The organism is Weissella viridescens, assembly GCF_001437355.1.
Classification (GTDB): domain Bacteria; phylum Bacillota; class Bacilli; order Lactobacillales; family Lactobacillaceae; genus Weissella; species Weissella viridescens.
Map to the genome: position 1 here is coordinate 155,871 of NZ_JQBM01000002.1, position 56,872 is coordinate 212,742.

Sequence of the window (56,872 nt, forward strand, 5' to 3'; positions counted from 1 at the left end):
CACAACGAATTCGTTCGTTGTTTATAATTGAATATTTTGCACCTATAGCGCAATTGGATAGAGTGTCTGACTACGAATCAGAAGGTTACAGGTTCGACTCCTGCTAGGTGCATCACAACGAATTCGTTCGTTGTTTATAATTGAATATTTTGCACCTATAGCGCAATTGGATAGAGTGTCTGACTACGAATCAGAAGGTTACAGGTTCGACTCCTGCTAGGTGCATCACAACGAATTCGTTCGTTGTTTATAATTGAATATTTTGCACCTATAGCGCAATTGGATAGAGTGTCTGACTACGAATCAGAAGGTTGCAGGTTCGACTCCTGCTAGGTGCATATCATTCAAAAAACCATCAAGGTCCTTGATGGTTTTTTATTGTCGTGTTTTTTGAGTTTGACTAATGTTGACATTAAATCGATAGATGCTTATAATTATTGTCAATCTTAGTCAAAGGAGGCATGATGATGGCTGATCGCAGTATGGCTGATTGCATCGAAGATTATTTAAAAGAAATCTTACGTGACGTTGATCAGGTTGAACTAAAACGTTCTGATATTGCAACGCGTTTCAACGTTGTGCCTTCGCAAATTAACTATGTCATCAAGACACGGTTTACCTTGCAAAATGGCTATTTGGTTGAATCAAAACGAGGTGGTGGTGGTTACATCCGCATCTCAAAAGTGACAGTGGGACCAGATGCACATTTTATAGAAGCACTTTTGCAAGATTTACCAAGTCAGGTGACGGTGAAACAGGCTAATGATATTTTGACGTGTCTCACACGGGAGCATGTCTTAACTGAGCACGAGAAGTGTTTAGTGCAGACATTATTGAGTAAGGAGACATTAGAAGTGCTGGCCATGCAAGATGCACAGGCACAGTTACGGGCACGTTTATTGAGTCAACTACTAAATCGGTTACGATTTGAAAGTGAGCGTGAATAATATGGAAAAAGAATTAACAGATAGCGCCAAGACGGTTTTAATTTTAGCGCAAGAACAAGCCAAATACTTTAGACACCAGGCTGTCGGGACAGAACATCTTTTGTTGGCCTTAGCCATGGAACGTCAAGAAGTTGCTGGTAAAGCCCTTGAAAAGGCTGGCGGATATGAAGATGAAATTCGTGAAGAAATTGAATTGAACATTGGTTATGGTAATTTGAATCGTGAAGCTGATGCTGGTTACCTCCCTTATTCTCCGAAGGCAGCAGAAATGTTGCAAATGGCAGCCCAACAAGCTGATGAATATGGACAAGAACGCGTTGGTACGGAAGATATTTTGTTAGCGCTTTTGTCAGATGAAACAATTTTAGCGACCCGAATGTTACATAACCTCGGGGTTAACAATGCCGAATTACGACGTTCATTGATTAGCCAACTTGGCTTAACGCCTAAGGAACGCAAACATGGTCGCCAGAACCGTGGTAACCGAAACCAAGCCACCCAAGAAGAGGGAACCCCATTATTGGATTCACTGGCTCGTGACTTAACGGACCAAGCCCGTGAAAAGAAAATGGATCCTGTGATTGGACGTGATGAAGAGATTAAGCGTACGATTCAGATCTTGTCACGTCGAACAAAGAATAACCCAGTCTTGATTGGGGAACCTGGTGTAGGTAAGACAGCCATTGCTGAAGGCTTAGCCCAAAAGATGGTGGCTCATGAAGTGCCAGATGATTTAGCAAACAAGCGTTTGATGATGCTTGATATGGGTTCACTGGTAGCCGGAACAAAATTCCGTGGGGAATTTGAAGAACGTGTAAAAAAGATTATTGATGAAGTTCGTGAAGATGGACATGTTGTATTGTTCATTGATGAATTGCATACCTTGATGGGTGCTGGTGGCGCCGATGGTGCCATTGAAGCATCTGATATTTTGAAACCAGCTTTGGCCCGCGGTGAATTGCAAACTATTGGTGCAACCACTTTAGATGAGTATCAAAAGTATGTTGAAGCTGATGCAGCTTTGGAACGTCGCTTTGCCAAGGTTCAAGTTGAAGAACCTTCTGTTCCTGAATCAATTGAAATTTTAAAGGGTCTCCGTCCACGTTACGAAGAATACCATCAAGTTGCAATTACAGACAAGGCAATCGAAAATGCTGCAAGTTTATCAGACCGTTATGTCAGTGATCGATTCTTGCCAGATAAGGCAATTGACCTAATGGATGAAGCGGCTGCTAAGGTCCGCATTGAAGAATCTGGACACAAAACGCCTTTGGCGATGCTTCAAGATGAATTGAAAGAAATTCAAAAGACTAAGACGCAAGCGATTGAAGACCTTGATTTTGAAACTGCGGCAAAGTTGCGTCAAGACGAATTGGATCAACGTGCTGTGATTGAAGATTATCAAGCTAAGCATGCAGCTCCGGAAGGCGCTAAACCTCAGTATGATTTGAAGGTCACAGAGCATGATGTTAATGAAGTACTTGCAGAACAAACAGGGATTCCTTTAACGCAAATGGAAGAATCTGAGCAACAACGGTTGCTTAATTTGGAAAAGGTATTACATGAACATGTGGTTGGTCAAGACGAAGCAATTTCTGCTGTATCACGTGCCATTCGACGTGCCCGCTCTGGATTGAAGGATCCAAACCGTCCAATTGGAACCTTTATGTTCCTAGGACCAACTGGAACTGGTAAAACAGAGCTTGCTAAGACATTAGCTGAGGCGATGTTCGGTTCGAAGGAGAATATGATTCGTGTCGACATGTCTGAGTATCGTGAAGCTTATTCATCAAGTCGCTTAGTCGGATCTGCTCCTGGTTATGTTGGTTACGATGAGGGAGGACAATTGACCGAACAAGTTCGTCGTCACCCATACTCTGTCGTCTTGTTGGATGAGGCAGAAAAAGCACATCCAGACATCTATAACTTGATGTTACAAGTCTTCGATGAAGGGTTCTTAACAGATGCCAAGGGACGTAAGGTCGACTTTAGAAATACCATCATTATCATGACATCAAACCTTGGGGCAACCAGAATTCGTGATGAAAAGAAGGTTGGATTCGGTGCGACGTCGGCTAGTGATGATTATGAAGCGATGAAGCAAATGGTTAATGAATCAGTGAAGGAATCATTCCGACCTGAATTTATTAATCGAATTGATGAAGTTGTGGTCTTCCACAGTTTGACGAAGCCTCAAATCCATCAAGTGGTTAAGCTAATGGCTGATGAATTGTTGAATCGTGTTAAGGAGCAAGGTGTCGATGCTAAGATGACACCTGCTGCCATCGATGTTGTAGCCGAAGCTGGTTACGATGAAGAGTATGGTGCACGACCAATCCGCCGGGCATTACAAACACAGGTTGAGGACAAACTTTCTGAAGAGTTACTTTCTGGTAAAGTAACAACTGATGATCAGGTTGTGATTGGCGCAAAGCAAGGGGCCATTACAATTACAGTCAAAGCAAAAAATAAGGCAAAAACACCAGTTGAAGCCTAATCTGATAAAAAGCAAATGAAGATGCACTGCCCTTGTCTTTGTTTGCTTTTTGTTGTACAATATCAATTAGTTTTAATTGTGTATAAAAAATGTAGCTCGGTTGGAAATATTGTCCCAACCAAGTTAACGAATAGAAAGACGGAAGCATTTTTAAAAAATTGGGGATGCTTCTTGTCTTTTTTGCGCTTAAAATGCGATTTTTCGGGGTCGTTTCGGTGCATTGTAACACAATTGTAAGAAACGATCGCACACAATTAGCCAAATCAAAGTGAGGTGGAGAACTTGGTAGGAACGCTTGTAAAATACGGTAAGCACCGTGTTCGTCGTAGTTATGCGCGAATTAAGGATGTCCTTGATTTGCCAAACTTGATTGAAATTCAAACGGATTCATATAACTGGTTCTTGGATGAAGGATTGCGCGAAATGTTTACGGATATTTTGCCAATTGAAGATTTCCAAGGAAAGTTGTCATTGGAATTTGTGGACTATAAGCTCATGGAGCCTAAGTACACAGTTGAAGAAGCACGTAACCACGATGCAAATTATTCAGCACCATTGCACGTAACGCTACGTTTAACGAATAAAGAGACTGGTGAAATCAAATCCCAAGACGTTTTCTTTGGTGATTTCCCATTAATGACACCTCAAGGAACCTTCATTATTAATGGTGCCGAACGTGTTATTGTTTCTCAATTAGTACGTTCTTCTGGTGTTTATTATAATGAAGAAGCTGATAAGAATGGTCGTCCAATCTTTGGAACTACTTATATTCCAAGCCGTGGAGCATGGCTTGAATATGAAACAGATGCCAAGGGACTTGACTATGTTCGTATCGACCGTACCCGTAAGTTGCCTATGACTGAATTGGTCCGTGCCCTTGGGTTCGGTTCTGACTCAGAAATCTTACAACTTTTGGGGGATCAATATGATTCAATTAATTTGACCCTTGATAAGGATGTTCACAAGGACATCAATGATTCACGTGTTGAAGAAGCTTTGAAGGACGTTTATGAACGTTTGCGTCCCGGTGAGCCTAAGACTGCTGATTCATCTCGTTCATTGCTAACAGCCCGTTTCTTTGACCCACGTCGTTACGACTTGGCTCCAGTGGGACGTTACAAGATGAACAAAAAGCTTTCATTGAAGTCACGTTTAATCGGTTTGACACTTGGTGAAACATTAGCTGATCCAGATACTGGTGAAATTTTGTTTGAAAAGGGTACTGTAATCGATAAGAAGGTTATGGGCGTTTTGGCACCATACCTTGATCGTGATGACTTCAAGATGGAAGAACACATTCCATCAGACGATGCTGTTGTGACAAAGCCAATGCTTGTACAACGTATCATGGTTCAAGACCCTAATGATCCTGAAAATGTGCTACCAATGATTGGTAACGGTCATTTTGACGAATCAGTTCGTGATCTACAACCTGCTGATATCATCGCTGGAATGAACTACTTCTTGAACCTACAAATGGGTATCGGTCAAACTGACGATATCGATCACTTGGGTAACCGTCGTGTTCGCCGTGTTGGAGAATTGCTCCAAAACACATTCCGTATCGGTTTGAGCCGTATGGAACGTGTTGTTCGCGAACGTATGTCAATTCAAGATCCTGATACAGTGACACCACAACAATTGATTAATATTCGTCCAGTTGTTGCTGCAACCAAGGAATTCTTTGGTTCATCACAATTGTCACAATTCATGGATCAAACAAACCCATTGGGTGAATTGACTAACAAGCGTCGTTTGTCAGCCCTTGGACCTGGTGGTTTGACACGTGACCGTGCCGGATATGAAGTTCGAGACGTTCACTATACACACTATGGTCGTATGGATCCAATTGAAACGCCTGAAGGACCTAACATCGGGTTGATCAATTCATTGGCCACTTATGCCCGTGTTAACCGTTATGGATTCATTGAAACACCATACCGTCGTGTTTCATGGGATAACCATAAGGTGACTGATAAGATTGATTACTTGATGGCCGACGAAGAAGATAACTTTGTCGTCGCACAAGGAAACTCTGTCTTAAACGATGACGGTTCATTTGCAACGGATACTGTTTTGGCGCGTCATGCGGATGAAAACATGGAAGTTTCAATTGAAGACGTTGACTACATGGACGTTTCACCTAAGCAAATGGTTGCCGTTGCCACGGCTGCAATTCCTTTCTTGGAAAACGATGACTCAAATCGTGCCTTGATGGGAGCCAACATGCAACGTCAAGCGGTTCCTTTGATCAACCCACATGCACCATTAATTGGTACGGGTATTGAATATAAGGCTGCCCATGACGCCGGTGTTGCTGTTGTTGCTGCTTACTCAGGAACTGTTGAATATGTTGATGGACGCGAAATCCGCATTCGTCGTGAAGATGGTTCTCTAGATAAGTACAAGTTGATGAAGTTCCGTCGTTCTAACGCCGGAAAGAACTATAACCAACGCCCAATCGTTAAGGTTGGCGACAAGGTTGATGCTGATGAAGTTATCGCTGATGGTCCATCAATGGAACAAGGTGAATTGGCATTGGGACAAAACCCATTAGTTGCCTTTATGACTTGGCAAGGATATAACTTCGAAGATGCCATCATCATCAACGAACGTTTGATTCGTGATGATGTTTATACGTCAATCCACATCGAAGAATATGAATCAGAGGCGCGTGATACAAAGCTTGGCCCTGAAGAATTTACTCGTGAAATTCCAAATACTGGTGAAGAACAACTTCGTGACTTGGATGAACGTGGAATTATCCGTATTGGAGCTGAAGTCGAAGATGGTGACATCTTGGTCGGTAAGGTTACGCCTAAGGGTGTGACTGAACTTTCAGCCGAAGAACGCTTACTCCACGCCATCTTTGGTGAAAAGGCTCGTGAAGTACGTGATACATCATTGCGTGTTCCTCACGGTGGTGGCGGAGTCGTGCAAGACGTTCGTATCTTCACACGTGAAAACGGTGATGAATTGTCACCTGGTGTTAACATGATGGTTCGTGTCTACATTGCCCAACGTCGTAAGATTCAAGTTGGTGACAAGATGGCCGGACGTCACGGTAACAAGGGAACGGTTTCAATGGTTGTTCCTTCAGAAGATATGCCATACCTACCAGATGGAACTCAAGTTGACATTATGTTGTCACCAATGGGTGTGCCATCTCGTATGAATATCGGACAAGTGCTTGAATTGCACTTGGGAATGGCTGCTCGCGAACTTGGTATCCACGTTGCCTCACCTGTCTTTGACGGGGCCCGCGACACAGATATCTGGGATGCGGTTGAAGAAGCTGGTTTGCCAGGCGATGGTAAGACAATCTTGTATGATGGTCGTACCGGAGAAGCCTTTGACAAGCGTATTGCGGTCGGAGTTATGCACTATATGAAGTTGGCCCACATGGTCGACGATAAGATTCACGCCCGTTCAATCGGACCTTACTCACTTGTTACGCAACAACCACTTGGTGGTAAGGCGCAATTCGGGGGACAGCGTTTCGGTGAAATGGAAGTTTGGGCCCTTGAAGCTTATGGTGCTGCGCACACACTTCAAGAAATCTTGACTTATAAGTCGGATGACGTTGTTGGACGTGTTAAGACTTATGAAGCCATCGTTAAGGGTGAACAAATTCCAAAGCCAGGTGTGCCTGAATCATTCCGAGTTTTGGTTAAGGAATTGCAAGCGCTTGGTCTTGATATGAAGGTCCTTGATGCAAATGAATCTGAGATTGATTTGCGTGATTTGGATGAAGAAGAAGGTGACGATTCAGTTGTTGACTTGAAGAAGAAACGAGTTGAAACTGATGGAGCAGAAGATGCTGCCGAAACTTCTCCTGATGCGCAAGGTGTTACAAACACTAACGATCAAGAAGATTAATGTCTAATCGACTAAATTAATGTCTTCTGGTTTAGCATGAGCTAAGCCTGTAGGCATGAGCGTTGCCATTATGTCAGCATTCATGCTTGCAGGTTTAGTCTGCTAAACTGGATTGTCTATGAACCTATGAAAGGGGTCAAACCATTGATCGATGTCAATAAGTTTGAAAGCATGCAAATTGGGTTGGCTAGTCCCAACAAAATTCGCAGCTGGTCTTATGGTGAAGTAAAAAAGCCCGAGACAATCAATTATCGTACGTTAAAGCCTGAAAAAGATGGGCTTTTCGATGAACGTATTTTTGGACCTACCAAAGATTACGAATGTGCCTGTGGTAAGTACAAGCGAATCCGTTATAAGGGTGTCGTTTGTGATCGTTGTGGTGTCGAAGTCACAACCTCAAAGGTTCGTCGTGAACGCATGGGTCACATTGAATTAGCCGCTCCTGTATCACACATCTGGTACTTCAAGGGAATTCCATCACGTATGGGATTGGTTTTGGATATGTCACCACGTTCATTGGAAGAAATCATTTACTTTGCATCATACGTTGTCACTGAACCTGGTGATACACCATTGACGGAAAAGCAAATCATTTCAGAACGTGAATATCGTGAATTAAAGCAAGAGTACGGTAACGGCTTTGAAGCTGGTATGGGTGCTGAAGCGATTAAGACGTTGTTGTCACACGTTGACGTAGATGCCGAAGTTAAGCAACTTAAGGCTGACCTACGTGAAGTGACTGGTCAAAAGCGTGTTCGTGCGGTTCGCCGTTTGGACATTCTTGAAGCCTTTGCAACTTCTGGTAACAAGCCAGAATGGATGGTTATGGATGTTATTCCAATTATCCCACCTGACTTGCGTCCAATGGTTCAACTAGAAGGTGGCCGTTTTGCCACTTCTGACTTGAACGACTTGTACCGTCGTGTTATCAACCGAAACAATCGTTTGAAGCGTTTGTTGGAATTGAACGCGCCTGGTATTATCGTGCAAAACGAAAAGCGTATGCTTCAAGAAGCGGTTGATGCCTTGGTCGATAACGGTCGTCGTGGACGTCCTGTTACTGGTCCTGGTAACCGTCCATTGAAGTCTTTGTCACACATGCTTAAGGGTAAGCAAGGACGTTTCCGTCAAAACTTGCTTGGTAAGCGTGTTGACTATTCTGGACGTTCTGTTATCGACGTTGGTCCTTTCTTGAAGATGAACCAAATGGGACTTCCTGTGCCAATGGCTATCGAATTGTTCCGCCCATTCATCATGCATGAATTGGTAGAACGTAACTTAGCTGGTAACATCCGTGCCGCTAAGCGTAAGATTGACCGTCGTGATGACGACGTTATGGATGTTGTCGAAGATGTTATCAAGGAGCATCCAGTTCTATTGAACCGTGCCCCAACATTGCACCGTCTTGGTATCCAAGCCTTTGAACCAGTTTTGGTTTCAGGTAAGGCGATGCGTTTGCACCCATTGGTCTGTGAAGCTTATAACGCCGACTTTGATGGGGACCAAATGGCCATTCACGTACCTTTGTCAGATGAAGCTCAAGCTGAAGCACGTTTGCTAATGCTTGCCGCTGGACACATTTTGGCACCTAAGGACGGAAAGCCTATCGTTACACCATCACAAGACATGGTTATCGGTAACTATTACCTAACGACTGAAGAAGCTGGTCGTGAAGGTGAAGGTATGGTCTTTAGTAGTGTTGATGAAGCACGTACCGCTTACCAAAACGGTTATGTACACCTACATTCTCGTGTTGGTATCCAAACGTCTTCATTCCCTGCTGAAAAGCCATTCACTGACGAACAACGTCAAAAGATTATGGTGACTTCAGTTGGTAAGTTATTCTTTAACGAGATTCTACCTTCTGACTTCCCATACTTAAATGAATCAAATCCTGCTAACTTTGAAAAGATCGACGAACGCTTCCTCTTGGATGCGGGAGCCGACATCAATGATTACTTTGCTAACACAAAGATTTTGGCACCATTCAACAAGGGATACTTGTCAGATATCATTGCACAAATCTACAAGATTTATAAGGTTACTGAAACTTCATTGCTTTTGGACCGTATGAAGGATTTGGGTTATGACATTTCAACTAAGTCAGGTTTGACGGTTGGTATGGCTGACGTTACCGAATTGAAGGAAAAGCCAGCCATTGTTGAAGCTGCTCACAAGCAAGTTGCAACAGTGACAAAGCAATTCCGTCGTGGTTTGATTACTGATGACGAACGTTATGAACGTGTTATTGCAATTTGGAATAAGGCTAAGGATGATATTACTGAGCAACTAATCGCTCACTTCGAACCTGATAACAACATCTTCATGATGTCTGATTCAGGAGCCCGTGGTAATATCTCTAACTTCTCTCAACTTGCTGGAATGCGTGGATTGATGGCTGCTCCTAATGGACGTATCATGGAATTGCCTATCATTTCAAACTTCCGTGAGGGTCTATCTGTGTTGGAGATGTTCTTCTCTACCCACGGAGCTCGTAAGGGTATGACCGACACGGCCTTGAAGACGGCCGATTCTGGTTATATGACACGTCGTTTGGTTGACGTTGCGCAAGACGTTATTATCCGTGAAGACGATTGTGGAAGCGATCGTGGATTGGATGTTTCTGCCATCATGAACGGTAATGAAGTTGTTGAACCACTTTATGACCGTATCTTGGGTCGTTTCGCACAAAAGTCTGTTATTGATCCAGAAACTGGTGAAACAATCGTTGCGCACAACGAAATGATTGATGAAGCTAAGGCACAACAAATTCTTAATGCTGGTATCACAACTGTTAATATCCGTTCAGCCTTTACTTGTAATACTGAACACGGTGTCTGTGTTAAGGACTACGGTCGTAACATGGCTACCGGTGATATTGTCGAAGTTGGTGAAGCAGCTGGAACTGTTGCCGCTCAATCAATCGGAGAACCTGGTACACAATTGACGATGCGTACGTTCCACACCGGTGGTGTTGCCGGAAACGATATCACGCAAGGACTTCCTCGTGTGCAAGAAATCTTTGAAGCACGTAACCCTAAGGGTCGTGCCGTGATTTCTGAAGTGACTGGAGAAATCAAGTCAATCGAAGAAAATCCTGCTGATCGTACTAAGGAAGTTACCGTTGAAGGTGATACTGATACGCGTACTTACACATTGCCAATGGCAGCCCGCATGCGTGTTGCCGAAGGTGATCACATTCACCGTGGTCAAACATTGAACGAAGGATCTGCTGATCCTAAGGAAATGATTGAAGTGCGTGATACACTTGCTACAGAAAACTACCTTGTGGACGAAGTTCAAAAGGTTTACCGTATGCAAGGTGTTGAAATCGGCGATAAGCACGTCGAAGTAATGGCTCGTCAAATGCTCCGTAAGGTGCGTGTCATGGATCCAGGTGATACTGAACTATTGCCAGGAACATTGATGGACATTGCTGAATTCCGTGAAGCTAACACAAAGCCTTTGTTTGAAGGCAAGTTGCCAGCTACTGGTCGTCCAGTATTGCTTGGTATTACTAAGGCTTCATTGGAAACAAACTCATTCTTGTCTGCCGCTTCATTCCAAGAAACAACTCGTGTCTTGACGGATGCTGCGATCCGCGGTAAGAATGATCCATTGATTGGATTGAAGGAGAACGTTATTATTGGTAAGTTGATTCCAGCTGGTACTGGTATGAAGGAATACCAAGCTGTTCAACCTGAAGTAGTAGCAGAACCTGTTGTATCTAATGACGATGGTTCAAATATTCCATCAACCTCAGACATTGCAAATGCAATGGGTGAGACTACGGAATAATGTTAAAAACTCACTGACAATTTGTCAGTGAGTTTTTTCATTTACGGTTTAATTTTCTAAATAAGTGTGTCATAATGGTACTTACAAATTGTTAATGAAAATCAATGCTGGGAGGCACAATATGCAAGATTTTACTTATGTAAATAAAACAGAAATCCATTTTGGCCATGATCGTATTCAATCAGAATTACGACCAGTTTTGGAACGCTTTGGTAAGCGTGTCCTTTTGACGTATGGTGGTGGTTCAATTAAGAAAAACGGCCTTTATGATCAAGTGAAAGACTTACTTGGTGGTTTTGATATCTTCGAATTAAGCGGCATTGCGCCAAATCCAAAGATTGATTCTGTTCGTGAGGGACAAAAAATTGCCAAAGCTGAAAATGTTGACGTTATTTTGGCTGTTGGTGGTGGTTCTGTCATCGATGCCAGCAAGGTAATTGGCTCAGCGAAGTTCTACGAAGGCGATCCTTGGGACCTTGTTATCAATCCTAGTCTCCGTAAAGAAATTGACCAAGTCCCTGTTGTCGATATTTTAACTTTGGCAGCAACTGGAACTGAAATGAACTACGGTTCAGTTATTTCAAACCCAGAAACAAACCAAAAGTTGGGTACCTATGGTCCTAAGTCACCAGCGGTATCATTTGAAGATCCTGAGTTAACTTACTCAGTCTCTAAGTGGCAAACTGCAGCTGGTGCGATCGACATTATGTCACACTTGTTTGAGCAATACTTTGATAATGCTGCAAACAAGGACGTGCAAGACGGCCTTAAAGAAGGTATCATGCGTGCTGACATTAAGTGGGCCGATACAGCTTTGCAAGAACCTGAAAACTACGACGCTCGCGCTAACTTGATGTGGGCCTCAACCATGGCTTTGAACGGTATTGTGGGTCTTGGTAATGAAAACGGTTGGACAGTGCACCCAATTGAACACGAAGTCTCAGCTTACTACGATATTACCCATGGGGTTGGTCTTGGTATTTTGACTCCACGTTGGATGCAATATGTTTTGAGCGCTGAAACAGCACCAAAGTTTGCACAATACGGACGAAACGTTTGGCACCTAACTGGTGACGATGACATGACTGTGGCTAAAGCAGCTATCCAAAAGACATACGATTGGATTAAGAGTCTTGATGTCCCAATGACATTACCAGAAGTTGGTATCGATTCAGATGAACACTTCCAAGCAATGGCTGAGTCAGCCGTTAAGGTTGGACAACTTGATAAGCATGCTTACGTAAGTTTGCAACCAAGCGATGTTGTTAAGATTTTTGAAGCATCAATGACAACTGAAGGCTTTGAAGCCTAAATCAAATAAAAGCATCCAGTTTACTGGGTGCTTTTTTGCGTGCATCTTAAAATGCGGTATACTTAACAGTATTAAATCGAATGTTAGGGACTAAAGTAAATGAAAAAAATTGATCAAGGGACTGCTTTTGTGCGGGAACATGCCCACCTGTTTCAGTGCCCAACTTGTCGCGAACCGTATGAACGTGTCGAGGCACATACATTAATTTGTCCGAATGGGCATACTATTGATGTGAATAAGAAAGGGAGCCTAAATTTTCTTAACCATGCCGTTGATACTGAATACGATGATGCCATGCTTGAAGCACGCCGACGTGTACTCTCTGCAGGGTTATTTGACGGCATTATTAAGGCTGTTGCAGACCAACTCCCCACTGACCCACAAACGCTCTTAGATGTGGGGACAGGGGAAGGTACACCGCTCGCCAAATTATTAGATTTACGCCACAATCAAGATGTGGGAATCGGCTTTGATATTTCAAAAGCTGGCGTTAATCTCGGAACGCAACTAGATTCACCGGCTTTTTTTATGGTGGCTGACTTAGCACACTTGCCCTTTAACGAAAATAGCTTGGACGCTATCGTTGAATTCTTTTCACCAAGTGCTTATGACGAATTTAACCGTGTGTTAAAACCAGGTGGACGGCTAGTTAAAGTGATACCTAATGCAGGCTATTTACATGAATTACGTGAAATGCTCTATCCAGTTGATTCAAGTAATCATACGTATAGTAATGAAAAGGTACTAACACGCTTTATGGAACGTTATCCGCAAGCTAGCCAACAGACCGTTACGTATACTTGGGATATCCCAGCCGATAAATATGTTGATCTGTTACACATGACACCATTACATTGGGGTGCCCGCCCTGAAGCCCAAGCCCTAGCAGAAAGCACACCTCTGCAGCGTGTGACAGTTGATGTGACGGTGTTAATGGTACCTCAAGTCGATTAAATTCTGTGCCTTTTTCCACAGAAAACTGTGGAAAAATAACGGAGAGTTCGGTAAAATGGTCATAGTTATGATTATTAAATTTAAGTAAAGGGAAATCGAGGGCACATCATGTTTCCAGATCGTTTGCGTGAATTACGAAAAGGCCGTGGTATCACATTGGAAAATTTAGCTGATGCCATGAATGAACAGCTAGATCCAGGTCAAAAACCAAATACGGCAGCGCAAATCGGTAACTGGGAACGCGGTGATCGATCACCTTCGTATTTGGAAGTCTGCAAATTGGCAGACTTTTTTGAGGTATCGTTGGACTTTTTAGTTGGACGAACGATGGCCGAAAAAACAGACCTATCCTTACTCTTTCTATCAGGTAAGGAAATTGATTTTAATGGGAAACCGTTAACTGATCAACAACGGTTTGATATTTTCCAATATGTAAATGCCTACTTAAACCCAGCCGTAGATATGAGTGATGGAGATGTCATGATCAACCATCAAGAAAACCTTTTTTAGGAGCCAAAATGATGTCAGAACAACAGTTATCATTTGGTCCGGGACGTCAGTTAGAGTACATCGATTATCTCGATGCTCTAGCTGATTTTTTATTACAATTCCAAAATGTCCCGACCGTCAAACAAAAAATATCCCTAGCTCAGCAGAGTGTCCGTGCGATTAATCAAGGTTTTTATCCACCGACACTAAATGCGATGGAAATTACTTCGGACGATATTCTTGCGGTTCAGGCCGAGATTCTAGCACGTTATCCGGATGATCCTGAACACGGGAATCAAGTATGGGCAGACCAGCGCGAGGCGCTAGAACAAGTCGATTATTGTTTACAGAATATTCGTGATGAATTTATCGAAGACTTCAATATGTATGCGTATTTAACACCTCAATTTTTAACCGCTTTGAGTCAGTATCTAAATGGACGACCAACCTTAGAAATCATGGCAGGACAGGGGTACTTAAGCGCGGGCTTGCAAGCTCTACAACCTAATCAGAAACTATATGTCACAGATAATCAAGATTGGTTAAATCAACCAATAACAGCAGTTCAGCCAGTCATTGACGTTGAATCATTGAGTGCCCTTGAGGCCATTGAACGTTATGGTACTGAAGTTGAAGTAGTTCTGATGAGTTGGGCACCTGACACGAGTGAAATCGACTGGCAGGTACTTCAATTATTACGTCAGAAATATCCGAGTCTCGAGTTTTTGGTAATTGGGGAAAGAGATGGGGCAACTGATTCGCGCACTTTTTGGCAGAATGCCAAACTAAAGGATTTAACCGCAATCAATGCGACCCGACCACAATTTGACTTGATTGATGAGAAAATTTATCGCGTGCAATAATTAGTTAACACCAGAAACAAAGATAAGCGTTTGAAATCATTGAAAATGATTTTAAACGCTTTTTTTTTATACATAAGGTCAACAAAATCATGAAGTTGACATATGTGGTCGTCTTGTCGAAATCTTAGCCATGAAAAAGCAAAATGACCGTTATGGTTTCCGAACACGGAATCAGATAATTTATTTAAGTCAAATTGTACAAAAAACAAGTGCACTTTCGTCTATATTATGTCACCAAAAGGTGGTAATCAAAACAAGGAGGGGAATGATTGTATACGTGAATTGACACAATATAGGGGGGACGAATATGCAATTGATGCGACAAATGACACTTACAACAGCAGCAACCGTTTTGTTAGCAGCCACGGTACCAAGTCTGGTGCCACCGACTGACATTGGTGCAGCAGCGCTTACTCAAACCAACCTGACACAATCTACAGGACAACCTGATTTATCGATTGGTGGTAAATTAGATGTGCAGCTGATGACGGCAACCGAACTTACAAAATTTGAGGCTGGCTTGAAAAGTCGAATCCAACAACTCAATCTACCGAGCCCAAGCGATGAAGCAGCGGCGTTGAAGATTATGCGTGGTTTATTTGATTCGAAGCAGGCTTACTATGGGGATGTTGAGCAGGCAACAACTTTGTTAATTCAAGCCATTAATGCAAATCATCAAGGTGTAGTATCAGGTGAACAGGTGCCTGCTGCGCGCCATGGGCGTGTGTCGACTCGTGTGTTGGGTATTGCCTTAGATGTGGTCATTGCTGCCAGTGTTGGTGGTGGCGTTGGTGCAGCAGCAGCTTTAGTTCGACGTAAGGGGAAGGCAGCGGCAAAACGGTTCGTTCAACAACGCGTGAGTCGCAAACTCAAAGCGATGGGACTTGGTCGAGCGGCCGGATATGCTAACTTAGCAACTGATTTTGCCTTAGCTTATAGCTCACCAGGTTCTGTCTTAGCACGAGTCATTGACTCACGTGATCGACAACGGAACAATGGATGGATTGAATTATGGTAATTTCACGTTATTTAAATTGGATATATTTTCTACTGGGGTTAAGCATGGTATTTAGCCTGATGCTATGGCAAGGGACGACACATTTTTATCGTTTCGAATGTGCTTGTTTGACGGGAGCTTGCTTGTTTGCATCAAAAGACCTAGCGCCTCGCTGGTGGCATATCGCGGCCGCTAGTGTTGGTATGACGAATGTTGTGTACGCGCTGCAACTAGCGCATCCCCTTGGACAAGTAGAATTACAATATTTAATTACTGGTTTATGCTTTTTTTCTGTGGGACTAACATCACTCAAATTAGTCAAGTAATTAAGTAAAAAGCCGACCTTGTTATTTCTAACAAGGCCGGCTTTTATAGCTTATTTTATTATTTAACAAATTGGTCAGAAAGGCTGATGAATTCATCAATATCTTGTTTAATCAAATCAGCTCCGGCTTGCCAGAAGTCTGGTTCGGTCAAATCCACACCGAGGTGCTTCTTTGCCAACTCTTCAGTAGACATGTTAGCAGTGTCACGTAACAAGCTAATGTATGATGCTTCAAAGTCCTTTTGGCTTTGTGCCCAGGCGTAAATGCCTGAACTAAAGAGGTAACCAAAGGTATAAGGGAAGTTATAGAAAGGAATGTCATCAATGTAAAAGTGTAATTTTGATGACCAGAAATGGGGATGACGCTTATCCAAAATATCATCGAAAGCCTCTGCTTGGGCTACATCCATGATTTCATTTAAGCGCTCAGCAGGGACATAACCGTTTTCGCGTTCTTGATAGAATTTGTTTTCAAACAAGAAACGGGCACGAATGTTCATAAACATTGCTACTGGATTAGTCATCTTGGCATCAAGCAAAACAACCTTTTCAGCATCAGATTGAGCTTGTTGCACATTGGCATCAGCAATTAACATTTCAGCAAAAGTTGAAGCTGTTTCAGCAACATTCATCGCGTAATCATCTCGCCAAACGGGTAGGTCAGTTAATAGACTTGAATGGAATGCGTGCCCCAATTCGTGAGCAATCGTTGCCGCATCGTTAACCGAACCAGTAAAGGTTAAGAAAATCCGTGATTCATGAATGTCAGGGAGCGTATCCATCCAGCCACCAGGTTGCTTACCAGGACGATCTTCGGCTTCAATCCAGTGGTTATCAAAGGCTGATTGCGCAAAGTCGGCCATTTTCTGTGAGTATTTTCCAAAGTTCTGCACAATGAAATTGGCTGCATCGTCATAACTCAAAGAATGTGGTTGGTAGTCTCCAACGTGTGTTAATGGCGCAACTTGATCTTGCCACCCAATGCTATCCAAGCCAAGTAGTTCTGCCTTGCGGGCAAAGTAGGCTTTAAACATGTCCTTATTGGCATCGACGACTTGCCACATCGCATCAAGCGTTTCTTGCGACATCCGGTTTAATTCAAGTGGTTGTTCGAGATAATTATCATAATGGTGGGCTTTTTGTTCGGTTAGACGCGCACCGGCTAAATGATTCAACGTATCGGCAGTAATTGTTTGCGCATCGCCCCACATCTTCTCGTAACCATCCATCAATCCTGCACGAGCTTGATTATCGGGATAACCATCCAACATGTTAAGTGCTTGTCCGGCGGAAATCGTTTTTGTCGCACCATGTTCATCGGTGAATGGCATGCTTAACGTTGAGGCAACCACGTCATAGTGGCTTGACCATGCTTTAATCCCGTCCAAACGGAGTTGATCAAGCAAAGCTTCGGTCGATGCATCGCCCAAGCGTTGGGCACTATGGCGCATTTCATTCAATGTAAAAGCAACATCAGTCAAAGCAGGGTCGGCTAAAATCTTGGCAAATGTTGCATCATCAAACTCAGCCAATAAAGCCTTATAGGCATTTAGGGGTTGGTTGTAAGCTGCTGCTAATGCTTGAACTTTGTTATCGTATGGACGGTAAGTTGGATTCGTATAATCAGCTGAGATTAAACCATTAATATAGGTGTTAACGGTTTTAAGACCACTTTCAAGTGTTTGGACTAATGACGTTAGGTTAATTAATTCCTTGAAATCATTGTCTTGTGTTGGTTGATAAGATGCAACGGCATGCGTTAGATCCTCGATTTGAGATTGAATTGTTGCCAGTTTAGTTTGGAAAGCTTCTCCGGTAACGCCACCAGGGTAAATACCTTCAAGATTCCAATTTTCAGAATATGCCATGAAACACCTCTCATTTTTTTCTAATATTGTATCATAGTTATCAAGTAAAACGCGACCTAAATCAAAATAAGTGAATTAGTTAACGCCCTATACATTTTATTTTGACGTTGAATTGGTTATAATGGATTGTTATTGCAATTATAAATCTTTTTCATAGATTGGAGGATGATAAACTCATTTAGATTGAGTTTATTGAGAATGAATGGGGAAAACAGTTAAAATGCTAGGCATGGCGGTGTTAGGTGTTGTCGTCTTATTGATGGTTGCCGCAGCCGGTTTCTTTTATGTGGCGGAGGTGCGGGCCGATAAAAGTTTTGTGACTGAAAAACAAACACCAAAGTCAGATCCGTTGTCAAAGCAAAAGCAACAGTGGGCTAAAGTGCCAAATAAAAAAGATGTTTCAATGAAAACGGATGACGGTTTGAAATTAAAAGGGCAGTATATTCCTGCTACACGTAAAACCAACAAAACGGCCATTGTGATTCATGGTTTCTCGGTTGATCATCGTGAAGTGATTCCATATGCTAATCTCATGCATAATCAAGGCTACAATGTCCTCCTTACTGATAACCGGTCAGCCGGAGCGTCACAAGGAAGTTTCATTGGTTACGGGTATCTGGAAGCAAAGGATTATATGAAGTGGATTAAACGACTTGTCGCAGATAATCCTAAGAGTGAGATTGTCGTCTATGGGACTTCATTGGGTGGTGCCACAACGATGATTCTTTCTGGTATGAATCCGCCTAAACAAGTTAAAGCCTTCATTGAGGATTGTGGTTACACAAGTGTTCGAGATGAGCTTGTCTATGAAGCTAACTCGCTCTACAATATTCCAAAATGGTTGGCTCAACCAATCATCAGTATTATGTCTGTGTATTCAAAGATTATTGCAGGATATTCATATGGACAAGCTGATGCCGTGAAGGCTGTGCAACGCAATGATCGTCCAATGCTCTTTATCCATGGAGCGGAGGATGACTTTGTACCATCATACATGTTGGATCAGGTATATCATGCAGCAAATGGGCCAAAGGAAAAATTACTTGTGCCAAATGCTGACCACATGGAAGCTTATCGTAAAGATGTTGTGCAATATGAGCAGACTGTTGACGGTTTCTTAAATCGTTACGTTCATTAAAAATAAACGGATGCTTGCCTCAGGGCAATCATCCTTTTTTTGTGGGGTGGTTAAATGAAGCGTGCTACAATAGAAGAGACAAAAACGAGGTAAATAAAATGACAGATCATTACTATACAGCTGAGCCCACCACGGCTCATGATGAACATACATTCGAATTTAATCTTTTGGCGCATGACTTGCGCTTTACCACCGATGCTGGTGTCTTTTCTAAAAGCACCGTTGATTATGGGACCCGTACGATGTTGGAAACGTTTGACTCAGAAAATATTCCTGAGGGGAAAATCTTGGACTTGGGCGCCGGATACGGACCAGTTGCCATTAGTTTAGCGAAAGCGTTACCTAACCGACAATTTGTGGCGGCGGAAATCAATCATCGTGCCGCTGAATTAATTAAGCGGAATGCGCAAGCCAATCATGTGGCTGATCAAATTGAAGTCGTGCAATCTGATCGCTATGAGAATGTGCCAGATCGTTTTGCAGCAATCCTGGTCAATCCCCCCGTACGAGCTGGAAAAGATATCGTACAAACGATGATTTCACAAGCTAAGGAACATCTATTGCCTGAAGGAACATTGACGGTGGTTTTACAAAAGAAACAGGGTGCGCCTTCAGCAAAGAAATTGATGGAAGAAACATTTGGGAATGCGCAAACGATTGCCAAAGATAAGGGCTATTACATTATGGAGAGTGTAAATGTCGACTGATCTATCACCCGCACAAATTGATTATTTTATGGGTCAAGCCTTATACGAAGCGAAAAAAGCTGGTGCGTTGGGTGAGGTACCAATTGGTGCCGTTGTCGTCATTGATGGTCAAATTGTAAGTCGAGGTTTTAACTTACGAGAGCGTATGCAAGATGCTACCCAACATGCGGAGTTGATGGCGATTAGTGAGGCAAATCGGTTTGAACATTCGTGGCGTTTACCAGAGGCGCAACTATTTGTCACCCTTGAACCGTGTTTAATGTGCGCGGGTTTGATTCAACAAACACGAATTACAGATGTTTATTATGGTGCAGCTGATCCAAAAGGTGGTGCGGTAGACTCACTTTATAATGTTTTAGGGGATGCACGATTGAACCATCAAGTAAATGTTGTCGCGGGCGTGCGTGAGGCTGAATGCAGTGCGCTTTTGAAAGCCTTTTTTAAAGCTGTTCGAAAAAAGCGAAAAGCGGAGAAACGCGCACGAAAAGAAGCGGAAAATAAACTGGTCAAATAATTCTGTGCATGTTATAATTATTTTCGGTGAGGCAAGTATGCACTTCGAACCGTGTCAGGGTCGGAAGGCAGCAGCACTAAGGAGACCGTGTATTGTGCTTCACTTCCTTTAGTAATTAAAGTCGCTAGCTGATAATTTTATCGGCTGGCGTTTTTTTATCGCATTTTCTGGTAAAATAGAATGAATAGATTTTAAATAGGAGGACGTTGAAAATGGCATATCAAGCTTTATATCGGACATGGCGTCCACAAAAGTTTAGCGACATGATTGGTCAAGAAGTTGTGACTCGAACTCTTCGAAACACAATTATCAGTAACCAAATCACTCATGCCTATCTTTTCAGCGGTCCTCGCGGAACTGGTAAGACGTCAGCGGCCAAAATTTTTGCCAAGGCGGTTAACTGTTTACACCCTGTTGATGGGGAGCCGGATGACACGTGTGAGATTTGTTTAGCGATTAACGATGGATCTTTTGCTGATGTTATCGAAATGGATGCGGCCTCGAATAATGGTGTTGATGAAATTCGTCAGATTCGTGAAGATGTGAATTATGCGCCAACCCAGGGTAAATACAAGGTGTACATCATTGATGAGGTCCATATGCTTTCAACTGGGGCCTTTAATGCCTTATTGAAAACTTTGGAAGAGCCCCCAGCTAATGTTATTTTTATTTTAGCTACAACGGAGCCTCAAAAGATTCCAGCAACCATTATTTCAAGAACACAGCGGTTTGACTTTAAACGAATCAACGCTCAGGATGCGATGAATAGGATGGTCTATATCTTAGACCAGGTCGGTGATAAGTATGATGAAGATGCGTTACGCGTGATTGCGAATGCTGCGGACGGTGGTATGCGTGATGCGTTAAGTATTTTGGATCAGGTTTTGTCATTCGGGGATGATACCGTTACGCTAGAAAACGCACTGCTAGTGACAGGGTCTGTTACACAAAGCTTGTTAGGAGAGTATGTTCAGGCTGTGCAAGCCCAAGATACAAAATTAGCACTTGCTAAAGTCGAAGAAATTCTAGATGCAGGAAAAGATGTAAATCGCTTTGTAGAAGATTTGATTAGTTACGCGCGCGACTTACTATTGTATACGGAAGCGCCTGATTTAATCACTTTAGTGCCAGATGATAATTTTAAGCAGTTAGCGCAAAATACACCGGCCCAAACATGGTATCGTATGATTGATATCTTAAGTGATACACAACAACAATTACGCTATACAAATCGCCCAAGTGTGTATTTGGAAGTGCTAACGGTTAAGTTGAGTGCTGATGTTGCAGCTAGTGCGGTAAGTCCAGCACCACAGACGGTATCGGCTCCTGCGACAACGGAACAATCGGTTACAACGTCAAATGTAACCCCACAGTCACAAGCGGCCGCAGCTACTCATTCGGCTCCGATTTCAGAGGCGTCGGTAAGTATGGCGGCTACATCTCAAACAGTCGCTACTAAGGCGTCGAATTCAGAAAAAAAGCCGGTTGAAACGAAAATCACGGTTTTGGATGATCAAGCCGCTGTGTTTAATGTTTTGCGTGAGGCAACGCGTGGTGATTTAAGTCGGGTCCAGACGATTTGGTCTGATTTAGTTAACAGTTTGCCAGTACCGCAACAAGCGATGTTGAACGTAGCACGTCCGATTGCAGCATCACCAGATGGATTGGTTGTTGCCTTTGATTTTGACATTATTCGTATAAATGCTAGTCGCAATAATGATTTGTTAACAACAATGACGAAGCAATTACGGGTGCTCACCGAATCAAAGACGGATCGCCAGTTAGTGTTCATTACAAATGAGCAGTGGCCTGAGATGCGTTCAGCGTTTGTGCAAGCAACGCGTGGTGATCAAAGTGCACCACAAGCACCCACAAAACCGCAACCTGTTGCGGATGATCCGGGAATGCAAGGCCTGATTGATGAAGTTGAACAGGCTGATCAAAGTGAACCTGAGGATCCAGCAGTTAATGAGGCGCGGGCGATTTTTGGCCAAGAACTCGTTGAAACACAAGATGATTAATTAAAAGAAAAGAGGATGAAGAGATGTTTGGTGGACAAAATATGCAAGGCATGATGAAGCAAATGAAGAAGATGCAATCACAAGTACAATCAGAACAAGCAGCAATTGCTGAAACTGAGTACATTGGAAAAGCACCTGAAGATATGGTTGTCGTAACATTTAACGGAGACCGTCAAATGTTAGATATGCAAGTAAAGCCTGATGTGATTGATCCTGAAGATCCAGAAGGACTATCAGACATGGTTTTGGTTGCTGTAAATGATGCCCTTAAGCAAATTGAAGCAGATACTGAAAAGCGTTTGGGACAATTTGCACCAAAGGGAATGGGCGGATTCTAATTCGATAGAAAGCAGGTAAGCGTTGTGCAATATCCAGAACCAGTTGCAAAATTAATTGATAGTTTTACGAAACTACCTGGTATTGGGGTCAAGACGGCAACTCGATTAGCATTCTATGTAATCGATATGCCTGAGGAAGATGTGACCAGTTTTGCCCAAGCGCTTATTTCAGCCAAACGTGATTTAACGTTCTGTAGTATCTGTGGTAATTTGACTGAATCAGACCCATGTAGTATTTGTACTGATCCGACACGTGATCAAACTACAGTACTAGTGGTTGAAGAAGTTAAAGATTTAATGGCGATTGAAAATGCGGGTGAGTACCATGGGCTTTATCATGTCTTACATGGTGTTTTGTCACCTTTGGCAGGTAAGGGACCAGATGATATTAATATTGATTCTCTTGTTACGCGGTTACAAAAAAACGATGCGATTCAAGAGGTCATTGTCGCGACTAATGCAAATGCAGAAGGTGAAGCCACAGCCATGTATTTGTCACGGCTGTTGAAACCGGCTGGGATTAAAGTTTCGCGGTTGGCGACCGGCCTATCAGTTGGTAGTGATATTGATTACGCAGATGAAATTACATTAATTAAGGCAGTTGAAGGAAGGACAGAACTTTAACCATGTTTGGGATTAAAAAGAAAAAGCGTTTGGACCCAACCGTTTACGATAATTATCTGACGGATGGTATTGCAAATGCCAAGTATAACTTTGAAAAAGCAAAGCTATCAGAAGCAGCGATGTTTGAAAGTGATGCCGATCCACGAATGATCAAGGCACAAACAGCGATTGAAAAACAAAAATATTTCTTTTTGTTACGGGCTGCCCGCAAGCGTGATATCACGGCAAGTTGGCATACTGCCTTTATTCATCCTGAAATGTAAGAATACGCTAAAAAGGACGGGCCTAAGCTTTAGGTTAAGTCCTTTTTTTGCTATGGTATAATAGAAAGTAATAAAGGATGAGGGTGTAGATTATGACGGGAAAGTTCATTTCATTTGAGGGACCGGACGGGGCTGGTAAAACATCAGTCTTGCACGCAATTTTAGATCGACTTACACCCATGTTAGGTGAGCAGTTGGTGATTACTCGCGAACCTGGTGGCCGTGACAACCAAGTCGCAGAGGCGATTCGAGACCTGGTGTTAAGCCCAGCGTATCCGGCAATGGATCCATGGACTGAAGCAATGTTGTATGCAGCAGCACGTCGACAACATGTCGTTGAAACCATTCGCCCAGCATTGGCGGATGACAAGGTGATTATTTCCGATCGTTATCTTGATAGCTCAATAGCGTATCAAGGTGGTGGGCGTGAATTAGGCGCTGAAAGAGTGGCGGACTTAAATCAATACGCGACTAATGGGCTTCAACCACAAGCAACCATCTATCTTGACCTAGCACCAGAAGTCGGGTTAGCGCGGATTCAAGCAACGCGCCAAGACGAAATTAACCGATTGGATGTCGAAGCACTCGCCTTTCATCAACGCGTAAGTGCGGCATACCACGATTTAATTGCTGCAGACCCAGACCGGTTCTGGGTGATAGATGCCAGCCAGCCATTAGAACAAGTGGTGGCAGATGCTTGGGATGCAATGCAACACATTTTAACACTACCAACTGAAGCATAACGAGGGGGCATGACCATGAAAATGATTACAGCAGTTGTACAGGATCAAGACGCAGCTAAGCTAGGAAAGGCTTTAGTTAAAGCTGAGATTGGAGCAACACGCTTAGCTTCAACCGGTGGATTTTTGAAGGCCGGAAGTACGACATTTATGATTGGAATTGATGATGACCGTGTCGACGAAGTTTTAGCTATTATTAAGGAATCAGCCCAAAAACGGGATCGCTTAATGACACCGGCTTATAGCATGGACACTGTTGAGTCAGCAGTTGTTACACCAATGGAGGTTGAAATTGGTGGTGCGACGGTCTTTGTGCAAGATGTTGCCCAATTTCATCAATTTTAAAGAAGGTGAGGAAGCGTCATGTCAGAGGTAAGTCAGGCCGCGACATTGATTGCCACAGCACAGCATGATCAACCACAAATTATTGCCAATTTTGAACGGGCTATTGCCCAGAATCAATTAGGGCATGCATTCCTATTTGTTGGGCCTAATGGTCGTGGTCAAGCTGAGGTTGCTGATTGGTTGGCGATGCGGTTGTTATGCTTACATCCAACGGAAAAGGGTGATCCAGATGGTACCTGTAATCAGTGCGTGCGAATAGCGCAACACGAACATCCAGACGTTGTCGAATTAGCACCCGAGGGCAATAGCTTGAAGGTGGATCAAATCCGTTTTTTGCAAGGGGAGTTGTCTAAAACAGCTGTTGAAGGTGAGCGTAAAGTTTTAATTATTCATGCAGCTGAAACGATGACTTCAAGCGCGGCAAATGGATTGTTGAAGTCAATGGAAGAACCACAAGGGCAACAAACGATTATTCTAATCGCTAAAAGTCGTCAACAAATGCTACCAACCATTATTTCGCGTTCACAGGTAATCGAATTTAATGCTTTACCAGCTGACCAAATCCAAACCCAATTAATTGCTATGGGATACTCGCAGACGAATGCGCAACTTGCTCAGCAACTTACCGATGATATGACACTTGCGCAAGAATGGTTGACCGAGGATTGGTTTGATCGGGCTCGGCAAAGTGTTGAACGTTTCATGTCGGCCTTATTAGGTCAGGATTTACAAACATTTACACTTGTTCAGACCGAGCTTATGCCATTAGCAAAAGAACAGTCGGTTAAGGTCCTAGTTGATATGATTATTCAAGCGACCCGCGATACACTCTTAGCACGACAAGGGCGATCGGTTACATCGGGCTTTGACGCTTTATCAAAATGGCAACAAATTGCTCAAAAGTTAGCGGATTCGCAATGGTTACAGATAGTTGATCTAGCCTTAATGATGCCACATGCCTTAGATATGAATTTAAATCCCCAAACGACTCTCGAAAGTTTTGTTTTAAAGAGTCAGAAAGCGATGGCAGGTTAAACATGCAGCAACAAAGAAGTTTTACAAAAGAAGCAAGCGGTAGTTTGTTCTTGGTCCCAACCCCAATTGGGAATTTAGAAGACATGACCTATCGAGCGGTAAATACGCTTAAATCAGTTGACTTGATTGCCGCTGAAGATACACGTCATACGCAACAATTGCTCAATCAATTTGAAATTGAAACCAAGCAGATTTCTTTTCACGAGCATAATAAAGAAAATCGAATTCCGGAGTTAGTGGAACGCCTACAAGATGGAACGAATATTGCACAGGTATCGGATGCTGGAATGCCATCTATTTCCGATCCTGGACATGAATTAGTTTTGGCTGCTTTGGCCGCTGACATTCAAGTTGTGCCTTTACCTGGTGCAAGTGCGGGAATTACCGCTTTGGTGGCATCAGGCTTAAGCCCACAGCCATTTACATTTTATGGTTTTTTGCCACGTAAACAATCTGAACAAATAAAGACGTTGACGGACTTAGCGCAAAAGCCGGAGACAATTTTATTCTATGAAGCACCCCATCGCTTAGCGAAAACACTGGCGAATATTCAAACCGTGTACGGGGATGATCGCCAAGTGAGTCTAGCGCGTGAGTTAACGAAAAAGTACGAAGAATTCATTCGTGGTACAGCAGCGGAGGTGGCTGACTGGGCCCAACAAAGTGAAGTTCGGGGTGAGTTTGTGGTGATGGTTGCAGGGAATGAGCATCCTACGGAAGCAGTTGAAGCTGCTGATCCGTTAGCCGAATTGAGTCCTGTTGAAGCTGTTAATGCATTAGTTGCGTCAGGTATGAAGACGACAGCAGCCGTAAAACAGGTTTCAAAACTGCGCCAACTCGATCGACAGGCGTTATATCAAACATATGAGGAGCAAAAATGATGAGTCAAGTTTATGATACAAATCACGTCATTAAATATTACGAATGTGATATGACGACAAAATTAAGTATTCCGATGATTTTAAATCTTGCTATTTTGGCTTCAAATCTTCAAGCCGAATCTTTGTCGATTGGAGATGATTTTGTCCATGCCCATGGTCTTGGTTGGATTGTGCTTCAATACGATATTCAAATTAAACGTCGTCCGATTGTTGGTGAAACGGTTAAAATTGAAACGGTCGCTAAGGAATTCACGTCATATTTTGCTAATCGCGATTTTAACTTTTATGATGAACAGGGTGAGTTATTGATTGAGATTCATTCATTGTTTGCCATGATGGATATGACCAAGCGTAAAATGATTCGAATTCCAGATGAAATGGCGGCTGGTTATGAACCTGATGTGGTGAAGCGGATTAAGCGTGGCCCAGGTCCTGAAAGTATTAGTTCAGATGATGAAATCCTACATGACCAAATGTACGCTGTGCGGTATACTGATATTGACTTTAATCATCATGTCAACAATTCACGATATTTTGAGTGGATGATTGATGGTTTGGGAGCTGACTTTTTAAATAGTCATGAAGCGACGCAAATTCAAATTCGCTTTGAAAAAGAAGTCGGACAGAATGATATTGTCACTTCGCAAATTGTGCTAGATTCAGAAAAAATGCGGACAAAGCATCGCATTATGGTTGATGATCAATTGTCAGCCGAAGCAACAATCAATTGGATTGAAGCGTAAGTTAAAGAGAAACACGAGGAGAAAATTATGGCTACATTAGTATTGGGTGGTGCCGGTTATATCGGTTCTCACATGGTTGATCGCCTAGTAGAAGATGGGCGTGATGTTGTTGTTGTTGATAATTTGTTAACAGGTCACCGCAAGGCAGTTCCTGAAAATGTCCCATTTTATGAAGTTGATATTCGAGACAAAGATGCCTTGGATAAGGTTTTTGAAGCAGAGGATATCGATCAAGTTGTACATTTTGCAGCATCATCAATCGTGCCAGAATCAATGGAAAATCCTTTGAAGTATTTTGACAATAATACAGGTGGGATGATCGCGTTATTGGAAGTGATGCTCAAGCACCAAGTAAAGAATATTGTCTTCTCTTCAACGGCTGCGACTTATGGTACGCCTGAAGAGAACCCAATTCCAGAAACTGCACCACAACGCCCAATTAATCCATATGGTGAATCAAAGCTCCAAATGGAACACATTATGCGTTGGGCTGATGAAGCTTATGGGTTGAAATGGGTAGCATTGCGCTATTTCAATGTTGCCGGTGCCAAGGCTGATGGTTCAATTGGAGAAGATCACCCAACAGAGACGCACCTTGTGCCAATTATTTTACAAGTTGCTCTTGGTGAACGTGAAAAGATTATGATGTTTGGTGATGATTACAATACATCAGATGGTTTCAACGTGCGTGATTATGTGCATGTTATGGATTTGGCTGACGCACATATCTTAGCGCTTGATTATTTGGCTGAAGGTAACCCTTCAAACCAATTCAATCTTGGATCTGCTACAGGTTACTCAGTTAAGCAAATGGTTGAAGCAGCTCGAAATGCAACAGGAGAGCCAATCCCAGCTGAAGTTGGTCCTCGCCGTGCGGGTGATCCAGATTCACTGGTGGCTTCATCTGATAAGGCACGTAAAGTGTTGAATTGGACACCAAAGTATGATGATGTGGAAACTATCATTAAGACGGCCTGGACGTGGGTACAAAAGCACCCGCATGGTTATGAAGATCGTTAAAATATAAGAAACCTGCTTGTTTTCATAGATAAAAGGGCAAGCTGGTTTTTTTTTATGCAGAACTGCATTAAAATAGTTATTAAATAGACTTACTGGGAGGTGAGAATTGTGGGAAAAACACTTGCATTTGATACAAGTAATCAGGCTCTAAGTGTTGCCATTTTTGAAAATGGAACGCTGTTGGGGCAGCGTGAGGCAAATGTCGCACGCAATCATTCAGGTCAACTATTACCATTTATTGATGAACTCACCAAAAGTGTCGGTTGGCAACCAGCTGACCTTGACCGAGTGGTTGTTAGCCAAGGACCAGGTTCTTACACAGGCCTTCGAATTGGGGTGACCACAGCTAAAACGCTAGCATTTACTTTAAATCTTGAATTAGCTGGCGTTTCCAGTTTAGCTGTTTTGGCTTCTAATGTTGAACATTCGAAATCAGTCATCGTTCCGATGATGGATGCCCGCAATCAAAATTTGTATGCTGGAGCATATCAATGGCAAAATGGACAATTCGTGTCTATTGTTACTGATGAACATACGAACCTTGATGTTTTGATTGAGCAATTAGCACAACTACATGAACAATTGATTTTTGCAGGGGAATATGCAAATTTCCAGGACGAGTTAGAAATGACTTTTCCAACAGCTGAATTTGCTGAGGATGTATTACCACATGCTAGTCATCTTCCTGAATTAGTACAAGAAGCCGATGTTTTGACAGACATGAATGATATTCATCAGTTTGTGCCAAAATATCATCGCCTCTCACAAGCGGAAGCTGATTGGGCACGAGCGCACCCTGATGCAGGTGATGTTGACTATGTGGAAAAACTTTAAGGCTTGGCTATATTGGCATACGCACCCGATTCCAAAAGAACTAAGAGCGTTTCGTCAATCGGTGGCGGTTAACGGGACAGATTTTGTGATGACCCGAGCGACTATGGCTGATTTAGACGATATGCTGGCAGCAGAACATGAAGCTTACGGTGGCGTTGATCCATGGCCACGATATATATTTGAGCAAGAATTGAATCGCACGCGTGAGCGTCTGTACGTTGTGCTCCGCCATCCGGAAACGAATTCCCTAGTTGGCTTTATGGGTGCTTCTTTCCGTCCGGGGATTCGCGAAGTCCATCTCACAAATATTACGATTACGCCACATTGGCAAGGACGTGAAGTTGGGACATTTTTTATGAGCTACTTGATGACTTTAGCGAAACAAAGTCGATTTAGTCGTGTCTCGCTAGAAGTGGCGGTTGCAAACGAGCGAGCAATTCGATTCTATGAACGTTTTGGCTTTCAAATCATTCGGGAACGACGCAACTACTACGGTAAACAACAACACGCCTACGATATGGCACTGATTTTGAAGAACGGCAAATAGGAAGAGATGCATGACAAAATTAAATTTTCGCCCAGCAATCGGGGCCGATGAATTGTTTGCGATTGCACAGGATGCCTATGGCGGGTCACCTTGGACAAGCGCAGCATTTGAAAAGGATTTGAATAGTCGCCTGACACATTATTTAGTGCTGACTCATGATGATGAACCAATAGGCTTTGTTGCGGGGACGTTGGTTATTGATGAATTATCAGTTAGTAATGTCGCAATTAAAACGGCCTTTCAAAAGCAAGGCCTGGGGCAAAAAATGTTGTACGAATGGTTTAAACGTTTTGATCCACATACACGAGTACTGCTCGAAGTTCGGGCGTCAAATTCGGCGGCTAAACATGTGTATGAGAAGTTAGGCTTTAATGTCTACCATGAACGCAAAGATTATTATCAAAATCCACGTGAAGATGCAGTACTAATGGATTATTACATTTAAAAGAGGAGGTTAGCATGGCAAAAGATCGTTTAATTATGGCATTTGAATCAAGTGCTGACGAAACGAGTGTTGCAATTGTACGCAATGGCTCAGAGATTGTAAGTCTTGAAACAGCCACACAAATTAAGTCCCACCAACGTTTTGGCGGAATTGTTCCAGAAGTGGCAAGCCGACATCACATTGAACAAGTAACTATTTTGGCCCAAGCTGCTTTAGAGGATGCTCAAGTTACTTATGATGATTTAGATGCCGTGGCAGTAACACAAGGGCCTGGTTTGGTAGGTGCACTTTTGATTGGGGTTACTGCGGCTAAGACGATTGCTTGGGCACATAACCTGCCGATTGTGCCCGTTATTCATTTAGCAGGACATATTAGTGCCGCTAATTTTGTCGAACCTATTCAATACCCAGCTTTGGCGTTGATGGTTTCTGGGGGGCATACAGAGCTTGTATTGATGCGCGAAGAATATGATTATCTTGTGATCGGTGATACACGTGATGATGCAGCTGGTGAAGCTTACGATAAGGTTGGCCGGACGATGGGGCTCAAGTATCCATCAGGTAAAATTATTGATGATATGGCACATCAGGGAACGGATACGTATAACTTGCCGCGAGCTATGTTGAATGAAGATAATTTTGATTTTTCATTTTCAGGAATTAAGAGTGCTGTGATTAACTTAATGCATAATGCTGAGCAACGTGGTGAGACGATTGATTTGGATGATCTTGCTAGTTCGTTCCAAGCAGCTGTGGTTGAGATTCTTGTTGGAAAAGCGCAACGTGCTTTGGAAGCGTATCCTGTTAAGTCCTTCATTGTAGCTGGCGGTGTGGCGGCAAATCGGGGCTTACGTGATGCGCTAGCATCAATGATGCAACGTTTTCCGGATACTGAATACATTCCAGTACCAATCGCCTTAGCGGGCGACAATGCAGCCATGATTGGAGCAGAAGGAGATATTGCTTATCGCCATGGTGCTCGAGCTGGTCTAGATTTGAATGCTAATCCAGCTTTAGAATTTGACTATTTAGAAGATTAGCGACTGCGACAGTCCATTGATTAGGGGAGCTGCATGAATCATAAAATACACGTATGCTTAGGGTTACTAATCGCTTTACTCATAGTATTGCTTGGTGGGGTATCGGTTTCAGCTGATAATAAAGACACGTATGCGATCAAAAAGTACACCGAAAATGTCCAATTCCAAAAAGATGGGACAGCTCAGATTACTGTTGATATGACGTATGTGTTTGATGCTGATATGCATGGCGTTTATTTCCAACAAGGATTGGGCGAACAAGTCAAGCAGGTTGGCCCTGTTCATGCCGCAGTGAACGACACTGCTATCCAGCCGTATAAAGGTGGCGATACAGGATTGGAATTGCAATCCTATCAAGATACCGATAATGATGAAAAAGGGGTCCGCTTTAAGTTACACCGCCCAGTGAAGGACGGCGAAACGATTCGCGTCACATGGCAATACACGCTAAGTCATTTAATTAATGCTTATAAAGATGTTGATGAACTTAATTGGCGGGTGATTGGAAATAACTGGGATGTACCTTTTGAAGATATGCAGTTAACGGTCGCGTTTCCACAGCAACCACTAACTGGTATGCAAACCTGGCAACACGGGATGAGTTCGACGAGAGGTGAGTGGAATGCTGCAAATGGACGTTGGACCTTTAGACAGAAAGATTACCCAAGTCAAAGTCCCTTAGAACTACACATGATGATGCCTCAATCAGTCTTTAATGCTGATGCTCAGGTGCATCGAGTTAATACGGATGGACGTCAGAAGATTTTGCAACAAGAGGCGCAACTTAAACGCCAAGAACAACAACGCCAACGAATCGTTCAAACGATTGAATGGATATTGATTAGCTTGACGGCGTTATGCTTGATCTTCGCGGCATGGTTGTGGATGCGGACACGTCCGTTTGTTGCTTTTGTACGAAATGAGAATCGCGTTTATGATGTGCCTGATGACCTTGCCCCAGCGATTGTTGGGGAACGACTTTCCGAGCGATGGATGCCGATTGAACGCAGTTTATCGGCTACCTATATGGATTTAATTGCGAGGCATTATGTGACGGTTGAAGATGATCCAAAGGGCAAGGCTAAGGATCGGCAGTTTAAGTTGGTAAAAAATCCGACTGAGTTAGCTGATTTTGAACAGCAAGCTTTACAAATTCTTTTCCGTGAAACCTTAACTATTGGAGTAACACGCAGTAGTCGTAAGTTAGAGCTGTCTGAAAAGGAGTCCAGGCGTTATCGTAAACAGGTTCGGATTTATCGTCAGCAACTGAAACAGGCTAGCCAAATAACATGGCTTAACTTAAAAGAGATTTTGAGTCTAAAAAAAGGGGTTAAGTTTGGTTGGTACCTATTAATTGCAATTTTCCTCGGACAAATCGTCTTGCTTGGTATTGATGAGCGAGTATTAACGGCGATGCAAGTCTATGGGACATTGGCTGGCGTCGTCCTCGCTGTATTTGTGATTTTTTGGTGTCAACGTTTTCTTGAATATGATTACACTCAAACAGGATTACCACACGCGTTAGCATGGCACCAATATGCCAATATGCTTGATCAAATTGGTCGAATGTCTGAGCGTGAAATTGAAGAGGTTGTGTTATGGGACCGCTTACTAGCATACGCAGTCATCTTGGATGAAGGTAAAACTGTTGCGAAAGAATTAGAGAAATTAGACTTACAACCAATTGATGCAGCTCCGGTAAATGAATTGCTGGTTGCTTTTGCTTTGATTGGACCATATCAAATTAGAGTGCATACGGCTGTCGCTAGTACTTCATCGGGTTCAAATATGAGTTTTGGGTCCGGAGGTACATCTGGCGGTTTTGGCGGATCTAGTGGTGGTGGTGCTTTTTAATTTAAAAAAATCCCGATTAGCATAAGGCTAATCGGGATTTTGTTTATTTTAAACCATACGATGGAGCAGTTGATCGCTTAAATCAATTAGAATATCTTTCGAATCACTATCGGGTAAAGTGTCAAGCGCATCTAAAGCTTGGTCGGTGTATGTTAAAGCTAGTTCAGAGGCTTGGTCAAATGCACCAGTACTATGAACGAGTTCAGCAATTTCGATACTTTGGGCATCAGTAATTGCGTCGCCGATTTGCAATAAGTCGTGAACGCGGTCGCTTTGATGGATTGCATAAAGCAGGGGTGCTGAATAAACGCCTTCACGCATATCATTCAAAGTTGGCTTACCTAAAGTAGCACTGTCATTTTGGTAGTCGAGTAAGTCGTCGAGAATTTGGAAAGCAATACCTAGATTGAATGTGAATGCATAGAGGTTAGACTTAGTTTGATCGTCAACTGGTTCAGTTGCGGTAGAAAGTCCCAACTCAGCCGCCATTTCAAAGAGGGCAGCTGTTTTACCGGCAATTTGTTCAAGATACTCTTCAATCGACATGTCCAACTTATAATAGTGTGACCATTGCATTAACTCACCATTTAGAATTGATTCTAAAAATGAAGTTGCTTTACGAGCGGTTTCCATATTATGAGTATGGTTGGCAAGAATGTGGAACGTTGTTGCAAAAAGATAGTCACCAGCGTACACAGCAACGTCTTGTCCAAGTTGAGCTTGGATTGAAGCATGGTGGCGACGGGTTGAAGAGCTATCAATAATATCATCATGAATTAAGGTAGCTGAGTGTAGCATTTCAACTGACGCAGCTAAGTGAATGAGGTCGTCGTGGTTGTTTGGTGCCATTTGACCAATAAGAATAGTTAATGCGGGGCGTAAAAGCTTGCCCCCAGTTGTCATCATTTCGATTAATGCAGCTTGTACATCGTCATTCTTAGCTTGAAGGTCGGTTTGAATCACCGTAATGACTTCAGCAAGGTCAGATTGAATGGAAGGGAAATCATTCCAAATGGCGTTTAATTGAATAGAATTATCTTGCATTGATAATCGAACTCCTTTGGTTCTTAAATAGTTGTTTGCTTATTCGCCATGTGTACTAGTTTAATCCATTCCTTATAAAAAGTCAGGTCAAATTTTCAAAATGTTTCAGCAATTAAACGTTTCCTTCCTATATAATAGAATTTAGAATAATTCGAATAATAGGGAATGTTACAGAATTAAAACGTTTTAGATAAATCCAGAATTAGTTTGAGAAAAAGCTTGTTATTTCAAGGAATATTGTGTATTATATTCAAGTACGCTAATTAAGAAAGGGTATTACCCAATCTAATAGTGTCTAAACACACACAGCGATGATGTGGGAGGTTGCGACACACCCGGCAGCATTGCCACGAGATCCATGCCATGGAGTCTTGCGTGGTGTGTCGGTAGTTTCCACGGAGTTAGTTTCATATTCCAATATGGACGAAGGGAGAATTTATATCATGGCAAGTAAGAAGATTCGTATCCGTTTGAAGGCATACGAGCACGAAATCTTGGATGCTTCTGCAGAAAAGATTGTTGAGACGGCAAACCGAACAGGTGCTGAAATTTCAGGTCCTATTCCATTGCCTACAGAACGCACACTTTACACGGTGCTACGTTCACCTCACAAGAACAAGGATTCACGTGAACAATTCGAAATGCGCACACACAAGCGTTTGATCGATATCATGAATCCAACCGCTAAGACAGTTGATGCTTTATCAAAGCTTGAATTGCCAAGTGGTGTTGACATCGAAATCAAGTTGTAATTTTTAATTACAACATTAACTTGCCTAGTCAAGCATCTAACTGACTGAAAATAAAGATATTACATTTATAAAGGAGATAGTCATGACTACTAAGGGTATCTTAGGCCGCAAAGTCGGCATGACTCAGGTATTCACTGAGAATGGTGAGCTTATCCCAGTTACTGTGGTTGAAGCAACGCCAAACGTCGTCCTCCAAGTTAAGACTTTGGAAAATGATGGTTATAGCGCAATTCAACTTGGTTTGGGTGACAAGCGTGCCGTTTTGAGTAACAAACCTGAGCAAGGTCACGCCGAAAAGGCAAACACGACCCCTAAGCGCTACATTCGTGAAATCCGCGACGCTGAGGGTGAATACAATGTTGGGGATGAAGTTAAGGTTGACGTTTTCGCCGAAGGTGAAGTTGTTGACGTAACTGGAATCACAAAGGGTCATGGTTACCAAGGTAACATCAAGAAGGACGGACAATCTCGTGGACCTATGGCTCACGGATCTCGTTACCACCGTCGCCCAGGTTCAATGGGTGCTGTTATCAATCGTGTGTTCAAGGGTAAGAAGTTGCCTGGACGCATGGGTAACCGTAAGCGCACTGTACAAAACTTGAAGATCGTTCGTGTTGACGTTGAAAACAACGTTATCTTGATCAAGGGTAATGTACCAGGTGCCAACAAGTCACTTGTTACTGTTAAGAATTCAATCAAAGCAAAGTAATAAGGACGAAAGGAGGAATATAATATGACTAAGATTGCTTTACTTAAGCAAGACGGTTCAAACGCCGGAGAAGTTGAATTGAATGATTCAATCTTTGCCATTGAGCCAAACAACAATGTCATCACTGACGCTGTTTTGATGCAACGTGCATCAATGCGTCAAGGTACTCACGCTGTTAAGAATCGCTCAGCCGTTTCTGGTGGTGGTAAGAAGCCTTGGCGTCAAAAGGGTACTGGACGTGCTCGTCAAGGATCAATCCGTTCACCACAATGGCGTGGTGGTGGAATTGTCTTCGGACCTACTCCACGTTCATATGCTTACAAGATGCCTAAGAAGGCATACCGTTTGGCATTGAAGTCAGTGTTGTCACAAAAGGTTTTGGATTCTTCATTGGTAGTTGTGGATGCATTGTCATTCGACGCACCAAAGACAAAGGAATTCAAGAGCGTTTTGGATAACTTGAATGTAGATGGTAAGACGTTGGTAGTCTTGGACGATGACAACACAAACGCAACATTGGCAGCACGTAACCTACAAAACGTGACTGTTATGACTGCTAAGGGTGTTAACGTTCTTGACGTAATCAACAATGATAAGTTGGTTGTTGTACAATCAGCTTTGGCACAAGTTGAGGAGGTTTTGGCATAATGGACGCACGCGATATCATTTTGCGCCCGGTCATCACTGAACAAACTATGAGCGTTTTGGATGAAAAACGTTACAGTTTCGATGTTGATGTTCGCGCCACAAAGCCACAAATCAAGCGCGCTATTGAAGAAATTTTCGACGTAAAGGTTGAAAAGATCAATACAGCTAACGTACGTGGTAAGCTTAAGCGTCAAGGACGCTATACTGGTTACACTAAGAAGCGTAAGAAGGCAACTGTTAAGTTGTCAGCAGCTTCTAAGAACATTCAATTGTTCAACGAAAACTAATTAGGAGGAACTTAGCGTGGCTATTAAGAAGTATAAGCCAACCTCTAATGGTCGTCGTAATATGACTTCTTCTGATTTTTCAGAAATCACAAAGACGACGCCAGAAAAGAGCTTGTTGGAATCAAAGTCAAACACAGGTGCCCGTAATTCTTATGGACACATGACTGTTCGCCATCGTGGTGGTGGACACAAGCGCCAATACCGTGTTGTGGACTTCAAGCGTACAAAGGATGAAGTACCTGCTAAGGTTGTTGCGATCGAATACGATCCAAACCGTACAGCTAACATTGCTTTGTTGCAATACACAGACGGTGTTAAGTCATATATCTTGGCACCAAAGGGTCTAGAAGTGGGCATGACTGTTCAATCTGGTCCTGATGCTGATTTTAAGGTCGGAAATGCATTGCCTTTGTCAATCATTCCTGATGGAACACAAATCCACAACATCGAAATGAAGCCTGGTAAGGGTGGACAACTTGTCCGTTCTGCTGGAACTTCTGCTCAAGTTTTGGGTCGTGAAGGAAAGTACGTTCTTGTTCGCCTACAATCTGGTGAAGTTCGTATGATCTTGGCTACTAACCGTGCCACAATCGGTGTTGTCGGAAACGAACAACACTCATTGATTAATTGGGGTAAGGCTGGTCGTCGTCGTTGGAAGGGTCAACGTCCACACGTTCGTGGATCAGTAATGAACCCTAACGATCACCCACACGGTGGTGGTGAAGGAAAGGCCCCAGTTGGTCGTCCTTCTCCATTGTCACCATGGGGTAAGAAGACTGCTGGTAAGAAGACTCGTAACAAGAACGCTCAATCATCTAAGTTCATTGTTCGTGGTCGTAAGAGCAAGTAGTCTAATTTCCTGAGTATTTCAAAACTTATTATAAGCAAACGAGAGGAGGACTCAGAATGGGTCGTAGCCTGAAAAAAGGACCATTTGCTGATGCCAGTTTGTTGAAGAAGGTTGAACAAGCCAATGCTTCAGATAAGCAAACAGTTATCAAGACATGGTCACGTCGTTCAACAATTTTCCCTAGCTTTATCGGATTAACTTTCGCCGTTTATGACGGACGAAAGCACGTACCAGTTTTGGTTCAAGAAGATATGGTCGGTCACAAGTTAGGTGAATTCGTCCCAACGCGTACGTTCCGCGGACACGCTGCAGACGACAAAAAGACGCAACGTAAGTAATTAGGAGGACAGTACAATGGCTGAACAAATTACGTCAGCACGCGCCACAGCGAATATCGTTCGTGTGGCTCCACGTAAGGTCCGCTTAGTGCTTGACCAAGTGCGTGGAAAGTCAGTCGCAGAAGCTTTTGCAATCTTAGAATTTTTGCCAAATCATTCTGCAACTGATGTTTACAAAGTATTGAACTCAGCAGTAGCAAACGCTGAGAACAATTTCTCACTAGATCGTGAAGATTTGGTTGTCTCAGAAGCCTTTGCCAACGAAGGACCAACGCTAAAGCGTTTCCGTCCACGTGCCAAGGGTTCTGCTTCACCAATCAATAAGCGAACAAGCCACATCACGATTGTGGTAACAGAAAAGTAAGGAGGATTGAGTCATGGGTCAAAAGATTAACCCAACCGGTTTCCGTGTCGGCGTCATTCGCGACTGGGATGCTAAATGGTACGCAGATAAGAAAGACTATGCAAACAACTTGCATGAAGACTTAGCTTTGCGTAATTATATCGAGACTAAGTTGGCAGATGCATCAGTTTCTCGTATCGAAATCGAACGTACTGCTAACCGTGTTAATATCTCAATCCACACTGCTAAGCCAGGTATGGTTATTGGTAAAGGTGGATCAGAAGTTGATGCATTGCGTAACGAATTGTCAAAGATTGTGGCAAAGGGTGAACGCGTACACATCAACATCATTGAGATTAAGAAGCCAGATTTGGACGCTCACTTGGTAGGATCACAAATTGCAGCTGACTTGGAACGCCGTGTGGCTTTCCGTCGCTCAATGCGTGGAGCTATCCAACGTGCAATGCGTTCTGGTGCCAAGGGAATCAAGGTACAAGTTTCTGGACGTTTGAACGGTGCAGATATTGCTCGTGTTGAACAATATACTGAGGGTACAGTGCCTTTGCACACATTGCGTGCAGACATTGATTACTCATGGGATGAAGCAACAACAACATACGGTCAACTAGGTGTTAAGACTTGGATTTACCGTGGTGATGTTTTGCCAGAGAAGAAGTCAAAGAAGCAAGGAGGCGAGTAACAAATGCTAGTTCCAAAGCGTGTTAAGTATCGTCGTCCACATCGTGGCCACATGCGTGGTGAAGCTAAGGGTGGTAAGACAGTAACATTTGGTGAGTTTGGACTACAAGCCCTTGACTCACATTGGATTACAAATCGTCAAATCGAGGCGGCTCGTATTGCTATGACACGTTACATGAAGCGTGGTGGTAAGGTTTGGATTAAGATTTATCCACACTTGTCATACACTTCTAAGGGTGTCGGTGTTCGTATGGGTAACGGAAAGGGTACTCCCGAAGGTTGGGTTGCCCCAGTAAAGCGCGGCACAGTTATGTTCGAAGTTGGCGGCGTGTCTGAGGAAGTTGCCCGCGAAGCCTTGCGTCTCGCATCTAACAAGTTGCCTGTCAGAACTAAGATTTTGACTCGCCAAACGGAGGGTGAATAATGAAGATCAAGGACTTACAAGAAGAAATCAAGGGTCTCAGCCAAGCAGAGTTGGTTGCCAAGGAAAAGAGCTACAAGGAAGAGTTGTTTAACTTGCGTTTCCAATTAGCTACTGGTCAACTTGAGAACACGGCTCGATTGTCTGAAGTACGTAAGCAAATTGCACGTATTAAGACTGCGATTCGTCAAGAAGAATTAAACAAGTAGACTAAGAGAGGAGACCGGTATGACTGAAGATCGTAACGCACGTAAAGTTTATCAAGGACGCGTGGTTTCAGATAAGATGGATAAGACAATTACTGTTGCCATTGAAACTTACAAGAACCACCCTGTTTATGGTAAGCGTGTTAAGTACACGAAGAAGTTTAAGGCTCACGATGAGAACAACGAAGCTAAAGAAGGTGACATCGTACGCATCATGGAGACGCGTCCAACGTCAGCTACAAAGCGCTTCCGTTTGGTAGAAATCGTCGAGAAGGCCGTTATTATCTAATCGTTAATCTCGAATCTAACCAATAACGGAAGGAGGATATAATCGTGATTCAACAAGAGAGTCGTTTGAAGGTTGCTGATAATTCTGGGGCACGCGAAATTTTGACAATCAAAGTTTTGGGTGGTTCAGGTCGTAAGTTCGCCGGTGTCGGTGACATGATCGTCGCAACTGTTAAGCAAGCAATTCCTGGTGGTACTGTAAAGAAGGGTGACGTCGTTAAGGCTGTTATCGTTCGTACTGTATCAGGAATTCACCGTACTGATGGTTCATACATCAAGTTTGATGAGAACGCTGCTGTTATCGTAAAGGATGACAAGAGCCCTGTCGGTACACGTATTTTTGGCCCCGTTGCGCGTGAATTGCGTGACAATGATTACATGCGTATTGTGTCATTGGCACCTGAAGTATTGTAATTACCATCATTAAATCAAGGAGGAAGCCTCGCATGTTTGTAAAGACTGGTGACAAGGTTAAGGTTATCGCCGGCAAGGACAAGGGCAAGGAAGGTTCAGTTGTTAAGACTATTACCGGCCAAGACCGTGTTGTTGTTGAAGGTGTAAACATGGTTAAGAAGCATCAAAAGCCAAATAACCAATATCCACAAGGTGGAATTATTGAGCAAGAAGCTCCTATCCACGTTTCAAACGTACAATTGCTTGACCCTTCTACTAACGAACCAACAAAAATTGGTTACAAGGTTGAAGATGGTAAGAAGGTACGTTTTGCTAAGAAGTCTGGAAAGACTTTAGCTTAATTTAGGTGAAAGGAGGAAATCATAATCATGGCAAATCGTTTAAAAGAAAAGTACACCAGTGAAGTTACACCTTCATTGATGGAAAAGTTTGATTACTCATCAATCATGCAAACTCCAAAGATCGAAAAGATCGTTTTGAATATGGGTGTTGGTGACGCTGTCTCAAACTCAAAGAACTTAGATGAAGCTGTTGCTGAATTAGAATTGATTGCTGGTCAAAAGCCAGTTATCACTCGCGCCAAGAAGTCAATCGCTGGCTTCCGTTTGCGTGAGGGTATGGCAATCGGTACTAAGGTTACTTTGCGTGGTGAGCGTATGTATGACTTTTTGGATAAGTTAATCAACGTTTCATTGCCACGTGTTCGTGACTTCCGTGGAGTTTCACCAAAGGCCTTTGATGGTCGAGGAAACTACACGTTGGGAATTCGTGAACAACTTATTTTCCCAGAAATTGATTACGATGCTGTTAACCGCGTCCGTGGTTTGGATATTGTTGTTGTTACAACTGCCAACACTGACGAAGAAGCACGTGAATTGCTTACTCAATTGGGTATGCCTTTCTCAAAGTAATCTTTAACTGATTTACAGAAATATATAATAGGAGGCAACATCAATGTCAATGACTGACCCAATTGCAGACTTTTTGACTCGCATTCGTAATGCGAACATGGTTCGTCACGATTCAGTAGAAGTACCTGCATCTAAGATCAAGATGGACATCGCCGAGATTTTGAAGAACGAAGGCTTTGTTCGTGACGTTGAATACATTGAAGATGACAAGCAAGGTGTCATTCGTGTCTTCCTTAAGTATGGACCTGACAAGACTCGCGTAATTTCTGGTTTGAAGCGTATTTCAAAGCCAGGGCTACGTTCATATGTTAAGTCAGATGATGTACCTAAGGTATTGAACGGATTAGGTATCGCTATCATCTCAACTTCTGAAGGTGTCATCACCGATAAGGAAGCTCGCGCCAAGGGTATTGGTGGAGAAGTATTAGCTTACGTCTGGTAATAAATAAAATCTAACAAGGAGGTGTCTACTCATGAGTCGTATTGGTAATAAACCAGTTACTTTGCCAACAGGTGTTGAAATTACACGTGATGGTAACGTTGTAACTGTTAAGGGACCAAAGGGTGAGCTTTCACGCGAAATCGCTCCCGAAATCCAATTCACAGTAGAAGGTGACGTTGTTACTTTCACTCGTCCTTCAGATGAAGGTCGAATCAAGGCCCTTCACGGAACAACTCGTGCCAATGTTGCTAACATGGTCGAGGGTGTAACAGATGGTTTCAAGAAAACTTTGAAGCTTGTCGGTGTTGGATACCGTGCCGCAAAGCAAGGAAACAACCTTGTTTTGAACGTCGGTTATTCACACCCTGTTGAATTTGCAGATCGTGAAGAGTTACAAGTTGAAGTACCAGATACTTTGACAATTATTATTAGTGGAATCGACAAGCAACGCGTTGGAGATTTTGCTGCTGAAATTCGTGCCGTACGTTCACCTGAACCTTATAAGGGTAAGGGTATTCGTTACGAGAACGAACACGTTGCACGTAAGGAAGGTAAGACTGGTAAGTAATCTAAACATTCTGTTTAGCCGGATCCGCAACGTTTCCGGATTTGCTTATTAGTATATCTTCTAAAATTTTGAAAAAAGAGGTTACGAACAATGATTACGAAGTCAGACAAGAACAAAGTGCGTCAACACCGACACACACGTGTTCGTGGAAAGATTTCTGGTACTGCTGAGCGCCCACGCTTGAACGTTTACCGTTCTAACAAGAACATCTACGCGCAATTAATTGATGACGTAGCGGGTGTGACGCTTGCTAGTGCCTCAACTTTGGACAGTGCTGTTGAAACTGCACCAAAGACAGAGCAAGCTGCTAAGGTAGGAGCTTTGATCGCAGAACGCGCTAAGGCTGCTAACATTGAAGACGTTGTATTTGATCGTGGTGGTTACTTGTACCATGGTCGTGTGCAAGCGTTGGCAGAAGCAGCTCGTGAAGCTGGTTTGAAGTTCTAAGGGAAGGAGGAAATAAAATGGCTTATATCGATCCAAAAACGCTCGGAGAGCTTGAAGAAAATGTTGTAGCCATCAACCGTGTTACAAAGGTTGTTAAGGGTGGACGTCGTCTACGCTTCGCAGCACTTGTAGTCGTTGGTGATCACAACGGACATGTTGGTTTCGGAACTGGTAAGGCACAAGAAGTGCCAGAAGCTATCCGTAAGGCTGTTGAAGATGCAAAGCGTAATATCGTTGCTATCCCAATGGTTGGTACGACCCTTCCTCACTCTACTTTGGGTGTCTACAGTGGTGGCCGTGTTTTGCTTAAGCCCGCTGCTGAAGGTTCTGGAGTAGCTGCCGGTGGAGCTTCTCGTGCTATTATGGATTTGGGTGGCGTTGCCGACGTGACTGCAAAGTCTCTAGGTTCTGCTACACCAATTAACGTTGTTCGCGCAACTTTTGAAGCAATCAAGTCTTTGAAGAACGCTGAAGAAGTTGCTGAAATGCGTCAGGTCTCACTTGAGCACTTGGCAGATTAAGGAGGCAGAAAATGACCGATCAAGTAAAGGTTACACTTGTTAAGAGTGCTGCTCACCGTAAGCCAAATCAGCGCGCGATTGTTAAGTCACTTGGTTTGAACAAGGTGAACTCTTCAGTCGTATTGCCTGACAACGCAGCAACGCGTGGTGCACTATTTAAGATTGCTCACTTAATTACTGTAGAAGTAGTTAAGTAGTTATTAGATTGCTTTGAAGGAGGTACAACCCTAATGAAGCTTAATGAACTCCAAACAGCCGAGGGTTCACGCTCAGTCCGCAACCGTGTTGGACGTGGTGAATCATCTGGTAATGGAAAGACCGCTGGACGTGGTCAAAAAGGTCAAAAGGCTCGTAGTAAGGTACGCATGGGCTTCGAAGGTGGACAAATGCCTTTGTTCCGTCGTAAGCCAAAGCGTGGATTTACGAACATCAACCGCAAGGATTACGCTGTCGTAAACCTTGATGCGTTGAACAAGTTTGATAACGGTACTGAAGTTACACCAGCATTGTTGGTTGAATCAGGTATTGTTAAGAACGAACTTAGTGGCATTAAGATCTTAGCAAACGGTCAATTAGAGAAGTCTTTGACTGTTAAAGCTAACAAGTTCTCAGCTTCAGCCGTTTCAGCAATTGAAGCAGCTGGTGGTAAGACTGAGGTGATTTAATGCTAAAAACCGTGTTCCAATCTCTAAAAGTTAAAGACATTCGTAATAAATTGTTCTTCACTTTAGCGATTTTGATTGTATACAGAATCGGTGCTCAAATTACCATTCCTGGTATTAATCCATTGGCACTACAGGACGTTGCATCTTCTGGACTCGGCAGCATTTTGAATATGTTTAGCGGTGGTGGTCTTACAAATTATTCATTGTTCGCAATGGGAGTTTCACCATACGTTACTGCACAAATCGTGGTACAGCTCCTTCAAATGGATATTGTGCCACGATTTGTTGAATGGTCAAAACAAGGTGAAGTTGGTCGACGTAAGTTAAACCAAGTGACCCGCTATTTGACTATTTTCCTAGCGTTCGTCCAATCTATTGGAATTACTGCTGGGTTTAATCAACTAAGTCAAGTGAACTTAGTCAGCACGCCCAATGCGCAAACATACATTCTGATCGGGTTTATTTTAACCGCCGGAACTATGTTTGCTGTTTGGCTTGGTGACATGATTACAAGTCACGGACTTGGCCAAGGTGTCTCAATGTTGATTTTCGCAGGAATTATTGCACGAGTACCTGCGTCTGTATACAAGTTGTTCAGAGAACATGTCATTGTTAGTGCCGACCAAGCGCGAGGTTGGGCTTTCATGATTGGGATTTTAATCATCTTTTTGATTGTTGTCGGGTTTATCACTTGGTTTAACCAAGCAATCCGTAAAATTTCAATGCAATATACACGACAAGCAAAGGGTTCTGGAAGTACGTCTTACCTACCTTTGAAAGTCAATGTTGCTGGTGTGATCCCTGTTATCTTTGCGTCATCAATCATGGTGACGCCACAAACGATTTTGCAATTATTTGCAACTAAGTTTGGAGATGCTCCTTGGTACACGACAATCATGCAATACCTAAACATGCAAACTGTACAAGGTGGTATTTTATATACTGCACTAATTGTCTTGTTTACATTCTTCTACGCCTTTGTTCAGGTTAACCCTGAAAAAGTTGCTGAGAATTTACAAAAGCAAGGGAGTTATATTGTGGGCGTTCGACCTGGACGTGCAACAGAAAACTGGTTATCTGGTCTTTTGATGCGTCTGTCTGTGGTCGGAGCATTCTTCCTAGGATTCGTTGCATTGACACCGGTTCTAGCTACCCACGCCTTTGGCTTAGATGGTCAATTGGCAATGTCTGGTACATCAATTTTGATCGTTATCGGTGTTGCTCTTGATTTGATTCGTCAATTGGAAGGATTGTTAATGAAGCGTCAGTATGTTGGTTTTATTCAAGAAGGAGTCAAAGCAAAATGAGCAAGAATATCGTATTGCTAGGTTTACCTGGCGTAGGAAAGGGTACTCAAGCTGCAAAGATTGTTGAAACTTACAACTTGCCACATATTAGTACCGGTGATATGTTCCGTGAGGCTATGGCTAACGAAACTGAACTTGGTTTGAAAGCAAAGTCTTATATGGATGCCGGTAACCTTGTCCCTGATGAAGTGACAAACGGTATCGTAGAAGAACGGTTAGCTCAAGATGATACCAAAAATGGATTCATTCTTGATGGTTATCCACGTAACATTGAACAAGCTGAAGCTTTAGAACAAATGTTGGCAAAGCAAGGCCGCGATATTAACGCTGTGCTTTACTTTACTGCTGACAATGATGTTCTAGTTCAACGAATGATGGCTCGTGGTCGAGCTGATGACACTCCTGAAGTCATCCAAAATCGCTTGAACGTCAATGGTGAGTTGACAGAACCTATTGCTGAGTTTTATGCGGATAAGGGTGTCCTACACAAAATCGATGGTGCAAAAGACCTAGATGATGTGTTCACTGATGTTGAAACAGTATTGGATAACTTGGGGTAGTAATTCGTAAATATCATATTGGATATTCAAATTCAGTGTGGTATAATTACGTGTTACGTTCTCCAATGTCACACTAAGGAGGCAGCAACGTGGCCAAAGATGTTATTGAAATTTCAGGCATTGTGAAAGAAACTATGCCTAATGCCATGTTTACCGTTGAATTGGAAAACGGGGCGACTATCTTAGCTCACGTTTCAGGTAAGATTCGTAAGAACTTTATTCGTATCTTACCAGGAGATCGTGTGACGGTAGAAATGTCGCCATATGATTTGACTAAGGGTCGTATTACGTATCGTTATATTAAGTAATTTAACGGTCAAAAATCCAAGGGGAGGTAAATATTATGAAGGTTCGTCCATCTGTAAAGCCTATGTGCGATCACTGTAAAGTGGTTAAGCGTAACGGTCGTGTTATGGTGATTTGCTCTGCAAACCCTAAGCACAAGCAACGTCAAGGTGCTTAATTGCATTCTTGAAACAATAAAAAATATAGGAGGTAATCGTAATGGCTCGTATTGCTGGTGTTGATTTGCCTCGCGATAAGCGTATCGTGATTGCATTGACATATGTATACGGAATCGGTAACACAACTGCAGAAAAGATTCTTTCTGAAGCTGGTGTTTCTGAAGACGTTCGTGTTCGTGACTTAACTCCCGACCAAGAAGACGCCATCCGTGCCATCGTTGATGGTATCAAGGTGGAAGGTGACTTGCGTCGCGAAGTTTCAATGAACATTAAGAACTTGAAGGAAATGGGATCATACCGTGGTCTACGTCATCGTCGTAATTTGCCCGTTCGTGGTCAAAACACGAAGAACAATGCACGTACACGTAAAGGCCCAGCTGTTTCTATTGCAGGTAAGAAGAAGTAATTAATTTTTAAAGGAAGGAGATTACTTGATTATGGCAGGTCGTACAAATCGTAAGCGTCGTGTTAAAAAGAACGTTGAAAGTGGTGTAGCTCACATTCACGCAACGTTCAACAACACGATTGTCATGATTACTGACGTTCAAGGTAACGCAGTATCATGGTCATCAGCTGGTGCTCTTGGATTCAAGGGTAGCCGTAAGTCTACACCATTCGCTGCACAAATGGCTGCTGAAGCAGCTGCTAAGTCAGCTATGGAAAACGGCATGAAGACTGTTGAAGTAACTGTCAAGGGTCCTGGTTCAGGACGTGAGTCAGCTATTCGTGCGTTAGCCGCTGCTGGTCTTGAAGTAACAGCCATTAAGGATGTTACTCCAGTACCTCACAACGGTTCACGTCCACCAAAGCGTCGTCGTGTCTAATTGTTGATGCAACTAGTTAGCACACAATGCTTTGAAAGGGGTAACAAACAGTATGCTTGAATTCGAAAACCCAAAGATTACACTGGTTGAAGAGGATAGTAATTACGGTAAGTTTGTGGTTGAGCCGCTTGAACGTGGTTACGGAACTACTTTGGGTAACTCCCTACGCCGTGTATTGTTGTCTTCATTGCCCGGTGCGGCAATCAACTCAGTACAAATTGATGGCGTTTTGCATGAATTTTCAACGGTCGAAGGAGTTGTTGAAGATGTCACGCAAATCATCTTAAACCTTAAAAAGGTTTCAATGCGTATCGATAGTGATGATGAGAAGACGCTCGAAGTAAATGTTAATGGACCCGCAACAGTAACTGCCGGCGATTTCGTTGGTGATGCTGATGTGGAGGTCTTGAATAAGGATCAATACATTGCAACTGTTGCTGCTGGTGCTACTTTGCATATGACGGTGACTGCTGTTCGCGGTCGTGGTTATGTTTCAGGTGACCAGAATAAGGAATTGCATGAAGATACGCCTATTGGTGTTCTAGCAATTGATTCAATCTTTACCCCAATCGAACGCGTAAATTATCAAGTTGAAGAAACTCGTGTTGGTCAACGTAACGATTATGATAAGTTGACGATGGATATCTGGACCGACGGTTCATTAACAGCTACAGAAGCAATTTCTTTGGCTGCGCGTGTTCTATCAGATCACTTGAAGCCATTTATTGAACTATCAGAACGTGCCGCTGAGACACAAGTTATGGTAGACAAGGAAGAAACGACAACAAGCAAACATGCTGAAGTTCCAATTGAAGAATTGGATCTATCTGTCCGCTCATATAATTGTCTAAAGCGTGCTGGAATCAACACAATTCAAGAGCTTACTGATCGCTCAGAAGCTCAAATGATGACTGTTCGTAATCTAGGCCGCAAGTCACTTGACGAAATCCAGGATAAGCTGGCTCAGCATGATTTAGGGTTCCGCAAGGAAGATTAAATTAAATAAATAGAATTCCAAGAAAAGGAGGATACACTCATGGGATACCGTAAGTTGGGACGTACTAGCTCACAACGTAAGGCTATGTTGCGTGATTTAACAACTTCATTGTTGATTAACGGTCGTATCGAAACGACTGAAGCTCGCGCGAAGGAAGTTCGTCGTACTGCAGATAAGATGATTACACTTGGTAAGCGTGGTGACTTGGCTTCACGCCGTAAGGCCGCTGCTTTCATGCGTAATGTCGTTGCAGACGTACAAACGACCGAAGATGATAACATCAAGATTCAAAATGCAGTGCAATTCTTGTTTGACAATGTTGCACCACGTTTTGAAGGACGTGCGGGTGGTTACACTCGTATCTTGAAGTTGGATGCACGTCGTGGAGACGCTGCTCCAATGGTTATCTTGGAATTGGTTGACTAATTTATTAGTTAATTAATAACAAAAATTAACAATGGAATCTCTCATATCTTTGAGTATAAACCGTTACGATGATGGCTTCGGCCAAGTCTAGGTTGAATGGTGATCTTTGATCATCGCGCTCGCTGATGTGCGAGGTTTTTTTGTATACATAGGTATTTTTGAAGCTCGTCTATGCGGTAGGTCAATACAACATGGTCTTTTAGTTTGTAATGACATACTAAATGTGTAGTAACGGAGATATTCAAGGTGCAAAAACAGCGGTAACAAAAAGGACGTCTAACATTCAAGTTAGACGTCCTTTTTTAATTATATGATTTCATTAATGGTGACTGTAGTGTCGCGCAATCAAGTCTCCAACGAACTGAATTAAGACGATGAAGAGAAGAATTAGGATGGTTGCTGTCCACATAACGTCGTTTTGGAAACGTTGGTATCCAGTAACAATCGCTGTGGTTCCAAGTCCACCAGCACCAATAGCTCCAGCCATGGCGGTAAGTCCAACCAAGCTGATCATTGTGACAGTTGAAACACGAACAAGTTCTGAGCGGCCTTCACGAAGGTAAACATCGTGGATAATATCCCAGTTGCTTGCCCCAAATGAACGAGCTGCTTCAACTTTACCATCTGAAACACCGAGTAAGGCAACTTGTACCTGACGGGCATAGAAAGGGAAGACACCTAGTGACAATGGAACTAAAGCAGCTGTTGTTCCAATAGTCGTTCCTGTGATTAATTGTGTCAAAGGTGAGAAGACAACTACCATGATAATGAATGGGATTGCACGTCCAATTGAGACAACTTTATCAAGAATTTCAAAAACTGTCCGATTGGCACGAATACCATGTTCATCGGTAATCACTAATCCGATTCCAAAGGCTAATCCAAGCAAGCCACCGAATACAGCAGCTCCAAGGGTCATATAAAGCGTTTGGGCAATTGACGTTCCCCAACCAGAGTCACCGCCCCAACCAAGGGAATAAACACCAGGGAGATTTGTTTGAATCCATTCTAGCATATTAAGCATCCTCCTTTTCTGCATCTAGCTGTGTGACGTGCACACCGTGATCAACTAAGCTTGAGACCGCAGTCCGAATATTCTCATCAGCTCCCTTAAGTACAACGATGGCTAGACCAACCGGAGTCTTTGTCAGGATTTCCATGTTTGAGTAAAGAATGTTAGTCGTGACTTGGTAATCAGCGTAGATTGTTGAAAGAAGTGGTTGTGCTGTATCGTTACCAACGTAGTTGATTTGATATAGCTGTTCATCACTAGCCAATGGCTTTTCACGCAATAGTTCACGAACATTGAGTAAAGCTTCATCACGGTTTGTAGCCGTGTTAATGAAGTCCTTTGTTAACTTTTGTTGTGGGTTCGTGAAGATTTCAAGTAAGCTACCACGTTCGATGATGGTTCCATCTTCCATGACAGCAACCTTATTGGCAATTTCCTTAATGGCTTGCATTTCGTGTGTAATCAAAACAATGGTTAGGCCAAGTTCTTCATTAAGGCGCTTCAAGATACCAAGAATTTGATTAGTTGTCTTAGGGTCAAGCGCTGAAGTTGCTTCATCCGAAATGAGAATTTCAGGATCGTTCGCCAATGCCCGGGCAATGGCAACACGTTGCTTTTGTCCCCCTGAAAGTTGGGCAGGGTAGTTATCGCTACGATCTGATAGTCCTACTAATTCAAGCAAGTGATCAATCTTAGCCTTCTTTTCAGTTTTTGAAAGCTTACTGTGCTTTAATGGTTGTGCGACATTTCCAAATACTGTCAATTCATCCATCAAATTGAAGTGTTGGAAAATCATTCCGATATTTTTACGTTCATCGCGCAACGCGTTTGGTGATAGGTCAGTCATTTCAGTCCCGTTTACCTTAACTGAACCAGACGTTGGACGTTGCAATAAGTTAATCGTACGAACCAAAGTTGACTTACCAGCCCCAGAGTAACCGACGATACCATAGATATCACCCTTTTCAACGGTTAAGCTCTCGTTTTGGACAGCGACGATGGTTTGTTTCTTTTGTTTAAATGTGACATTAATATCTTTTAGTTCAATAACAGCCATATGCGTTCCCCTTTATAAAATATGTATCGGCGTACATATTACTACATACGCCGAATTGATTTATGCGAATTAGAACTTCTTGTTCCAAGCAGGAATTTCTGAATCACCATGTTCCTTCTTGATGGCCTTTTCAGTTGCCTTTGTTTGGTATGCCTTAACAATATCCTCGTAAGCAGACTTATCAGCCTTGCTCTTCTTAGCGGCAATCACGTTAACCCATTGCTTTGAATCCTTGTTAACTGGTTCAACATAAATTGCTGACTTCAAGTTAATCTTAGCTTGTTGGGCGTAGTTGGTGTTAATAACAGCGCCTTGGACGCTCTTAGACTTGAAGGCTCCAGCAACTTGATCAGCTGAAAGTTCCTTAATCTTGATATCCTTCTTGTTTTGCTTAATATCCTTAGTTGTTGGCAACTTTGTATCCTTAAGCTTAATCAAACCAGCACTTTCGAGAACCTTCAATGAACGTCCTTCGTTAGTTGGGTCATTTGGTACGGCGATGGTATCACCCTTCTTAAAGCTTGAGGCTTTCTTAGCATCGTTAGAATACAAACGGATAGGCGTGATGAAAGTATCACCAATGGCCTTAACCTTGTTACCATTGTGATCATTCCAATCATCCAAGAAGTAGTGGTGTTGGAAAGCGTTCAAATCGATTGAACCGTCAGCAACAGCCTTGTTAGGTTGGTTGTAATCGGTGAACGTCTTTGTCTTAATCTTAATGTTGTACTTATCTTTGGCAGTCTTAGCAACTTCCTTCCAAATATCAGCTTCATCTGAGCCAACTAGACCAACAGTAACGGTTGTAGGCTTGCTGTCCGCATGAACTGGTGTACCAGAAACAAGTGGGGCAGCTGCAGAAGTAGCGATAAGCGTAGTTGCGGCGATAGTTCCAAACTTAATAAACTTTGACATAGATATAACTCCTTTTCCTATAAAAAATATCTAAATGAATGCGACTTAAGAGACATGAGGCGAATTGCAGGAAAAGTGGGTAAAAAAAAGACCCGTTCCCACACGTACTTTGATTAACAAAATACATATAGAAACGGATCTTCCGTGTTACCATTCTACTTTACCTAGAAAAATGCTCTTCTAGACCTCGGCAACGAGCGGGCAGTGAGCGATATGATGCTATGCCGATTCGTGTGTCTTGTAACGTAGACCAATACGTCGTTAACTTACAGTCTTGCTGCTCATTAACGCCAATCACAGGCCATTTTCAATTCAAACATCATGTAACAACTCCCACCTAACGTTGTTTTCTCTGAGACATGTGTTTTAAATTTACTTTCCTGCTCAACTTGTTTCTCTTAATTTCCTTGATTTGTATACTAGATGATAATGTTCCGATTGTCAAACACTTTTTTAAGTTTGATTAGAGAAATGTCATGTTATACCTTTCACAATCAGATGTGGTAAAATATATTACAAGATTTATTTATATGTAATTCAATCAAATTTATCAATGGAGACTTATCATGACTAATCAATATCCCGACGATAGTTTAGCGTTGCATACAGACGCCTATCAACTTTCAATGATGCAAACTTACTTTCTAGAAGGCATCCATGAACGTCAGGCCGTCTTTGAAATGTATTTCCGTAAGATGCCTTTTGAAAATGGTTACGCTATTTTCGCTGGCCTCGAACGTGTATTGGACTATCTTAACGGACTACATTTCTCAGCAACTGATATTGCTTATTTACGGGAAAGTGGCGAATTTGACCCAAGCTTTATCGATTATTTGGAAAACTGGCGTTTTAAGGGGACTGTTCGTGCACCACGTGAGGGTGAGCCAGTCTTTAACAATGAGCCAATCCTACAAGTTGAAGGAAATGTTTTTGATGCGCAATTGATCGAAACACCTTTGTTAAATATTGTAAATTACCAGACACTGATTGCAACTAAGGCAGCGCGTATTCGCACGGTCGTCGGTAATCAAGGTCTATTAGAATTCGGTACTCGTCGTGCCCAAGAGATGGATGCTGCTTTGTGGGGAACCCGTGCGGCCTATATTGGTGGATTTGACGCAACGTCAAATGTCCGTGCCGGAAAGTTATTCAACATTCCGATTTCAGGAACGCATGCGCACAGTTTGGTGCAAACATACCGTAGTGATTATGAAGCCTTCAAGGCCTATGCAGAAACACATCGTGACGTTGTCTTCTTAGTTGATACGTATGACACATTGCATTCTGGTGTTCCGGCTGCGATTCGAGTTGCCAAGGAATTTGGTGATAAGATTAACTTCCAAGGGGTTCGTATTGATTCTGGTGATATGGCTTACCTTTCAAAGGGTGTCCGTCACATGTTGGATGATGCTGGTTTCCCAGATGCTAAGATTTATGCATCAAATGATTTAGATGAAGAAACTATCACAAGTTTGAAGCGTCAAGACGCTAAGATTGATGTTTGGGGTATTGGAACAAAATTGATTACAGCCTATGACCAACCAGCCTTGGGTGGTGTTTATAAGGTTGTTTCAATTGAAAATGATAAGGGTGAGATGGTTGATACCATTAAAATTTCTGGATCAGCTGAAAAAATCTCAACACCAGGTAAGAAGCAAGTATGGCGCATTACCTCTAATAAAGATGGTAAGTCACAGGGTGACTACATTGCGTTGAGTGATGAAGACCCACGTGATTTGCCTGAAGGTCTCTACATGTTCCATCCTAACTATCCATATTTGAATAAGACCGTTAAGGACTACACGGCGCGTCCAATTTTACATGACGTTGTGGTCGATGGTGAAGTCGTTTACGAATCACCAGCGGTTAAAGAGATTCGTCAATACTCACACGAAGCCTTGCATGCACTATGGCCAGAGTACCGTCGTGATTTGAATCCACAAGAATATCCAGTTGATTTGTCTAAGAAGGCTTGGGATAATAAGATGGCATTGATTGATGATATCCGTGCTTATGTTAAAGAACTTTCAAGTGAAAACGAAGACTTAGAAAAATACTAAAATTAAAAAGGAAGCAAATGCTATGCGTGAAAAGCAACAAGAAATTATTAATGCATTAGGTGTGCAACCAGAAATTGATCCAGCCAAGGAATTCCGCCGCTCAGTCGATTTATTAAAAGGTTACCTCCAATCAACGCATTTGAAGACCTATGTCCTTGGTATTTCGGGTGGCCAAGATTCAACCCTAGCTGGTAAGATGGCGCAAACAGCTATCACTGAATTGCGTGAAGAAACGGGTGATGCTGATTACCAATTCATTGCCATGCGTTTACCATATAACGAGCAAGCGGATGAACAAGATGCTTTAGATGCTATTGCTTGGCAAAATGCCGACAAGACAATTCGTGTGAACATTCAATCCGTTACTGAAGACACCGTAAAGGAAGTTGAAGCGAACACAGTTGACGTTTCTGACTTTAATAAGGGCAACATCAAGGCCCGTCAACGTATGATTTTCCAATACGCTGTTGCTGGTCAATACGGTGGGCTTGTTGTTGGAACTGATCACGCTGCTGAAGCGGTAACTGGTTTCTACACGAAGTTTGGGGATGGTGCCGCTGACATCACGCCTTTGCATCGCTTAGACAAGCGCCAAGGTCGCCAGATTCTCGAATATTTGGATGCACCAAAGCATTTGTATGAAAAGACACCAACCGCCGACCTTGAAGAAGACCGGCCTGCTTTGCCAGATGAAGTGGCATTGGGTGTGACTTACACAAACATTGATGACTATCTTGAAGGGCGTGAAGTGCCTGAAGATGTCGCCGAAAAGATTGAAAATTGGTATGCCAAGACGGAACATAAGCGTCAAGGACCTGTCACTGTATTTGATACGTGGTGGAAGTAAACTAAACAGGTAATTCACAGTGCCAAATCTATAATTATCATAAAAATGTTTTAAGACTTTTAATAATCATAGTGACGGCTGTTGAATTACCTGTTTTTTCGTGCGAACATAGTCTGACGAATAAACTAAACACAAAGGTTAGAAATTAATGCATAAAATTCAGCTACACAAAAATGTTAAAGCATTCTTAGTAATCGCGCTAATTTCGGTATTATTATTATCACCAATGATATTGAATCATACTGCGATTATGGGCGTGGACAGTTATTTCCAAAATAACCGAATTTATGAAGCGGCGATGCAAATCAAGCATGGAAACTTCAGCTTCATGAATCTCTACTCATTTCAGCAGTCTGGGCGGATTGTTAATGAAGTATACAGCCCGTTATTAGGCTATGTATTTGGGGCACTTCTCCTAGTGACCGGAACATGGTTTAAATTTGAAGTTTTGGTAAACGGCATTTTGTTCTTTGCTGCCGGGACAACGGCTTATTTTGCAGCACGTAAATTACGTGTACCCCTTAAAATTTCGATTGCGACGGCTGTCATTTTCATGACATCGATTTCGATATATGGATACATTTTTGGGGGAACGTGGCGTGCTTTTGCCCTCGCGTTGGTACCGCTATTAGTGATACCCATGGTAAATTTCTATAACCGTGATTGGTCAATGCGCGCAATGTTGAGTTTAAGCGTGATTGTGGCAGCAATTTTGCAAGCCCAATTACTCACGATGATGTTAGCACTGCCATTCTTAGTGGTACCATTTATCGTGGGATGGTTGAAGACAAGCCATAAGGTCCAGGCGCTAGTGCGTTGTATCATGGCGGCTGTAGTTGCCTTGGTATTAAGCTTGAATGTCATTTTGCCATACCTAGAATTGGTTAAGCAAAATACCCTTTTACCACCAGTTTCAATGAACTTGCAGAATGGAACGATGGATTTAATCATCCCAAATTCTGATCGACTTGATTGCACATTGATTAGTTTTATTTTGTATCTTGCCGTAGCCGGTATGATTATGTTTTGGCATAAGATTCAACCGATTGAAAAAATCATTACCATTATAGCTATCATCTATATCCTATTAGGATCATCTTTGGTACCATGGCAAACCATCAATGAGCAGTTCCCAGCCTTACGTAATTTCCTACAAATGCCAACACGTCTTTCAATTATTGGCGTGCCACTTTTGATGATTGGAACAGCGGCTATCTATACCAATATTTACCGCGCTAATCGCAGTGAAGTATTGAAGCAAGTGGTGTCATTTGTGACGATTGTGATGAGTATTATGGCAGTGATGAGTTTGCTCGTAACGTTTAACAAACGCGTGCTAGATTATCGCAATTCGGATGTTTCAATTGCCAAAGGTCTTGAAACAACTGATAACGTCTTGGTTGTGCGAGATGATAATGGTAAAAAACTAAATGCAATTACAGACTTACAACCGGCTTTGCACTCACATGATTTAAGTAAATTAATTACGGTCATTGATCGTGTGACACCTGACTATTTGCCAGTGAAGGTGGCTGACTATAGTCAGGTAAACTATTACCAAGCGTACCGGAAAGAAATTGCTGAGCAGCGAACCGACTATCAACATGTTGTGAAACCAAATGGGGTATTAGAATTACGTTGGCAAGCTGAAAAATCAGGAACGCAAAACGTGCCTGCAGTGGCGTACTATCGCACCAAGGTTAAGTTGAACAACCATGAGATTAAGCCAAGTCAACGGAAAATCTCAGATGTGGGTAGTTTAAAAGTTGACCAAAAGCAAGGTGACAATGTCCTAAGTTTGCAGTATGTTCCTGCAAAATCAACGATGTTTGGTGTCTTGCTTGCGACCCTCAGTTGGGTAGTGGCACTAATTGCTGTCGCGATTCTAGCAATTCGCCAGCGCAGTGACTATTAATAACTTCATATAAAACGACCAAAGCTTTTTGGTCGTTTTTTGTGTTAAACTAGAAATATTCTATAAGAAAAGGAACGGAGCTTATCATGAAAGTATTTAATACATTGAGCCTCACCAAAGAAGAGTTTATCCCCATGCATGAAAATGAGATCAATATGTATGTCTGTGGCCCTACCGTATATAACTACATTCATATTGGTAACGCACGTTCAGCGATTGCTTTTGATACGATTCGTCGTTATTTTGAATACAAAGGCTACAAGGTTAACTATGTTTCCAACTTCACAGATATTGATGACAAAATGATCACCACGGCCCGTGAACAAGGAACGACAGTGCCAGCGCTTGCTGATAAATTTATTGCAGCTTATTTTGAAGATACAAAACCTTTAAATATCAAGCCTGCAACCACCCAACCACGCGCAACGGATAACATTCCAGAGATTATCGAATTTGTCCAAGACTTAATCGATAATGGCTATGCCTATGAATCAGAAGGGGATGTTTATTATCGCGCCCGAAAGTTTAATCACTATGGCGAATTAGCCCATCAAAACATTGATGACATGGAACACAATGCGGCAGGACGTCTTGATGATGCTGAAATGGCACGTAAAGAAGATCCAATGGACTTCGCTGTCTGGAAAGCTGCCAAACGTGATGATGAAATTGCGTGGGAGTCACCATGGGGGCAAGGCCGTCCTGGCTGGCACATTGAATGCTCGGTCATGTCAACGAAGTACTTGGGCAACCATTTTGATATCCACGGTGGTGGAATTGACTTAGCCTTTCCACATCACACGAATGAAATTGCTCAGACTGAAGCCAAGACGGGTGAAACGTTTGTGAATAAGTGGTTGCATAACGGCTTTGTCACAGTTGGGGATGCAGAAGAAAAGATGTCAAAGTCTTTGGGT

64 protein-coding genes, 3 tRNA genes, 1 other RNA gene and 1 other annotated feature (1 of these 69 running past the window's edge) are annotated in these 56,872 nt (G+C 42.7%); of the genes, 63 read left to right on the plus strand and 5 right to left on the minus strand.

All coding sequences use genetic code 11. From position 1 onward, the window contains the following. Positions 1-38: 38 nt before the first annotated feature. From IV50_RS03345 to IV50_RS03400, 12 genes are all read left to right on the plus strand, one after another. Positions 39-112 (plus strand) — tRNA-Arg (locus IV50_RS03345). Positions 113-151: 39 nt separating this feature from the next. Further along, positions 152-225: transfer RNA gene (locus IV50_RS03350), tRNA-Arg, on the plus strand. A 39-nt stretch (positions 226-264) separates the two neighbouring features. Beyond that, positions 265-338, plus strand: a tRNA-Arg gene (locus IV50_RS03355). A gap of 129 nt (positions 339-467) precedes the next feature. Then, a complete protein-coding gene (locus tag IV50_RS03360) occupies positions 468-947 on the plus strand; it encodes a CtsR family transcriptional regulator (RefSeq protein WP_082625990.1) in 480 nt (159 codons plus the stop codon). 1 nt (position 948) lies between these two features. Continuing rightward, the gene (locus IV50_RS03365) at positions 949-3,444 is read left to right on the plus strand and encodes an ATP-dependent Clp protease ATP-binding subunit (RefSeq protein WP_057745077.1); all 2,496 of its coding nucleotides are present in this window, start codon (positions 949-951) and stop codon (positions 3,442-3,444) included. A 282-nt stretch (positions 3,445-3,726) separates the two neighbouring features. Further along, positions 3,727-7,323: a DNA-directed RNA polymerase subunit beta gene (gene rpoB / locus IV50_RS03370; RefSeq protein ID WP_057745080.1), complete on the plus strand. Its 3,597-nt coding sequence runs from the start codon at positions 3,727-3,729 to the stop codon at positions 7,321-7,323. 126 nt (positions 7,324-7,449) lie between these two features. Beyond that, on the plus strand, positions 7,450-11,121 hold the full coding sequence (gene rpoC, locus IV50_RS03375) for a DNA-directed RNA polymerase subunit beta' (RefSeq protein WP_057745083.1): 3,672 nt from the start codon (positions 7,450-7,452) through the stop codon (positions 11,119-11,121). A 121-nt stretch (positions 11,122-11,242) separates the two neighbouring features. Next, entirely contained in the window at positions 11,243-12,433 is a 1,191-nt protein-coding gene (locus tag IV50_RS03380) for an iron-containing alcohol dehydrogenase (protein WP_057745086.1), read from the plus strand. Between the two features lie 99 nt (positions 12,434-12,532). After that, positions 12,533-13,387, plus strand: coding sequence for a methyltransferase domain-containing protein (locus tag IV50_RS03385; RefSeq protein ID WP_057745087.1), 855 nt, complete (start codon positions 12,533-12,535; stop codon positions 13,385-13,387). 108 nt (positions 13,388-13,495) lie between these two features. Beyond that, positions 13,496-13,897, plus strand: a complete 402-nt coding sequence (locus IV50_RS03390; RefSeq protein WP_057745092.1) for a helix-turn-helix domain-containing protein — start codon at positions 13,496-13,498, stop codon at positions 13,895-13,897. Positions 13,898-13,908: 11 nt separating this feature from the next. After that, a complete protein-coding gene (locus IV50_RS03395) occupies positions 13,909-14,739 on the plus strand; it encodes a hypothetical protein (RefSeq protein ID WP_057745095.1) in 831 nt (276 codons plus the stop codon). 307 nt (positions 14,740-15,046) lie between these two features. Continuing rightward, the gene (locus IV50_RS03400; protein ID WP_057745099.1) at positions 15,047-15,757 is read left to right on the plus strand and encodes a hypothetical protein; all 711 of its coding nucleotides are present in this window, start codon (positions 15,047-15,049) and stop codon (positions 15,755-15,757) included. Positions 15,758-16,120: 363 nt separating this feature from the next. Here IV50_RS03400 and IV50_RS03410 read toward each other — a convergent pair whose 3' ends face one another. After that, positions 16,121-17,929, minus strand: coding sequence for a M3 family oligoendopeptidase (locus tag IV50_RS03410; protein WP_057745104.1), 1,809 nt, complete (start codon positions 17,927-17,929; stop codon positions 16,121-16,123). A gap of 202 nt (positions 17,930-18,131) precedes the next feature. Between IV50_RS03410 and IV50_RS03415 the strand changes: the two genes are divergently transcribed. The 19 genes from IV50_RS03415 (at position 18,132) to IV50_RS03500 (ending at position 33,018) form a co-directional block, all read left to right on the plus strand. Then, a complete protein-coding gene (locus IV50_RS03415; protein ID WP_057745107.1) occupies positions 18,132-19,067 on the plus strand; it encodes an alpha/beta hydrolase in 936 nt (311 codons plus the stop codon). A gap of 98 nt (positions 19,068-19,165) precedes the next feature. Continuing rightward, positions 19,166-19,774 carry a class I SAM-dependent methyltransferase gene (locus IV50_RS03420; protein ID WP_057745110.1) on the plus strand — a complete coding sequence of 203 codons (609 nt, stop codon included), beginning with the start codon at positions 19,166-19,168 and terminating at the stop codon, positions 19,772-19,774. Beyond that, positions 19,764-20,288 carry a tRNA adenosine(34) deaminase TadA gene (gene tadA, locus IV50_RS03425; RefSeq protein ID WP_057745113.1) on the plus strand — a complete coding sequence of 175 codons (525 nt, stop codon included), beginning with the start codon at positions 19,764-19,766 and terminating at the stop codon, positions 20,286-20,288. The genes IV50_RS03420 and tadA overlap by 11 nt, the downstream gene beginning before the upstream one ends. 23 nt (positions 20,289-20,311) lie before the next feature. Next, positions 20,312-20,397: signal recognition particle sRNA small type (gene ffs, locus IV50_RS07660), an RNA gene on the plus strand. A gap of 103 nt (positions 20,398-20,500) precedes the next feature. Then, on the plus strand, positions 20,501-22,309 hold the full coding sequence (dnaX, locus tag IV50_RS03430; RefSeq protein WP_057745116.1) for a DNA polymerase III subunit gamma/tau: 1,809 nt from the start codon (positions 20,501-20,503) through the stop codon (positions 22,307-22,309). 23 nt (positions 22,310-22,332) lie between these two features. After that, positions 22,333-22,647 carry a YbaB/EbfC family nucleoid-associated protein gene (locus IV50_RS03435; RefSeq protein ID WP_057745119.1) on the plus strand — a complete coding sequence of 105 codons (315 nt, stop codon included), beginning with the start codon at positions 22,333-22,335 and terminating at the stop codon, positions 22,645-22,647. Between the two features lie 24 nt (positions 22,648-22,671). Further along, positions 22,672-23,271: a recombination mediator RecR gene (gene recR, locus IV50_RS03440; RefSeq protein ID WP_057745122.1), complete on the plus strand. Its 600-nt coding sequence runs from the start codon at positions 22,672-22,674 to the stop codon at positions 23,269-23,271. Between the two features lie 2 nt (positions 23,272-23,273). Further along, positions 23,274-23,534 carry a YaaL family protein gene (locus IV50_RS03445; RefSeq protein WP_057745125.1) on the plus strand — a complete coding sequence of 87 codons (261 nt, stop codon included), beginning with the start codon at positions 23,274-23,276 and terminating at the stop codon, positions 23,532-23,534. 92 nt (positions 23,535-23,626) lie between these two features. Further along, on the plus strand, positions 23,627-24,277 hold the full coding sequence (gene tmk / locus IV50_RS03450) for a dTMP kinase (protein ID WP_057745128.1): 651 nt from the start codon (positions 23,627-23,629) through the stop codon (positions 24,275-24,277). A 15-nt stretch (positions 24,278-24,292) separates the two neighbouring features. Continuing rightward, positions 24,293-24,619, plus strand: a complete 327-nt coding sequence (locus IV50_RS03455) for a cyclic-di-AMP receptor (protein ID WP_057745131.1) — start codon at positions 24,293-24,295, stop codon at positions 24,617-24,619. 18 nt (positions 24,620-24,637) lie between these two features. Then, positions 24,638-25,654, plus strand: coding sequence for a DNA polymerase III subunit delta' (holB, locus tag IV50_RS03460; RefSeq protein WP_057745133.1), 1,017 nt, complete (start codon positions 24,638-24,640; stop codon positions 25,652-25,654). A gap of 2 nt (positions 25,655-25,656) precedes the next feature. Beyond that, a complete protein-coding gene (gene rsmI / locus IV50_RS03465; RefSeq protein ID WP_057745137.1) occupies positions 25,657-26,535 on the plus strand; it encodes a 16S rRNA (cytidine(1402)-2'-O)-methyltransferase in 879 nt (292 codons plus the stop codon). Continuing rightward, entirely contained in the window at positions 26,535-27,278 is a 744-nt protein-coding gene (locus IV50_RS03470) for an acyl-[acyl-carrier-protein] thioesterase (RefSeq protein WP_057745942.1), read from the plus strand. The genes rsmI and IV50_RS03470 overlap by 1 nt, the downstream gene beginning before the upstream one ends. 27 nt (positions 27,279-27,305) lie before the next feature. Beyond that, positions 27,306-28,298, plus strand: a complete 993-nt coding sequence (gene galE, locus IV50_RS03475) for a UDP-glucose 4-epimerase GalE (protein WP_057745139.1) — start codon at positions 27,306-27,308, stop codon at positions 28,296-28,298. 108 nt (positions 28,299-28,406) lie between these two features. Then, positions 28,407-29,132, plus strand: a complete 726-nt coding sequence (gene tsaB / locus IV50_RS03480; RefSeq protein WP_057745142.1) for a tRNA (adenosine(37)-N6)-threonylcarbamoyltransferase complex dimerization subunit type 1 TsaB — start codon at positions 28,407-28,409, stop codon at positions 29,130-29,132. After that, entirely contained in the window at positions 29,116-29,679 is a 564-nt protein-coding gene (locus IV50_RS03485) for a GNAT family N-acetyltransferase (protein WP_057745143.1), read from the plus strand. The genes tsaB and IV50_RS03485 overlap by 17 nt, the downstream gene beginning before the upstream one ends. A gap of 10 nt (positions 29,680-29,689) precedes the next feature. Further along, a complete protein-coding gene (gene rimI / locus IV50_RS03490) occupies positions 29,690-30,124 on the plus strand; it encodes a ribosomal protein S18-alanine N-acetyltransferase (protein WP_057745145.1) in 435 nt (144 codons plus the stop codon). 14 nt (positions 30,125-30,138) lie between these two features. Next, positions 30,139-31,164, plus strand: a complete 1,026-nt coding sequence (gene tsaD / locus IV50_RS03495) for a tRNA (adenosine(37)-N6)-threonylcarbamoyltransferase complex transferase subunit TsaD (protein WP_057745148.1) — start codon at positions 30,139-30,141, stop codon at positions 31,162-31,164. A 33-nt stretch (positions 31,165-31,197) separates the two neighbouring features. Then, positions 31,198-33,018 (plus strand): DUF2207 domain-containing protein, encoded by a 1,821-nt coding sequence (locus tag IV50_RS03500; protein WP_057745151.1) that lies wholly within the window; start codon positions 31,198-31,200, stop codon positions 33,016-33,018. 48 nt (positions 33,019-33,066) lie between these two features. On the opposite strand, the gene IV50_RS03505 is transcribed toward IV50_RS03500, so the two are convergent. Then, positions 33,067-34,062, minus strand: a complete 996-nt coding sequence (locus IV50_RS03505) for a polyprenyl synthetase family protein (RefSeq protein ID WP_057745153.1) — start codon at positions 34,060-34,062, stop codon at positions 33,067-33,069. A gap of 443 nt (positions 34,063-34,505) precedes the next feature. Between IV50_RS03505 and rpsJ the strand changes: the two genes are divergently transcribed. From rpsJ to rplQ, 28 genes are all read left to right on the plus strand, one after another. Then, the gene (gene rpsJ, locus IV50_RS03510) at positions 34,506-34,814 is read left to right on the plus strand and encodes a 30S ribosomal protein S10 (RefSeq protein ID WP_057745157.1); all 309 of its coding nucleotides are present in this window, start codon (positions 34,506-34,508) and stop codon (positions 34,812-34,814) included. Between the two features lie 82 nt (positions 34,815-34,896). Beyond that, a complete protein-coding gene (gene rplC, locus IV50_RS03515; protein WP_057745159.1) occupies positions 34,897-35,523 on the plus strand; it encodes a 50S ribosomal protein L3 in 627 nt (208 codons plus the stop codon). A gap of 24 nt (positions 35,524-35,547) precedes the next feature. Further along, a complete protein-coding gene (gene rplD / locus IV50_RS03520) occupies positions 35,548-36,171 on the plus strand; it encodes a 50S ribosomal protein L4 (protein ID WP_057745162.1) in 624 nt (207 codons plus the stop codon). Next, complete coding sequence (gene rplW / locus IV50_RS03525; protein ID WP_057745165.1) at positions 36,171-36,458, plus strand: 50S ribosomal protein L23; 288 nt, start codon at positions 36,171-36,173, stop codon at positions 36,456-36,458. The genes rplD and rplW overlap by 1 nt, the downstream gene beginning before the upstream one ends. Positions 36,459-36,474: 16 nt before the next feature. Continuing rightward, positions 36,475-37,308: a 50S ribosomal protein L2 gene (rplB, locus tag IV50_RS03530; RefSeq protein ID WP_057745169.1), complete on the plus strand. Its 834-nt coding sequence runs from the start codon at positions 36,475-36,477 to the stop codon at positions 37,306-37,308. A gap of 56 nt (positions 37,309-37,364) precedes the next feature. Continuing rightward, positions 37,365-37,646 carry a 30S ribosomal protein S19 gene (gene rpsS, locus IV50_RS03535; RefSeq protein WP_057745172.1) on the plus strand — a complete coding sequence of 94 codons (282 nt, stop codon included), beginning with the start codon at positions 37,365-37,367 and terminating at the stop codon, positions 37,644-37,646. A gap of 16 nt (positions 37,647-37,662) precedes the next feature. Next, on the plus strand, positions 37,663-38,010 hold the full coding sequence (gene rplV, locus IV50_RS03540) for a 50S ribosomal protein L22 (RefSeq protein ID WP_057745174.1): 348 nt from the start codon (positions 37,663-37,665) through the stop codon (positions 38,008-38,010). A 13-nt stretch (positions 38,011-38,023) separates the two neighbouring features. After that, positions 38,024-38,689 (plus strand): 30S ribosomal protein S3, encoded by a 666-nt coding sequence (rpsC, locus tag IV50_RS03545; RefSeq protein WP_057745176.1) that lies wholly within the window; start codon positions 38,024-38,026, stop codon positions 38,687-38,689. 3 nt (positions 38,690-38,692) lie between these two features. Further along, positions 38,693-39,112, plus strand: a complete 420-nt coding sequence (gene rplP, locus IV50_RS03550) for a 50S ribosomal protein L16 (protein WP_057745179.1) — start codon at positions 38,693-38,695, stop codon at positions 39,110-39,112. Further along, positions 39,112-39,318 carry a 50S ribosomal protein L29 gene (gene rpmC / locus IV50_RS03555; RefSeq protein WP_057745181.1) on the plus strand — a complete coding sequence of 69 codons (207 nt, stop codon included), beginning with the start codon at positions 39,112-39,114 and terminating at the stop codon, positions 39,316-39,318. Before rplP ends, rpmC begins: the two co-directional genes overlap by 1 nt. Before the next feature lie 19 nt (positions 39,319-39,337). Next, complete coding sequence (gene rpsQ, locus IV50_RS03560; RefSeq protein ID WP_057745184.1) at positions 39,338-39,604, plus strand: 30S ribosomal protein S17; 267 nt, start codon at positions 39,338-39,340, stop codon at positions 39,602-39,604. Positions 39,605-39,648: 44 nt separating this feature from the next. Continuing rightward, positions 39,649-40,017, plus strand: a complete 369-nt coding sequence (gene rplN, locus IV50_RS03565) for a 50S ribosomal protein L14 (RefSeq protein ID WP_057745187.1) — start codon at positions 39,649-39,651, stop codon at positions 40,015-40,017. Between the two features lie 32 nt (positions 40,018-40,049). Continuing rightward, complete coding sequence (rplX, locus tag IV50_RS03570; protein WP_057745190.1) at positions 40,050-40,358, plus strand: 50S ribosomal protein L24; 309 nt, start codon at positions 40,050-40,052, stop codon at positions 40,356-40,358. Positions 40,359-40,385: 27 nt separating this feature from the next. Next, positions 40,386-40,928 (plus strand): 50S ribosomal protein L5, encoded by a 543-nt coding sequence (gene rplE, locus IV50_RS03575; protein WP_057745193.1) that lies wholly within the window; start codon positions 40,386-40,388, stop codon positions 40,926-40,928. 43 nt (positions 40,929-40,971) lie between these two features. Beyond that, positions 40,972-41,370, plus strand: coding sequence for a 30S ribosomal protein S8 (rpsH, locus tag IV50_RS03580; RefSeq protein WP_057745195.1), 399 nt, complete (start codon positions 40,972-40,974; stop codon positions 41,368-41,370). A 31-nt stretch (positions 41,371-41,401) separates the two neighbouring features. After that, positions 41,402-41,938 carry a 50S ribosomal protein L6 gene (rplF, locus tag IV50_RS03585; RefSeq protein ID WP_057745198.1) on the plus strand — a complete coding sequence of 179 codons (537 nt, stop codon included), beginning with the start codon at positions 41,402-41,404 and terminating at the stop codon, positions 41,936-41,938. Between the two features lie 90 nt (positions 41,939-42,028). Then, positions 42,029-42,385, plus strand: a complete 357-nt coding sequence (rplR, locus tag IV50_RS03590; RefSeq protein WP_057745201.1) for a 50S ribosomal protein L18 — start codon at positions 42,029-42,031, stop codon at positions 42,383-42,385. Between the two features lie 17 nt (positions 42,386-42,402). Beyond that, complete coding sequence (gene rpsE / locus IV50_RS03595) at positions 42,403-42,906, plus strand: 30S ribosomal protein S5 (RefSeq protein ID WP_057745204.1); 504 nt, start codon at positions 42,403-42,405, stop codon at positions 42,904-42,906. 11 nt (positions 42,907-42,917) lie between these two features. Next, positions 42,918-43,103 (plus strand): 50S ribosomal protein L30, encoded by a 186-nt coding sequence (rpmD, locus tag IV50_RS03600; RefSeq protein WP_022791519.1) that lies wholly within the window; start codon positions 42,918-42,920, stop codon positions 43,101-43,103. Positions 43,104-43,136: 33 nt separating this feature from the next. Then, entirely contained in the window at positions 43,137-43,571 is a 435-nt protein-coding gene (rplO, locus tag IV50_RS03605) for a 50S ribosomal protein L15 (RefSeq protein ID WP_057745208.1), read from the plus strand. Then, positions 43,571-44,878 (plus strand): preprotein translocase subunit SecY, encoded by a 1,308-nt coding sequence (secY, locus tag IV50_RS03610; RefSeq protein WP_057745211.1) that lies wholly within the window; start codon positions 43,571-43,573, stop codon positions 44,876-44,878. The genes rplO and secY overlap by 1 nt, the downstream gene beginning before the upstream one ends. Next, positions 44,875-45,438: an adenylate kinase gene (locus tag IV50_RS03615; RefSeq protein WP_057745214.1), complete on the plus strand. Its 564-nt coding sequence runs from the start codon at positions 44,875-44,877 to the stop codon at positions 45,436-45,438. Before secY ends, IV50_RS03615 begins: the two co-directional genes overlap by 4 nt. Before the next feature lie 89 nt (positions 45,439-45,527). After that, positions 45,528-45,746 (plus strand): translation initiation factor IF-1, encoded by a 219-nt coding sequence (infA, locus tag IV50_RS03620; protein WP_057745217.1) that lies wholly within the window; start codon positions 45,528-45,530, stop codon positions 45,744-45,746. Between the two features lie 35 nt (positions 45,747-45,781). Then, positions 45,782-45,901 (plus strand): 50S ribosomal protein L36, encoded by a 120-nt coding sequence (gene rpmJ, locus IV50_RS03625; RefSeq protein ID WP_057745219.1) that lies wholly within the window; start codon positions 45,782-45,784, stop codon positions 45,899-45,901. A gap of 41 nt (positions 45,902-45,942) precedes the next feature. Further along, positions 45,943-46,308, plus strand: a complete 366-nt coding sequence (gene rpsM, locus IV50_RS03630) for a 30S ribosomal protein S13 (RefSeq protein WP_057745223.1) — start codon at positions 45,943-45,945, stop codon at positions 46,306-46,308. A 31-nt stretch (positions 46,309-46,339) separates the two neighbouring features. Further along, positions 46,340-46,726 (plus strand): 30S ribosomal protein S11, encoded by a 387-nt coding sequence (gene rpsK, locus IV50_RS03635; RefSeq protein WP_057745226.1) that lies wholly within the window; start codon positions 46,340-46,342, stop codon positions 46,724-46,726. A gap of 52 nt (positions 46,727-46,778) precedes the next feature. Next, on the plus strand, positions 46,779-47,723 hold the full coding sequence (locus IV50_RS03640) for a DNA-directed RNA polymerase subunit alpha (protein ID WP_057745229.1): 945 nt from the start codon (positions 46,779-46,781) through the stop codon (positions 47,721-47,723). A 39-nt stretch (positions 47,724-47,762) separates the two neighbouring features. Then, the gene (gene rplQ, locus IV50_RS03645; protein WP_057745232.1) at positions 47,763-48,149 is read left to right on the plus strand and encodes a 50S ribosomal protein L17; all 387 of its coding nucleotides are present in this window, start codon (positions 47,763-47,765) and stop codon (positions 48,147-48,149) included. Between the two features lie 319 nt (positions 48,150-48,468). Here the strand turns inward: rplQ and IV50_RS03650 are convergent, their stop codons facing one another. From IV50_RS03650 to IV50_RS03660, 3 genes are all read right to left on the minus strand, one after another. Next, a complete protein-coding gene (locus IV50_RS03650; RefSeq protein WP_057745235.1) occupies positions 48,469-49,164 on the minus strand; it encodes a methionine ABC transporter permease in 696 nt (231 codons plus the stop codon). Position 49,165: 1 nt separating this feature from the next. Then, on the minus strand, positions 49,166-50,218 hold the full coding sequence (locus IV50_RS03655; protein ID WP_057745239.1) for a methionine ABC transporter ATP-binding protein: 1,053 nt from the start codon (positions 50,216-50,218) through the stop codon (positions 49,166-49,168). Positions 50,219-50,287: 69 nt separating this feature from the next. Continuing rightward, complete coding sequence (locus tag IV50_RS03660) at positions 50,288-51,133, minus strand: MetQ/NlpA family ABC transporter substrate-binding protein (protein ID WP_057745242.1); 846 nt, start codon at positions 51,131-51,133, stop codon at positions 50,288-50,290. A 126-nt stretch (positions 51,134-51,259) separates the two neighbouring features. Next, positions 51,260-51,530 (minus strand) — a binding site (T-box leader). Between the two features lie 169 nt (positions 51,531-51,699). On the opposite strand from IV50_RS03660, the gene IV50_RS03665 reads away from it, so the two are divergent. From IV50_RS03665 to cysS, 4 genes are all read left to right on the plus strand, one after another. Then, complete coding sequence (locus IV50_RS03665) at positions 51,700-53,193, plus strand: nicotinate phosphoribosyltransferase (protein ID WP_057745245.1); 1,494 nt, start codon at positions 51,700-51,702, stop codon at positions 53,191-53,193. Between the two features lie 22 nt (positions 53,194-53,215). Next, positions 53,216-54,040, plus strand: a complete 825-nt coding sequence (gene nadE / locus IV50_RS03670; RefSeq protein WP_057745248.1) for an ammonia-dependent NAD(+) synthetase — start codon at positions 53,216-53,218, stop codon at positions 54,038-54,040. 226 nt (positions 54,041-54,266) lie between these two features. Continuing rightward, positions 54,267-55,955 (plus strand): hypothetical protein, encoded by a 1,689-nt coding sequence (locus tag IV50_RS03675; RefSeq protein ID WP_141324894.1) that lies wholly within the window; start codon positions 54,267-54,269, stop codon positions 55,953-55,955. An 83-nt stretch (positions 55,956-56,038) separates the two neighbouring features. Continuing rightward, a protein-coding gene (gene cysS, locus IV50_RS03680; RefSeq protein WP_057745254.1) for a cysteine--tRNA ligase crosses the window boundary here: on the plus strand, positions 56,039-56,872 show its 5' portion. 582 nt of this gene lie beyond the right edge of the window; the window shows 834 of its 1,416 coding nt (coding positions 1-834); its start codon is at positions 56,039-56,041; the stop codon falls past the right edge of the window.

Excerpts from the sequence above, each read along its gene's own strand:
- IV50_RS03360 (WP_082625990.1), top strand. The coding sequence starts at position 468 with ATGGCTGATCGCAGTATGGCTGATTGCATCGAAGATTATTTAAAAGAA.
- IV50_RS03365 (WP_057745077.1), top strand. The coding sequence starts at position 949 with ATGGAAAAAGAATTAACAGATAGCGCCAAGACGGTTTTAATTTTAGCG.
- rpoC (WP_057745083.1), top strand. The coding sequence starts at position 7,450 with ATGAAAGGGGTCAAACCATTGATCGATGTCAATAAGTTTGAAAGCATG.
- IV50_RS03380 (WP_057745086.1), top strand. The coding sequence starts at position 11,243 with ATGCAAGATTTTACTTATGTAAATAAAACAGAAATCCATTTTGGCCAT.
- IV50_RS03385 (WP_057745087.1), top strand. The coding sequence starts at position 12,533 with ATGAAAAAAATTGATCAAGGGACTGCTTTTGTGCGGGAACATGCCCAC.
- IV50_RS03390 (WP_057745092.1), top strand. The coding sequence starts at position 13,496 with ATGTTTCCAGATCGTTTGCGTGAATTACGAAAAGGCCGTGGTATCACA.
- IV50_RS03395 (WP_057745095.1), top strand. The coding sequence starts at position 13,909 with ATGTCAGAACAACAGTTATCATTTGGTCCGGGACGTCAGTTAGAGTAC.
- IV50_RS03400 (WP_057745099.1), top strand. The coding sequence starts at position 15,047 with ATGCAATTGATGCGACAAATGACACTTACAACAGCAGCAACCGTTTTG.
- IV50_RS03410 (WP_057745104.1), bottom strand. The coding sequence starts at position 17,929 with ATGGCATATTCTGAAAATTGGAATCTTGAAGGTATTTACCCTGGTGGC.
- IV50_RS03415 (WP_057745107.1), top strand. The coding sequence starts at position 18,132 with ATGGGGAAAACAGTTAAAATGCTAGGCATGGCGGTGTTAGGTGTTGTC.
- IV50_RS03420 (WP_057745110.1), top strand. The coding sequence starts at position 19,166 with ATGACAGATCATTACTATACAGCTGAGCCCACCACGGCTCATGATGAA.
- tadA (WP_057745113.1), top strand. The coding sequence starts at position 19,764 with ATGTCGACTGATCTATCACCCGCACAAATTGATTATTTTATGGGTCAA.
- dnaX (WP_057745116.1), top strand. The coding sequence starts at position 20,501 with ATGGCATATCAAGCTTTATATCGGACATGGCGTCCACAAAAGTTTAGC.
- IV50_RS03435 (WP_057745119.1), top strand. The coding sequence starts at position 22,333 with ATGTTTGGTGGACAAAATATGCAAGGCATGATGAAGCAAATGAAGAAG.
- IV50_RS03445 (WP_057745125.1), top strand. The coding sequence starts at position 23,274 with ATGTTTGGGATTAAAAAGAAAAAGCGTTTGGACCCAACCGTTTACGAT.
- tmk (WP_057745128.1), top strand. The coding sequence starts at position 23,627 with ATGACGGGAAAGTTCATTTCATTTGAGGGACCGGACGGGGCTGGTAAA.
- IV50_RS03455 (WP_057745131.1), top strand. The coding sequence starts at position 24,293 with ATGAAAATGATTACAGCAGTTGTACAGGATCAAGACGCAGCTAAGCTA.
- holB (WP_057745133.1), top strand. The coding sequence starts at position 24,638 with ATGTCAGAGGTAAGTCAGGCCGCGACATTGATTGCCACAGCACAGCAT.
- rsmI (WP_057745137.1), top strand. The coding sequence starts at position 25,657 with ATGCAGCAACAAAGAAGTTTTACAAAAGAAGCAAGCGGTAGTTTGTTC.
- IV50_RS03470 (WP_057745942.1), top strand. The coding sequence starts at position 26,535 with ATGAGTCAAGTTTATGATACAAATCACGTCATTAAATATTACGAATGT.
- galE (WP_057745139.1), top strand. The coding sequence starts at position 27,306 with ATGGCTACATTAGTATTGGGTGGTGCCGGTTATATCGGTTCTCACATG.
- IV50_RS03485 (WP_057745143.1), top strand. The coding sequence starts at position 29,116 with ATGTGGAAAAACTTTAAGGCTTGGCTATATTGGCATACGCACCCGATT.
- rimI (WP_057745145.1), top strand. The coding sequence starts at position 29,690 with ATGACAAAATTAAATTTTCGCCCAGCAATCGGGGCCGATGAATTGTTT.
- tsaD (WP_057745148.1), top strand. The coding sequence starts at position 30,139 with ATGGCAAAAGATCGTTTAATTATGGCATTTGAATCAAGTGCTGACGAA.
- IV50_RS03500 (WP_057745151.1), top strand. The coding sequence starts at position 31,198 with ATGAATCATAAAATACACGTATGCTTAGGGTTACTAATCGCTTTACTC.
- IV50_RS03505 (WP_057745153.1), bottom strand. The coding sequence starts at position 34,062 with ATGCAAGATAATTCTATTCAATTAAACGCCATTTGGAATGATTTCCCT.
- rpsJ (WP_057745157.1), top strand. The coding sequence starts at position 34,506 with ATGGCAAGTAAGAAGATTCGTATCCGTTTGAAGGCATACGAGCACGAA.
- rplC (WP_057745159.1), top strand. The coding sequence starts at position 34,897 with ATGACTACTAAGGGTATCTTAGGCCGCAAAGTCGGCATGACTCAGGTA.
- rplD (WP_057745162.1), top strand. The coding sequence starts at position 35,548 with ATGACTAAGATTGCTTTACTTAAGCAAGACGGTTCAAACGCCGGAGAA.
- rplW (WP_057745165.1), top strand. The coding sequence starts at position 36,171 with ATGGACGCACGCGATATCATTTTGCGCCCGGTCATCACTGAACAAACT.
- rpsS (WP_057745172.1), top strand. The coding sequence starts at position 37,365 with ATGGGTCGTAGCCTGAAAAAAGGACCATTTGCTGATGCCAGTTTGTTG.
- rplV (WP_057745174.1), top strand. The coding sequence starts at position 37,663 with ATGGCTGAACAAATTACGTCAGCACGCGCCACAGCGAATATCGTTCGT.
- rpsC (WP_057745176.1), top strand. The coding sequence starts at position 38,024 with ATGGGTCAAAAGATTAACCCAACCGGTTTCCGTGTCGGCGTCATTCGC.
- rplP (WP_057745179.1), top strand. The coding sequence starts at position 38,693 with ATGCTAGTTCCAAAGCGTGTTAAGTATCGTCGTCCACATCGTGGCCAC.
- rpmC (WP_057745181.1), top strand. The coding sequence starts at position 39,112 with ATGAAGATCAAGGACTTACAAGAAGAAATCAAGGGTCTCAGCCAAGCA.
- rpsQ (WP_057745184.1), top strand. The coding sequence starts at position 39,338 with ATGACTGAAGATCGTAACGCACGTAAAGTTTATCAAGGACGCGTGGTT.
- rplX (WP_057745190.1), top strand. The coding sequence starts at position 40,050 with ATGTTTGTAAAGACTGGTGACAAGGTTAAGGTTATCGCCGGCAAGGAC.
- rplE (WP_057745193.1), top strand. The coding sequence starts at position 40,386 with ATGGCAAATCGTTTAAAAGAAAAGTACACCAGTGAAGTTACACCTTCA.
- rpsH (WP_057745195.1), top strand. The coding sequence starts at position 40,972 with ATGTCAATGACTGACCCAATTGCAGACTTTTTGACTCGCATTCGTAAT.
- rplF (WP_057745198.1), top strand. The coding sequence starts at position 41,402 with ATGAGTCGTATTGGTAATAAACCAGTTACTTTGCCAACAGGTGTTGAA.
- rplR (WP_057745201.1), top strand. The coding sequence starts at position 42,029 with ATGATTACGAAGTCAGACAAGAACAAAGTGCGTCAACACCGACACACA.
- rpsE (WP_057745204.1), top strand. The coding sequence starts at position 42,403 with ATGGCTTATATCGATCCAAAAACGCTCGGAGAGCTTGAAGAAAATGTT.
- rpmD (WP_022791519.1), top strand. The coding sequence starts at position 42,918 with ATGACCGATCAAGTAAAGGTTACACTTGTTAAGAGTGCTGCTCACCGT.
- rplO (WP_057745208.1), top strand. The coding sequence starts at position 43,137 with ATGAAGCTTAATGAACTCCAAACAGCCGAGGGTTCACGCTCAGTCCGC.
- secY (WP_057745211.1), top strand. The coding sequence starts at position 43,571 with ATGCTAAAAACCGTGTTCCAATCTCTAAAAGTTAAAGACATTCGTAAT.
- IV50_RS03615 (WP_057745214.1), top strand. The coding sequence starts at position 44,875 with ATGAGCAAGAATATCGTATTGCTAGGTTTACCTGGCGTAGGAAAGGGT.
- rpmJ (WP_057745219.1), top strand. The coding sequence starts at position 45,782 with ATGAAGGTTCGTCCATCTGTAAAGCCTATGTGCGATCACTGTAAAGTG.
- rpsM (WP_057745223.1), top strand. The coding sequence starts at position 45,943 with ATGGCTCGTATTGCTGGTGTTGATTTGCCTCGCGATAAGCGTATCGTG.
- rpsK (WP_057745226.1), top strand. The coding sequence starts at position 46,340 with ATGGCAGGTCGTACAAATCGTAAGCGTCGTGTTAAAAAGAACGTTGAA.
- IV50_RS03640 (WP_057745229.1), top strand. The coding sequence starts at position 46,779 with ATGCTTGAATTCGAAAACCCAAAGATTACACTGGTTGAAGAGGATAGT.
- rplQ (WP_057745232.1), top strand. The coding sequence starts at position 47,763 with ATGGGATACCGTAAGTTGGGACGTACTAGCTCACAACGTAAGGCTATG.
- IV50_RS03650 (WP_057745235.1), bottom strand. The coding sequence starts at position 49,164 with ATGCTAGAATGGATTCAAACAAATCTCCCTGGTGTTTATTCCCTTGGT.
- IV50_RS03655 (WP_057745239.1), bottom strand. The coding sequence starts at position 50,218 with ATGGCTGTTATTGAACTAAAAGATATTAATGTCACATTTAAACAAAAG.
- IV50_RS03660 (WP_057745242.1), bottom strand. The coding sequence starts at position 51,133 with ATGTCAAAGTTTATTAAGTTTGGAACTATCGCCGCAACTACGCTTATC.
- IV50_RS03665 (WP_057745245.1), top strand. The coding sequence starts at position 51,700 with ATGACTAATCAATATCCCGACGATAGTTTAGCGTTGCATACAGACGCC.
- nadE (WP_057745248.1), top strand. The coding sequence starts at position 53,216 with ATGCGTGAAAAGCAACAAGAAATTATTAATGCATTAGGTGTGCAACCA.
- IV50_RS03675 (WP_141324894.1), top strand. The coding sequence starts at position 54,267 with ATGATATTGAATCATACTGCGATTATGGGCGTGGACAGTTATTTCCAA.